This is a genomic window from Stenotrophomonas sp. STEN056 (assembly GCF_056759635.1).
Genome location: NZ_JBRRDL010000012.1, coordinates 57672 through 99710 on the forward strand (window position 1 = coordinate 57672; position 42039 = coordinate 99710).

The 42039-nt window shown below is 64.5% G+C and carries 33 protein-coding genes, 1 pseudogene and 1 riboswitch (1 of these 35 cut by a window edge); of the genes and pseudogenes, 24 read left to right on the plus strand and 10 right to left on the minus strand.

The genetic code is table 11. The features are described from left to right. On the minus strand, positions 1 to 145 hold the 5' portion of the coding sequence (gene ilvC, locus ACVOLO_RS08810; RefSeq protein WP_481569869.1) for a ketol-acid reductoisomerase. Its footprint begins 830 nt before the window's first position; only the first 145 of its 975 coding nucleotides appear in the window; its start codon is at positions 143 to 145; the stop codon falls past the left edge of the window. A gap of 756 nt (positions 146 to 901) precedes the next feature. On the opposite strand from ilvC, the gene ACVOLO_RS08815 reads away from it, so the two are divergent. Both ACVOLO_RS08815 and ggt read left to right on the plus strand, forming a co-directional pair. Then, positions 902 to 1600: an AfsR/SARP family transcriptional regulator gene (locus tag ACVOLO_RS08815; protein WP_481569870.1), complete on the plus strand. Its 699-nt coding sequence runs from the start codon at positions 902 to 904 to the stop codon at positions 1598 to 1600. A 111-nt stretch (positions 1601 to 1711) separates the two neighbouring features. Next, entirely contained in the window at positions 1712 to 3421 is a 1710-nt protein-coding gene (ggt, locus tag ACVOLO_RS08820) for a gamma-glutamyltransferase (RefSeq protein ID WP_481569871.1), read from the plus strand. A 285-nt stretch (positions 3422 to 3706) separates the two neighbouring features. On the opposite strand, the gene ACVOLO_RS08825 is transcribed toward ggt, so the two are convergent. Then, a complete protein-coding gene (locus ACVOLO_RS08825) occupies positions 3707 to 5287 on the minus strand; it encodes a BCCT family transporter (RefSeq protein WP_481569872.1) in 1581 nt (526 codons plus the stop codon). 259 nt (positions 5288 to 5546) lie between these two features. After that, positions 5547 to 5648: riboswitch (TPP riboswitch) on the plus strand. Between the two features lie 110 nt (positions 5649 to 5758). Here ACVOLO_RS08825 and thiC point away from each other — a divergent pair. The 6 genes from thiC (at position 5759) to ACVOLO_RS08855 (ending at position 15627) form a co-directional block, all read left to right on the plus strand. Then, complete coding sequence (gene thiC / locus ACVOLO_RS08830) at positions 5759 to 7633, plus strand: phosphomethylpyrimidine synthase ThiC (RefSeq protein WP_481569873.1); 1875 nt, start codon at positions 5759 to 5761, stop codon at positions 7631 to 7633. Positions 7634 to 7839: 206 nt separating this feature from the next. After that, complete coding sequence (locus ACVOLO_RS08835; protein WP_481569874.1) at positions 7840 to 8421, plus strand: DUF4136 domain-containing protein; 582 nt, start codon at positions 7840 to 7842, stop codon at positions 8419 to 8421. Positions 8422 to 8481: 60 nt separating this feature from the next. Then, positions 8482 to 9153, plus strand: coding sequence for an ion channel (locus ACVOLO_RS08840; RefSeq protein ID WP_481569875.1), 672 nt, complete (start codon positions 8482 to 8484; stop codon positions 9151 to 9153). Between the two features lie 248 nt (positions 9154 to 9401). Continuing rightward, positions 9402 to 11696, plus strand: coding sequence for a winged helix-turn-helix domain-containing protein (locus ACVOLO_RS08845; protein WP_481569876.1), 2295 nt, complete (start codon positions 9402 to 9404; stop codon positions 11694 to 11696). A 115-nt stretch (positions 11697 to 11811) separates the two neighbouring features. Next, the gene (locus tag ACVOLO_RS08850; RefSeq protein WP_481569877.1) at positions 11812 to 12705 is read left to right on the plus strand and encodes a helix-turn-helix domain-containing protein; all 894 of its coding nucleotides are present in this window, start codon (positions 11812 to 11814) and stop codon (positions 12703 to 12705) included. A 51-nt stretch (positions 12706 to 12756) separates the two neighbouring features. Next, positions 12757 to 15627: a TonB-dependent receptor domain-containing protein gene (locus ACVOLO_RS08855; protein WP_481569878.1), complete on the plus strand. Its 2871-nt coding sequence runs from the start codon at positions 12757 to 12759 to the stop codon at positions 15625 to 15627. Between the two features lie 271 nt (positions 15628 to 15898). Here the strand turns inward: ACVOLO_RS08855 and ACVOLO_RS08860 are convergent, their stop codons facing one another. Together ACVOLO_RS08860 and ppa are read right to left on the minus strand one after the other, a co-directional pair. Next, entirely contained in the window at positions 15899 to 17014 is a 1116-nt protein-coding gene (locus ACVOLO_RS08860) for an HDOD domain-containing protein (protein WP_481569879.1), read from the minus strand. Positions 17015 to 17175: 161 nt separating this feature from the next. After that, the gene (gene ppa / locus ACVOLO_RS08865) at positions 17176 to 17718 is read right to left on the minus strand and encodes an inorganic diphosphatase (protein WP_481569880.1); all 543 of its coding nucleotides are present in this window, start codon (positions 17716 to 17718) and stop codon (positions 17176 to 17178) included. Between the two features lie 349 nt (positions 17719 to 18067). On the opposite strand from ppa, the gene ACVOLO_RS08870 reads away from it, so the two are divergent. Beyond that, positions 18068 to 19288 carry a helix-turn-helix domain-containing protein gene (locus tag ACVOLO_RS08870; protein ID WP_481569881.1) on the plus strand — a complete coding sequence of 407 codons (1221 nt, stop codon included), beginning with the start codon at positions 18068 to 18070 and terminating at the stop codon, positions 19286 to 19288. A gap of 45 nt (positions 19289 to 19333) precedes the next feature. Further along, on the plus strand, positions 19334 to 20008 hold the full coding sequence (locus ACVOLO_RS08875; protein ID WP_481569882.1) for a glutaminyl-peptide cyclotransferase: 675 nt from the start codon (positions 19334 to 19336) through the stop codon (positions 20006 to 20008). Positions 20009 to 20268: 260 nt separating this feature from the next. On the opposite strand, the gene ACVOLO_RS08880 is transcribed toward ACVOLO_RS08875, so the two are convergent. Continuing rightward, positions 20269 to 22296, minus strand: coding sequence for a sodium-translocating pyrophosphatase (locus tag ACVOLO_RS08880; protein ID WP_481569883.1), 2028 nt, complete (start codon positions 22294 to 22296; stop codon positions 20269 to 20271). A gap of 241 nt (positions 22297 to 22537) precedes the next feature. Here ACVOLO_RS08880 and ACVOLO_RS08885 point away from each other — a divergent pair, with 241 nt between their 5' ends. Both ACVOLO_RS08885 and ACVOLO_RS08890 read left to right on the plus strand, forming a co-directional pair. After that, positions 22538 to 23050, plus strand: a complete 513-nt coding sequence (locus ACVOLO_RS08885) for a hypothetical protein (protein ID WP_481569884.1) — start codon at positions 22538 to 22540, stop codon at positions 23048 to 23050. Between the two features lie 79 nt (positions 23051 to 23129). Then, entirely contained in the window at positions 23130 to 24335 is a 1206-nt protein-coding gene (locus ACVOLO_RS08890; RefSeq protein WP_481569885.1) for a lactate oxidase, read from the plus strand. Between the two features lie 52 nt (positions 24336 to 24387). Here ACVOLO_RS08890 and ACVOLO_RS08895 read toward each other — a convergent pair whose 3' ends face one another. Next, positions 24388 to 25644, minus strand: coding sequence for a 6-phosphofructokinase (locus tag ACVOLO_RS08895; RefSeq protein ID WP_481569886.1), 1257 nt, complete (start codon positions 25642 to 25644; stop codon positions 24388 to 24390). Positions 25645 to 25786: 142 nt separating this feature from the next. Between ACVOLO_RS08895 and ACVOLO_RS08900 the strand changes: the two genes are divergently transcribed. After that, positions 25787 to 26350, plus strand: coding sequence for an adenylate kinase (locus ACVOLO_RS08900; RefSeq protein ID WP_481569887.1), 564 nt, complete (start codon positions 25787 to 25789; stop codon positions 26348 to 26350). 310 nt (positions 26351 to 26660) lie between these two features. Beyond that, complete coding sequence (mpl, locus tag ACVOLO_RS08905; protein ID WP_481569888.1) at positions 26661 to 28067, plus strand: UDP-N-acetylmuramate:L-alanyl-gamma-D-glutamyl-meso-diaminopimelate ligase; 1407 nt, start codon at positions 26661 to 26663, stop codon at positions 28065 to 28067. A gap of 138 nt (positions 28068 to 28205) precedes the next feature. Here the strand turns inward: mpl and ACVOLO_RS08910 are convergent, their stop codons facing one another. Continuing rightward, entirely contained in the window at positions 28206 to 29051 is an 846-nt protein-coding gene (locus tag ACVOLO_RS08910; protein ID WP_481569889.1) for an IclR family transcriptional regulator, read from the minus strand. Between the two features lie 61 nt (positions 29052 to 29112). Further along, entirely contained in the window at positions 29113 to 29808 is a 696-nt protein-coding gene (locus ACVOLO_RS08915; RefSeq protein ID WP_481569890.1) for a hypothetical protein, read from the minus strand. Between the two features lie 122 nt (positions 29809 to 29930). Between ACVOLO_RS08915 and ACVOLO_RS08920 the strand changes: the two genes are divergently transcribed. The 8 genes and pseudogenes from ACVOLO_RS08920 to ACVOLO_RS08955 all read left to right on the plus strand — a co-directional run bounded on the left by ACVOLO_RS08920 (position 29931) and on the right by ACVOLO_RS08955 (position 37288). Continuing rightward, positions 29931 to 31193 carry an MFS transporter gene (locus ACVOLO_RS08920; RefSeq protein WP_481569891.1) on the plus strand — a complete coding sequence of 421 codons (1263 nt, stop codon included), beginning with the start codon at positions 29931 to 29933 and terminating at the stop codon, positions 31191 to 31193. A 19-nt stretch (positions 31194 to 31212) separates the two neighbouring features. After that, positions 31213 to 31416, plus strand: a pseudogene (locus ACVOLO_RS08925) (tautomerase family protein); the annotation flags it as partial. Next, on the plus strand, positions 31413 to 32210 hold the full coding sequence (locus tag ACVOLO_RS08930; RefSeq protein ID WP_481569892.1) for a fumarylacetoacetate hydrolase family protein: 798 nt from the start codon (positions 31413 to 31415) through the stop codon (positions 32208 to 32210). The pseudogene ACVOLO_RS08925 and the gene ACVOLO_RS08930, both read left to right, overlap by 4 nt. Before the next feature lie 39 nt (positions 32211 to 32249). Then, on the plus strand, positions 32250 to 33188 hold the full coding sequence (locus ACVOLO_RS08935) for an acetaldehyde dehydrogenase (acetylating) (RefSeq protein WP_481569893.1): 939 nt from the start codon (positions 32250 to 32252) through the stop codon (positions 33186 to 33188). A gap of 10 nt (positions 33189 to 33198) precedes the next feature. Next, complete coding sequence (gene dmpG, locus ACVOLO_RS08940) at positions 33199 to 34239, plus strand: 4-hydroxy-2-oxovalerate aldolase (RefSeq protein ID WP_481569894.1); 1041 nt, start codon at positions 33199 to 33201, stop codon at positions 34237 to 34239. Then, positions 34236 to 35024: a 2-oxo-3-hexenedioate decarboxylase gene (gene dmpH, locus ACVOLO_RS08945; protein ID WP_481569895.1), complete on the plus strand. Its 789-nt coding sequence runs from the start codon at positions 34236 to 34238 to the stop codon at positions 35022 to 35024. The genes dmpG and dmpH overlap by 4 nt, the downstream gene beginning before the upstream one ends. Before the next feature lie 191 nt (positions 35025 to 35215). Continuing rightward, on the plus strand, positions 35216 to 36589 hold the full coding sequence (locus ACVOLO_RS08950; protein WP_481569896.1) for a DcaP family trimeric outer membrane transporter: 1374 nt from the start codon (positions 35216 to 35218) through the stop codon (positions 36587 to 36589). A 90-nt stretch (positions 36590 to 36679) separates the two neighbouring features. Further along, the gene (locus ACVOLO_RS08955) at positions 36680 to 37288 is read left to right on the plus strand and encodes an LON peptidase substrate-binding domain-containing protein (RefSeq protein ID WP_481569897.1); all 609 of its coding nucleotides are present in this window, start codon (positions 36680 to 36682) and stop codon (positions 37286 to 37288) included. 101 nt (positions 37289 to 37389) lie between these two features. Here ACVOLO_RS08955 and ACVOLO_RS08960 read toward each other — a convergent pair whose 3' ends face one another. Continuing rightward, on the minus strand, positions 37390 to 39396 hold the full coding sequence (locus tag ACVOLO_RS08960) for a bifunctional DedA family/phosphatase PAP2 family protein (RefSeq protein WP_481569898.1): 2007 nt from the start codon (positions 39394 to 39396) through the stop codon (positions 37390 to 37392). A gap of 135 nt (positions 39397 to 39531) precedes the next feature. Between ACVOLO_RS08960 and ACVOLO_RS08965 the strand changes: the two genes are divergently transcribed. Further along, positions 39532 to 40197 carry a serine/threonine-protein kinase gene (locus ACVOLO_RS08965; protein WP_481569899.1) on the plus strand — a complete coding sequence of 222 codons (666 nt, stop codon included), beginning with the start codon at positions 39532 to 39534 and terminating at the stop codon, positions 40195 to 40197. 57 nt (positions 40198 to 40254) lie between these two features. On the opposite strand, the gene ACVOLO_RS08970 is transcribed toward ACVOLO_RS08965, so the two are convergent. Further along, positions 40255 to 40932, minus strand: a complete 678-nt coding sequence (locus tag ACVOLO_RS08970; RefSeq protein WP_481569900.1) for a hypothetical protein — start codon at positions 40930 to 40932, stop codon at positions 40255 to 40257. Positions 40933 to 41074: 142 nt separating this feature from the next. On the opposite strand from ACVOLO_RS08970, the gene ACVOLO_RS08975 reads away from it, so the two are divergent. Next, complete coding sequence (locus ACVOLO_RS08975; protein ID WP_481569901.1) at positions 41075 to 41890, plus strand: SDR family oxidoreductase; 816 nt, start codon at positions 41075 to 41077, stop codon at positions 41888 to 41890. Positions 41891 to 42039 lie beyond the last annotated feature (149 nt).

Here is a 42039-nt window from a genome sequence, read left to right on the forward strand (position 1 = left end):
GCGCCTTGACTTCGGTGGGGCCGCCAGCGCGCAGGCCGACGACCACGTCGAAGCCGGATTCACGCAGGTTCATGGCATGGGCGCGGCCCTGGCTGCCGTAACCGACAACGGCGACTTTGATCTGGGGCAGTTCGTTGGTGCTCATGGTGCTTGGGTTCCTTGCGATGAAGAGAGTCGTGCAGTGATGAAAAAAAGGCCGTTGCGTCAGGACGCAGCGGCCGGATGGGACTGACGCAAAGCCATGCACGCCGGGGCGGTGCGCTTGGCGGCGCTTGCGGTGTGCTCGGGTTTTGCGTGATTGGTCGAGAACATGGTTTCAAGTGAAATAGAGGCTGGAAACGAAAAACCCCGCACCGGGGTCGGCGCGGGGTCTTTTATCGAATCTGGCTTTTTTCTGTTACGCGCCAGTTCGCCCCGCACCTGTTGGCTCGGTAATAAGTACGAGTACGAGCAGCGACGCCGCGGCGGAGGCCGGGGTCGAAGTCAGGCGGGCGGTGGTGTTGTGGCGTTGCAACATGAGGCCGAGATAACCATCTGCGCGATGCACCTGTCAACGCTTGCAGGTGTGATTGTCAGGAAAACCCTCGAAAGTCGCATCACAGCGGCTTGGTTGCGGTTGAAACTTGCACGGCCGCTTGTGCGCGGATTGCCAGAGTGCGCGGAAAACACGCCGTTGATGCCCGTTTGCAGAAAGCTTGCTGGCCGATGATCGGGTCTGGCTGCTTTTTCCGGTTAATCAGATAGGGGGCTGCGTGGGCGGGCCTTGAAACGGGGGTTTTAGATGACGCACATGGCGGAATTGGTGGGAGCAGGGGGGGGAATCCCCGATTGCGGGTTGGCAGGGGATGCAGGCCGTGAGCGGATACGGCTGTTGGGCCCGTGCCACGGATTGCCGGCACCCTTGATCTATCGCAAGGCGTGGGCATTGCTGGGCTTTCTGGCCGTGGAGACGAACCGGCGGCATTCGCGCAGCGCCCTTGCCCGGTTGTTGTGGCCCGGGTTTGCGGAGACCAGTGCCCTGACCAATCTGCGGCAGGTACTGAGCAACCTCAACCGTTACTGCGTGCAGGTTCTGGGCCCGGGTGTGCTGCAGATCGAACGCGCAACGGTGGGCCTGATGCGTGGTGAACAGCCGGTGTTCGATATCGACCTGTTGCGGCAGGCGCCGTACGAGCCAATGGAGCTGCTGGTCGGGCAATGCAGCTTTCTCGATGGCATGGAGGACCTGGGCGGGCCGGATTTCCACAGCTGGCTGGAAACCACCCGGCGCAAACTGGATATGCAGTTGGTCGATGCGGCAAAGCAATGCTGTGATGCCTTGCTGGAGGCTCAGCGGTGGGAACCGGCAGTGGAAGTGGCGCGTGCGCTGACCCTGCGCGATCCCTGGAACGAGGCGCACACACGGCGGATGATGCGTGCCCATGCCGGTAGTGGCAGGCGTACGGCTGCGCTCGACGTCTACCGGACCTTCGAGACAATGCTGCGGGTGGAGCTGGGGTTGAACCCCGGTCAGGAAACCCTGCAGTTGCTGGCGCAGATCAGTGATGGGGCATTGCCTTGCGCAAAACCTCGGGAACCTCTGGCCGCTGCCGTGGCTTGAACGTCGAAGCGCCAGCGGACAGGTGCCGTGTGACGGGAGGGTGCCTGCATCGGCAGAAATGAAGTCCGGGCATCGGCTATCGTTCCCGGCAGTTCCCATCGGGTGCCGCCCATGCTCCGTTCCGCTACCTTCCTGCTCACACTTGCGGGCGCCTGCCTGCTCCCGGCTCATGCTGCCGATCGCGTCACCGGCCATGAATTCGCAACGCGCTCGGAGGTCATCGCGCCGCATGCCATGGCCGCCACCTCACAGCCGCTGGCCACGCAGATCGCGCTGGACGTAATGAAAGCCGGTGGTTCGGCGGTGGATGCGGCCATCGCGGCCAATGCCGCGCTGGGGTTGATGGAGCCCACGGGCAATGGCATTGGTGGCGACCTGTTCGCCATCGTCTGGGACCCGAAGACGCAGAAGCTGCACGGCTACAACGGCTCGGGCCGCTCGCCGCAGTCGCTGACGCTGGCCGAACTGCAGCGGCGCGGACTGAAGGAAATCCCCGCTACCGGGCCGCTGCCGGTGTCGGTGCCCGGTGCGGTGGACGGCTGGTTCGCGTTGCACGAACGCTTCGGCCGCAAGCCGATGGCCGACAACCTTGCGCCGGCCATTGCCTATGCGCGGCAAGGGCACCCGGTTGCCGAGGTGATTGCCTACTACTGGGATCGCTCGGTGCCGCGGTTGTCGCCACAGCCGGGTTTCAAGGAGCAGTTCACCATTGACGGCCGCGCGCCGCGAAAGGGCGAGATGTGGCGCAACCCGAATCTGGCCGACACCCTGCAGAAGATTGCCGACGGCGGGCGTGATGCGTTCTACAAGGGTGACATCGCCCGCACCATTGGTGATTTCTTCAAGGCCAATGGTGGCTACCTGAGTTACCAGGACATGGCCGCGCACCAGGGCGAATGGGTGGAGCCGGTGAGCAGCAACTACCGTGGCTACGATGTCTGGGAGCTGCCGCCCAACAGCCAGGGCATCGCCGCGCTGCAGATCCTCAACATTCTTGAAGGCTACGATTTCTCGAAGATCCCCTTCGGTTCCCCCGAGCACATCCACCTGTTCGTCGAGGCCAAGAAGCTGGCCTTTGCCGACCGCGCCCGCTTCTACGCTGACCCGGCATTTTCGCCGGCGCCGGTGCAGCGTTTGATCTCAAAGGATTACGCGGCAGAGCGTCGCGCGCTGATTTCCATGGACAAGGCCTTGAAGGAAGCCCAGCCCGGCACGCCGAAGCAACTGGAGCAGGGCGACACCATCTACATGACCGTGGCCGATGCCGACGGCATGATGGTGTCCTTGATCCAGTCCAACTACCGCGGCATGGGCAGTGGCATGGCGCCGCCGGGGCTGGGCTTCATCCTGCAGGACCGCGGTGAGATGTTCGTGCTGCAGAAAGATCACCCCAATGGTTATGCGCCGGGCAAGCGCCCCTTCCAGACCATCATTCCGGCCTTCATCACCAGGGATGGCAAGCCGTTCGCCAGCTTCGGTGTAATGGGCGGGGCGATGCAGCCGCAGGGTCATGCGCAGATCGTGATGAACCTGGTGGACTTCGGCATGAACCTGCAGGAAGCCGGCGACGCACCGCGCATCCAGCATGAGGGCTCAACCGAACCCACCGGGCCGGCGACGGCGATGCGCGATGGCGGCGAGGTCAACCTGGAGACCGGCTTTTCCTGGGAGGCCGTGCGCAGCTTGATGCGCAAGGGGCATCGGGTGACGTTTGCCGATGGCCCGTATGGCGGCTACCAGGCGATCATGCGCGACCCGCAGAGCGGCGTGTATTACGGCGCCTCGGAAAGCCGCAAGGATGGGCAGGCGGCGGGGTACTAAGTGGTAGCTGCGTAGGCTGGGATCAAATCCCAACAGCCTGACGGGATTACGAGAGCAAAAGCATCCCTCCCCAAATCTCCCCTGCGCGTTGCGCAAGGGAGGGGCAGAAGCAGACGTGCACGGAGACGGCGCAGTAACCGGCGCGCGCAAGTGAAGCAGCTGAAGCAACAGATGCAGCAGATGCAGCAGATGCACGATTTTCCCCCTCCCTTTGCCGCAGGCAAGGGGAGGGCCGGGGAGGGGTAGCCCTTACTTCTCCCGGTTTAAATCCCAACAGCGCCTACGCTACTGATCAACGCGACCCACCCGCTCAGCTTCCAGCCGCGCTTCCTCCTGCGCGGCCTGCTCGCGTTCGATCCATGCCTCGATGATGTGGCGCGTGCGCTGCGCAAGGCGGCGCTGGCGGTTGTATTCCGCATCCAGCACCCGGTACAGCGACACCATCACCAGCAGCATCAACAGGGCGAAGGGCAATGCCGCGATGGTGATCATGCCCTGCAGCGCCTCCAGCCCGCCGGCCAACAGCAGCACCGCGGCGATGAGCGCCACGGCCACGCCCCATACCAGCTTGCGTGACAGCGGCGGATCGCCGGCTTCATCGGTGGACATGCTGGCGAGCACCAGCACCGCGGAGTCGGCCGAGGTCACGAAGAAAATGGCCAGCAGCACCAGCGCCAGGATCGACAGCAACAAGGGTGCCGGCAGGCTGTCGAACATGGTGAACAACACCGTCTCGTAGCCGTTGCCCAGGGCCTGCACCAGATCGACATGGCCGAACAGCTGCGACCACAGCGCGGTGCCGCCGAATACCGAGAACCACAGGAAGCCGAGCAGGGTGGGCGCCAGCACCACGCCCACCACGAACTCACGCACGCTGCGGCCGCGTGATACCCGGGCAATGAAAGAGCCCACGAACGGCGCCCAGGCAATCCACCACGCCCAGTAGAAAATGGTCCAGTCCGCGACCCAGGTGCTGCCGCTGAACGGCGACATGCGCAGGCTCATCGTCACCAGCTGGTTGAGGTAGGAACCCAGCGTGGTGGTGAAGGTGTCAAAGATGAAGCCGGTTGGCCCCAGCACCAGGATTGCCGCCAGCAGCAATGCCGCCAGTGCAAGGTTGAAGTTGGACAGCCACTTGATGCCGCGCTCCACGCCGCTGCTGGTGGAGATCATGTAGAGCACGAACGCCACCGCGATGACGGTCATCTGCAGCGGCACGCCGGCGGTGATGCCGAACACGCGCTGCAGGCCGGCCGCGATCTGGATGGTGCCAAAGCCCAGCGTCGTTGCAACGCCGATGGCCGTGGCAACGACTGCGGCGATGTTCACCACCTTGCCGAACGCACCGCGATGATGGTGGCCGATGACCGGCTGCAGCATGTCACTGATCAAGCCGCGGCCATTGCGGTTGTACTGGAACCAGGCCATTGCCAGACCAATCAGCGCATAGATCGCCCACGGGTGCAGGCCCCAATGGAAGAACGCATAGCGCATGGATGCACGCGCGGCGTCCATGCTCTGCGGCTGCAGGCCTTCCGGCGGGGTGACCAGGTGCGATATCGGCTCGGCCGCGCCCCAGAACACCAGGCCGATGCCCATGCCGGCGGCAAACAGCATCGACAGCCAGCTGGCGCGGGAGAAATCCGGCTCGGCATCTTCACCGCCGATACGCAGGTTGCCAAAGCGGCCGAACGCCAGATACAGCAGGAAGGTCAAGGTCAGGAACACGATCAGCAGATACAGCCAACCGGCGCCGCGCACCACCTCGGCCAGCGCGGTCTGCACCACATCGTTGAAGGGACCAGGCGCGATGCCGGCAATCAATACCAGCAGTGCGACCAGCGCAATGGAAACACGAAACACCATGGAGGAGCTTCTCCGGTCAAAAGGTTGAATGAAGGGAGCGAGCCTGGAAGCGCAGAACCGCAATCTACAGAGGACGGGTTGCAGGACGGCCGGCGTGCATGTGGCCGGGCAGGAAAGGGACGGGACGCGCGCTGTTGGCTGGTCAACCCCCGTACCAGCACCACGCTGGGCAGGGATATTACTGAACGGAATGTCACGGTTCCGTTAGCAAGGCCGACGCACGGCGCCATGCCGCTGTCGTCGCTTTGTGGTTTAATGCCGCCCGAAGCGGGGGTACCGCGGCTTGAGGGCCGTGGTTGAGACATACCCTTAGAACCTGATCCGGCTCATACCGGCGTAGGGAAGCTTTGTGTGCTGCCAGTAGTGCCCATACCGGGCCAACGCTGCGCAGCGTGCGCCTTCGCTTCGTTCCGCCATGCCGCTACGCGCATGGCCCTTGCACCCCGTGTGGATTGACCAGGACGAATGCCGATGAACGCACAGCCCAGCCTGCAGCAGCAGGCCCAGCAACTATCCGAATCCGTGACGCGGCCGATTCCCGGCTCGCACAAGATTTTCGTAACGGGTTCGCGCGAGGACCTGCAGGTGCCGATGCGCGAGATCGTGCAGACGCGCACGCCCACCCTGTTTGGTGGCGAAGAAAATCCGCCGATCACCGTATACGACACCTCCGGCCCGTACACCGACCCGAACGCCAGCATCGACCTGGCCGCCGGCCTGGCACCGTTGCGCGCGCGCTGGATTGAAGAACGTGGCGACACTGAGCAACTGACGGGCTTGAGTTCGGCGTTTGGCCGCTCGCGTGAGGACAATGCCCGGCTTGATGCGGTGCGCTTCCCGGGGCGGATGCTGCCGCGGCGGGCCATTGGCGGCGCCAATGTCACGCAGATGCATTACGCGCGGCGCGGCATCGTCACTCCGGAAATGGAGTTTGTCGCCATCCGCGAGAACCAGCGCCTCGAAGCGGTGCGCGATGCCGGCCTGCTGGCGCAGCATCCGGGGCAGAGCTTCGGCGCCAACATCCAGAAGATCATCACGCCGGAATTCGTGCGCGATGAAATCGCACGCGGCCGCGCGGTGCTGCCCAACAATATCAACCACCCGGAAAGCGAGCCGATGATCATCGGCCGCAACTTCCTGACCAAGATCAACGCCAACATCGGCAACAGCGCGGTGTCCTCGGGCATTGCCGAGGAAGTGGAGAAGCTGGTGTGGTCGATCCGCTGGGGCGGTGACACGGTGATGGACCTGTCCACCGGCAAGCACATCCATGAAACCCGCGAGTGGATCATCCGCAACTCGCCGGTGCCGATTGGCACGGTGCCGATCTACCAGGCACTGGAAAAGGTGGATGGCCGCGCCGAGGAACTGACCTGGGAGATATTCCGCGACACGCTGATTGAGCAGGCCGAGCAGGGCGTGGACTACTTCACCATCCACGCCGGCGTGTTGCTGCGGCACGTGCCGCTCACCGCCAAGCGCGTGACCGGCATTGTCTCGCGTGGTGGTTCGATCATGGCCAAGTGGTGCCTGGCGCACCACAAGGAGAACTTCCTCTACACACACTTTGAAGACATCTGCGACATCATGAAGGCCTACGACGTGTCCTTCAGTCTCGGCGATGGTCTGCGTCCGGGGTGCATTGCCGATGCCAATGACGCGGCGCAGTTCGGCGAACTGGAAGCACTGGGTGAGCTGACCAAGGTCGCGTGGAAGCATGATGTGCAGACCATCATTGAAGGGCCCGGCCATGTGCCGATGCACCTGATCAAGCAGAACATGGAAAAGCAGCTGGAAGAATGCGGCGAAGCCCCGTTCTACACGCTGGGGCCGCTGACCACCGACATCGCACCGGGCTACGACCACATTACCAGCGCCATCGGCGCGGCGATGATCGGCTGGTACGGCACGGCGATGCTCTGTTACGTGACGCCAAAGGAACACCTGGGCCTGCCCAACCGCCAGGATGTGCGCGACGGCATCATGGCCTACAAGATCGCCGCGCATGCGGCGGACCTGGCCAAGGGCCACCCCGGCGCGCAGGTGCGTGACAACGCCTTGAGCAAGGCACGCTTCGAGTTCCGCTGGGAAGACCAGTTTCATCTCGGGCTGGATCCGGAGAAAGCCAAGGAATTCCACGACGAAACCCTGCCCAAGGACGCGCACAAGCTGGCGCACTTCTGTTCGATGTGCGGGCCGCACTTCTGCTCGATGAAGATCACCCAGGACGTGCGTGACTACGCAGCGGAGCAGGGCGTGGATGAAGCCGGCGCACTGGCCGCAGGCATGGCGGAGAAGTCAGCCCAGTTCCGGGAGCAGGGCGCGGAGGTCTACCGGGCCGGGTAAGGCCCGGGCATCCCGTGGGGCTGCCCTGCGCGCTTCCGCAGGAGCAGCCTGCGCAACGGGAAGCACATTACGGCCGCTGGCCGATGCCTGATTCCGGCGGCCTGCGGCTTCCCTGGCGCGGGCCGCTCACATAACCGCGGGCCTATACACGCCGGTCCCTGCACCGGCGTGGTAGCGTTTTGCCAGTCCAGACCGGGGGTATTGCCATGAAGCTTCATACCATGTTCCGTCTTGTGATCCTGGGTGCATTGCTGCTGCTGGGCGCCTGTGCCAGTACGCCGCGGGTGAGCAGCCAGGTTGATCCCAATGGTGAGTTTTCGCGTTATCGCAGTTTTGCGTTCTACACGCCGCTGGCGCTGGAGCAGAGCGGCTATACCACCATCACCAGCAATCGCATCCGCGATGCGGTGCGCACGCAGATGCTGGCGCGTGGTTATGTCCATGACGAGGCCAATCCCGACCTGTGGATCAACCTCAACGCCTACCTGCAGGACAAGACGCGCGTCACCACGATGCCGGAAGTGGACTACGACTATTACTACAGCTACCGCGCGCGCAGTTATATGGCCGTGCCGTATTGGCGTGATCGTACCGATGTGCATCAGTACACCGAAGGCACGCTCAACGTCGATGTGGTGGATGTGCGACAGAAGCGCCTGGTGTGGGAAGGCGTGGCAGTAGGGACGGTGGGTCGTGCCACGCAGGAAAAGCGCAATGCGCAGATCGATGCGGCGGTGGCGGCGATATTTGATCAATACCCGTACCGTGCGGCGGGTTCGCCGCGCTAAGCAGCGGCAGCGCATTCTGCCAATTCCGTACGCACCGCAGGGGCACGAGGAAACATCGGCATGGCATCACGCTTGAGGTGGATCGCGCAGGCGCGACGGCACCCTTCGGCCTGGTTGTTGGCGGTGCAATTGCTGGGCGTGTTGTTGTACCCGGCCATGGAACACATGCCGGCCGGGCGCGCGCTGTTTGGCGCGTTCGGCATGGCCGTGCTGGGCTTGGCGGTGTGGGTGGTGCGGCGCAGCCCGCTGACGATCTGGCTCGCACTGCTGCTGGCGGTGCCTGCGGTGATCTTCTCCGTTGCCGGTGCATTGTTCGACAAGCCGTCATTGACAACGGCTGCGCAGATATTCGAGTGCCTGCTGTATTTCTATACAGCCTGCAGTCTGATTGCCTACATGCTGCAGGATCACAAGGTCACGCGTGACGAACTGTTTGCAGCGGGCGCGTCCTTTACCTTGTTGGCATGGGCCTTTGCGTTTGCATATTCAGTTTGCCAGCAGTGGTATCCCGGCAGCTTCGTGGCAACCAGCGAAGGCGATTTCAGAAGCTGGATGGAGTTGCTTTATCTGAGCTTCAGTTTGCTCTCGGGCGTCGGTCTCAGTGACGTCGTGCCAGTGCACCCACAAGCACGCGCATTGGTCATGCTGGAGCAGTTTTCAGGGGTTATGTACGTGGCGCTGGTGGTGTCGCGACTGGTGGGTTTGACCATCCACAAAGCGTCGAAAAACTGAACGCCAGATAAAAAAATCGCGCCCGAAGGCGCGAATCATGTATCGATTATGTGTATTCCGTCGGCGAGAGAGAGCCTGATGTCTTCCGGTGTAAGCACACCGGCAACTCTCATAGAGTAATATCCGTTCCAGATGGAATATTTGCTCTTTGCGCCGATGGATTTTGCTGATTCTGGCGACTGGGCGCTTTGTCTTTTGGCATGCATGACACCGGAGTTGTGTCCTGCCTGCATTCTTTTTAGATCGTAATGCAGACAGTCGACAATCCGAAGCCGGACGCTGACCGGCTTACCATCGGCGCATGTGCGGTACTGCTTTCCTCGCGTGAGGTGCACGGTCCTGGCACGCGCAACGTGCAGCGGCTTACCCCGAAAAGTGTGGGCGTGCTGGTGGCGCTGGCGCGTCGTGCGGGCCAGGTGGTGACGCGCGATGAACTGTTTGCGGATGTGTGGCCGGACACCATGCCGACCAACGATGTACTGACCCAGGCCATTACCCAGCTGCGCAAGGCGTTTGCTGCTGCCGATGGCAGCGACAACGGCACTGCCTACATCGAGACCATTGCCCGGACAGGCTATCGATTGCTGGCGCCGGTGGCCTGGGACGATGCCGACTCGGCGAGCGCTGCTGCCGAAGCACCTGGGGCTGATGCCGCATCAGCGCCAGAGAATACGGCGGCATCGGCCGATCCGGCGCGCGCGACCCGCGCGGCACAGCGCAAGTTGCGCCGTCATGTGCTGCTGGCTGTGGGCCTGCTGTTGCTGGCGAGCACGGTGGTGATGGCATGGCTGCTATGGGAGCGCGCACCGGCCGATGCGGCGGAGACCAGCGGCACCCGCGTGGTCGGCAGCCCCGAGCGTCCCTACCGATTGATCACGTCCAGCGCGTCGTTCGAGACCAACCCCGCGCTGTCACCCGACGGTGCGCTGGTGGTATTTGCCAGGGAAGCGGAGGGGCGCTCGACCCTGTGGGTGCAGAGCACCGGCAGCACGCCGCCGGTGGCACTGGTCGTTCCCCCGGCTGATGCCTCCGATCGTTTCCCGGTCTGGTCACCGGATGGGCGCCAGATTGCGTTTGCCCGCTTCGGTCCGCACGCGGCCTGCGAAGTGTTGCTGGTGTCCGCGACCGGCGGCGATGCACGTCGCGCCACCCGTTGTGATGGCACCGACATGCTCAGTTTCAGCTGGGCACCCGATGGTCGCAGCCTGCTGTTCGGTTCGATGACGGGCGCCTATGCCAGCCGCGGTATCCGCACGCTTGAACTGGCGTCGGGGCGTTGGTCATCTCTGTCCTATGAAATGGGCAGCGATGATTTCGACTACGCGCCACAGTACTCGCCGGATGGCAGCAGGATTGGCTTCGTGCGCAACCCGCAGGTGGGCGACCTGTGGGTGATGAATGCCGACGGTGGCAACGCCGAGCGCCTGACCAACGATGCAGCCGAGATCCGCGGTTGGAGTTGGCTGCACACCGATGAAATCGTGTTCGGCCGGCGTGTGGACAGTGAGTCGCGCCTGTATCGGCTGGATGTAGCCACGCGAACGCTGCGTGACATGGGCATTGATGATGCCGGCAACCCGGCGGTGTCCCGTCGTGGCGGCAATCTGGCCTTCATGCGCGACCGGCCGCTGTACGGGCTGTTTCGCCTTCCCCTGACCGAGCAGGGCGGTGCACGCATGCGCTTGTTCGCGTCCTCCGGGCGGGATTCGCAGCCGATGGTGTCGCCGGACGGGACACAGCTTGTCTTTACCTCGGACCGCTCGGGCACCTTTGCGCTGTGGTGGGGCCGCTTGGCCGAGCCGGATTCATTGCGGGTGATGGATGGGTTGCGTCCGGAGGCCCGGCAGCCGATGGATTGGGCGCAGGACGGGCGCAGCGTGCTGGTGAGCGGGCGGGATGCTGACGGTTTGCCCGGCATCTATGAAGTGGTGCCGGAAGACGGGCGCTGGAAGCGGCTGGAGGTGCCGGTGCGCGAACCCTTGCAGGCGATCTACGGCGACAGGCCGGGCACCTTGCTGGTGGTGGAGCACGGCGAAGATGAGCGGATGACGTTGACCCTGTTCGACCGCGCGCAGACACCCTGGAAGCGCTTGGCATCGCTGGAAGGTGTGTCGCAGGCGCGTCTGGACCGTGCCGGCAACCGTGTCCTGTTCACCCGGCTGGCCAGCGGCGGGCTTTGGCAGATCCAGCCGGACCTGGCGGCCGACAGCGTGCAGTCACTGAATACCGAAGTACCGACACGCTGGCGCTATCGCACCTGGGCGGTGGACGGCACCGGCACGGTGGGTTACCTGAACATCGGCAGCGGCTGTGCCACGCAGTTCAGCGTCATCGCCGGCCAGGGCCGCAGCCAATGTCTGGACGACAATCAGTTCAGTTCCGGCAATGGCATGAGCCTGTCACCTGACGGCAGCGCCGCATTCGTTGCGCTGACGATCGCCGACGGTGCCGATATCGGGCTGATGCGGGTGCCCAAGCGTGCGCCCCGCAGAGTGTTCGGCGTCGCCAAGTGGTTGCCCTGGCTGGAAAAACCGCTTTCGTAGTTCTTTCGTAAATGCTCTCCGGAATCTTTCGGAGCAATCTCGCAGGATCGTCCTGACGCTGCCGGCCAGACTTGGCAAAACCATCGCCCATTGAAGGCAAAGAGATGGTGTAGTCATGCGTCAGGTTTCCTGGGTCGATCGGGGGCAGTCGGTTTCGTTCGAGAAGGCCGAAGACGGCCCGCGTCCCAACTGCGTGGGCGTTGCACGGCTGGGCAGCCTGCAGACCTCGGGCACGGTGTTCACGGTGTGGCTGCAGCTGCGCGGTACGGCTTGGGTCGAATCGAAGGAAGGCAAGTTCCGCCTGCGTCAGCGTGAGTGGATTGCCTTTGAGAAGGAGTCGCGCCCGCTGATCCAGGCCGGCCGCGATGGCATCTGCATCGGCGTCAGCCTGGATGCCGATGCGCTGCGCATGCTGGGCACTGTGGCGGACTGCAGCGTCTACACCGGCCGTGGCCGCATGAGCCTGGCCGAGGCGCGCATGGCGCTGCGCCTGTGGCGCGAAGCGCAGGGCCCGGGCAGCAGCATCCATCAGCTGCGCCCGCTGTTGCTGCATCTGGCATCGCTGCAGCGGGAATTGTCCGGCACCGTGCAGCGTTGCCCGGGCCGCTCGCGCATGCGCAAGCGCCAGGTATTCGGCCGCATGCAACGTGCGCGCATGTACCTGGAAGGCAACAGCCATCGCGTGGTGCGCATTGGTGAGTTGGCGGAGTTGACCAACTTCTCCAGCTGGTACCTGTCCAAGACCTTCCAGAGCCTGTATGAAGAAAGCCCGCAGTCATTGTCGGCACGCCTGCGCCTGGAGCGTGCGGCGATGCTGTTGCGCGATACCGACATGATGATCGGCGAAGTTGCCTCGGCCAGTGGCTTCGACAATTGCTGCAGTTTTGCCCGTGCATTCCGTGCCCGCTTTGGAACTTCGGCAACGCGTTACCGCGACATGCCGGAAACGCTGAAGCCAGATTCGGCAAAGTTTAAGAGCGGTTCGGGCAAAACAATCGGCGCTGCGTGAACGTAACGTTCAGGGGTGTTTAACGCACCACTAACGTAATCGGAGAGATTGATGAATTTTCGTACTCCCGCTGTGCGGCTGGGCCTGCTCCCGGCTGGCATCGCACTGGCACTGACGCCGGCCTTTGCTTCGGCGCAGGACGCCGCTGCCGGCGCCACCACTCTTGATCGCCTGGAAGTCACCGGCTCGCGCATTCGTGGCGCGAACATGGAAACCCAGCAGCCGATCCTGACCTTGAGCCGCGAAGCGCTGGAAAAGCAGGGCTTCACCTCGGTCGCCGACGTGCTGCAGAACCTGACTTCGGCTGGTTCGCCGGCCATCTCGCGTTCGCAGTCGCTGTCCTCGGGCGAGAACGTGGGTGGTTACTACGTCGACATCCGCAACCTGGGCGCACAGCGCACCCTGGTGCTGATGAACGGCAAGCGTCTGGGTGCCACCACCGCGGGCCTGCAGGATCTGAGCCAGATCCCGATGGGCGCAGTTGAGCGCATCGAAATCCTGAAGGATGGCGCTTCGGCCATCTACGGTTCGGACGCGATTGCTGCCGTGGTCAACGTGATCACCCGTAAGCGTTTCGACGGTGCTGAAGTCAGCGCCTATGTCGGCCAGTACGGCGAAGGCGACGGCGAGACCACCCAGTACTCCCTGACCCTGGGTGCGGAAGGCGAGCGCGGTGGCATCACCATGTCGGCCGAGTACTACCAGGCCAAGCCGGTCTGGGCAAAGGACCGCAGCTTCAGCGCCCATGGCAATTCCGGCCCGAACTACCCGGGTGCCGGCGCCAGCGCCATCAACGAAAAGGGCTCGTTCTGTGACCCGTGCGCAACCCCGGGCATCAAGAAGGGCGAGCCGGGCTACGTCTCCAATGACGACGTGCTGTGGTACACCCTGAAGGAAGGCGGCGACCCGACCAAGCGTAGCGACTACCGCCTGCAGACCGATGCTGACTCGGTCAATGCCAACCAGCAGATGGGCGTGCAGACCGGCATCGAGCGCAAGTCGCTGTATGTCAACGGCAACTACGATGTGACCGATTCGATCACCTTCAATGCCGACGTCATCTACAACGAGCGCACCACGGACCAGCAGATCGCTGGCTACCCGTACCAGGCCACCGCGATGGGCACCCCGCTGTCGGCTGACAGCATGTTCAACCCGAACGCAGGTGACACGACCTTCCGTCGCCGCCTGTGGGAAGTGCCGCGTACCACCGAAAGCAAGCTGAAGACCCTGCGCTTTGCGCCGAGCCTGGAAGGCTACTTCGAGTTTGCCGGTCGTACCTTTGATTGGGACGTTGGTGCCCTGTGGAACCGCAACGAAGTCACCAAGACCGGCCACGGCGACATGAGCCTGATCGCTTCCGAGCAGGCCCTGGGTGCATCGTTCCTCAACAAGGACGGTGTTGCTCAGTGCGGTACCGTTGCCAACCCGATCGCACTGTCTGATTGCCGTCCCTGGAATCCGCTGCTGCCGTACGGTGTTGCAGGCCATGGCTCGCTGGCCGATCCGGCCACGCAGGCCTTCCTGTTCCCGCAGTTCACCGACACTGGCGTCACCAAGACCACCAGTTTCACCGCCAACCTGGCAGGTTCGATCGTGACCCTGCCGGCCGGTGACCTGGGCTTCGCCATGGGCGTGGAACACCGCGAAGAAGAAGGCCGTTTCGTGCCGGACGCATTCGCACAGTCGGGCCAGAGCACGGGCCTGGGTTCCACCACCACCTCGGGCAAGTACGACCTGGACGAGGTGTACCTGGAGCTGAACATCCCGGTGCTGGCTGACATGCCGTTCGCCAAGGAACTGAGCTTCAACGTTGCCAGCCGTTACTCGGACTACAGCAACTTCGGTGACACCCTCAATTCGAAGTTCGGTATGGTCTGGCGTCCGATGGACGAGCTGCTGGTCCGCGGCACCTATGCCGAGGGCTTCCGCGCTCCGACGATCGACAACCTGTACGGCGGCATCAACAGCAGCTTCGAGACGTACACCGATCCGTGCGGCATCGGCGCAACCAACAGCGTCAACGGCAATGCGGCCTGTAACGCAGCGGGTGTACCGCTGGGCTACGCTCAGCTCGACCAGAGCATGAAGCCGTGTACTTCGTACCCGTGCGCCACCCCGGACCAGTTCATCTCCGGTGCCAACGCCAACCTGAGCCCGGAAACCTCCACCAGCAAGACCGTTGGTCTGGTGTGGAGCCCGCGCTGGGTGCAGGGTCTGGACATCTCGCTGGATTGGTACCGCTACGAGATCAAGGACATGATCATCGAAGACAGCGTCGACCGTATCTTGCGTGACTGCTATGTGCTGGGTAATGCCGCACGTTGCGCCGGCGTCACCCGTGCGTCCGACGGCCACATCAGTGCCATGACCTACGGTCTGGCCAACCTCGGCCAGATGGAAACCGAAGGTTATGACCTGGGCGTCAAGTACCGCCTGCCGGAGCTGGCCATCGGTCAGTTCAACATCGATTGGCAGACCAGCTACCTGTCCAAGTACGACGAGCAGGGTCAGAACAGCGCCGGTGACAACATCACCATCGGTCGTGTCGGCGAAGCCGGCCTGTTCCGCGTGCGTTCCAACGTGGGCATCAACTGGGCGTACGGCGATTTCGGTGTGAACTACACCGCGCGTTACTACTCGGGCATGAAGGAAAGCTGCGTCACCAACCGTCCTTGCACTGAGCCGGATCACATGGCCAACGGCGAGCGCGATGCAATCCGCAAGACTGGTTCCAACACCTTCCACGACATGCAGGTCAGCTGGAAGGCACCGTGGGACGCAACCGTGGCCGTGGGTGCGAACAACCTGTTCAACCACCAGGGTCCGATCATGTTCTCGGCACCGAACTCGAGCTTCCCGTACTACGGCGGCTTCGACATCGGTCGCTTCATCTACATGAAGTACACCCAGCGCTTCTGATCCATCGAAGTTCTGTGCAACACGACAAAGGGTGGGCCTTCGGGCCCACCCTTTTTCTTTGGCGGGATGTTTTGAAGTGCGTCGCCGCGTGATCGAGCGATCAAGCTGTAGTGCCGAGCCATGCTCGGCAGCTGTATTCCTGGAAGAAGTCTCCGGGCAGCATGGCTGCGCTACATATTCGTTGTATGGCGTGCCGCCACCAGCCTGCGTTCGCGCAAAAAAAAACGGCCGCACAAGGCGACCGTCTTATTTGTATCGATGTCATTGCAACTCAGGCGTCGACGCTGATGCCCATCATGTCCTCGGCCATTTCGCGCCATTGCGCCAGCTTGGGCAGCACGCCCACCCGCGCCAGATAGTCCTCGTTGACCTCATGGCCGGAGGCCAGTGCGCAGGCAACGTGTACGGCACCGGCTACCCAGAAGCTGCGCACGTTGGAACGCTGCGGCTGCAGGTGGAAGGCCACCGCCTCGATGATTGGCATCGGCAGGCCCCACAGGCCCAGCAGATAGGCGCCGGCTTCGGCGTGGCCGGGACGCTCGTCGCCGGCTTCCAGTGGCAGGCGCTCGTCGCGCACGCCTGCCAGCAGCAGGCCGATGTCGGCCAGCAGTGCCGCGGTCGCGCCCAGCTCCGCACTGGAGGCCGGCAGCATTTTGGCCGCCAGGCGCGAGGCCATCAGTGCCCGCGACTGCAGCGCGCTGCGCTCGCTGCCGGACATGTTGGGCAGGGCGAACACTTCGCTGGCCAGCACGAGGTCGCGCAGCGTGGACAGCCCCAGTCGCGTCACCGCACCACGCAGGTCGGAGATCGCGCGGCCACTGTTGAAAAAGGCCGAATTGGACAGCTGCAGCACCTTGGCGGCGATGGCTGGGTCGGTGGAGACCAGCTTGGCGATGTCGGCGGCGTTGCTGTCCTCATCGGCCTCCAGCGCGTGCATCAGGCTCAGGTACAGATGCGGCGGCGAGGGCAGTTTTTCGATGCGGCCGATGGCCGTGCGCAGGCGCGGCCCGTCCAGCAGCTCGCGCAGTTCTTCCAGGCTGGTGAGCGCCTCCAGCAGTACTTCCGGTGCCAGCGGCAGCGGCAGGAAGCGGTGGGCCACGCCGATGATGCGTGCCGACGGCACGCGCTGGCTGCTGTCGGCATCAATCAATGCAATGCGGATGGTTTCCGGACGCAGGGTACGGATCTGGCCAAGCAGCGTGACAGGCGAGAGGTCAGGCAGGGCGGGGGCGGTAATGACCGCATCAATCGTGGCCGAGGCCACCGCCACGATGGCGGCGCTGCCGTCAGGTACCGATTGCACTTCCCATTCGTCACCGAGGTCGTCGATGTAATGGAGAAGCTCGACGGGCAGGCAGGTTTCGCCGCCGACTAACAGGATTCGCAAGATACTTTCCCCTTGGAAAAACACACGCCCACATACATTTACAGGCCGGATAACCGACCTGTAAATGTAGCTAATCGCTGGCAACGGGTCATGTTCCGGGCAGGCGAAACGTGATCGCTGTCGCTGCGGGCGGCCGGCTTGCGGCGCCCCGCAGCGGGGAATCAGCCTTCCTGCTGCGTGGCAAGGAACGTCTGGTGGGCTTCGACCAGGATCTTCTTGGCTTCGGCAGCATCACCCCAGCCTTCGATCTTGACCCACTTGCCCTTTTCCAGGTCCTTGTAGTGCTCGAAGAAGTGGCCAATGCGCTCCAGCCAGTGGCTGGACACCTGGTTGATGTCTTCCACATGGGCATAGCCGCTGAAGATCTTGGCCACCGGAACGGCGAGGATCTTCTCGTCGCTGCCGGCTTCGTCACTCATCTTCAGCACGCCGACCGGACGGCAACGCACCACCGAGCCCGGTACCAGCGGCAGCGGCAGCACCACCAGCACGTCGGCCGGGTCGCCATCGCCGCACAGGGTCTGCGGCACGAAGCCGTAGTTGCAGGGGTAGCGCATCGGCGTGGAGAGGATACGGTCGACGAAGATCGCGCCGCTGTCCTTGTCCATTTCGTACTTCACCGGCTCCGAATCCTTCGGGATCTCGACGATGACGTTGATTTCTTCCGGCGGGTTCTTGCCCGGCGAGACAAGCTTCAGGCTCATTGCGCTGACTCCGAGTCGTGATATGTAGGGAAACCGCGCATTCTACGCCCCACCTTATTGCGCTGCATCAAGCCACTGCTCAGATAGTGGAGGACATCCGTTTGCGATGCATGTTTTTGCTTTTAAAAACAATGGGTTGATGGGTGGCTTGGTTGGGGTTCACGGTTTGGCGCCGGCTCCGCAGGCGGTGGGGGCGCTTCATGCATTCCGGTTTCTATTGCAGCAGCGGTCCGCGGCAAAGCCTGAAAACGGCATATGCCCGCCGGAGCTGTGCGGCCAAGCTGCACGGCCATGCTTCGGTTGCTTACAACGCGCCGCCAACATGAGCACAGACAGGTAGCCTGTCGCCATGGACTCCCTGATCACAGCGTCCGCGCGTGCCCTTGCCGCAGGCGATGTCCTGGCCGCGCTCAAGCACATTGCACTGCGTGACGATCCCTCTGCGCTGGCCCTGCGCGGTATCGCCATGGCCCAGCTGGGCGAACTATCGCGTGCGCGGGAGTTGTTGCGGCGTGCCCGGCGCGGGTTTGGCGCGCATGAAGTGCTGGCGCGTGCGCGTTGTGCGGTGGCCGAAGCCGAGGTGTCGCTGGCGATGCGTGAACTTGGCGGCTCGTCACGTCCCTTGTTGGATGTCGCAACGGTTCTGGAAGCGCGCGGCGATCATGCCAACGCGCTGCAGGCCTGGTTGGTCTTGGCGCGCCGGTCATTGCTGCTGGGCAAATTGCAGGAAGCCGCTGCCGCTCTGGCCAAACTCGATGGACAGCGGTTGCCGCCCGCGTTGGGAGCGATGGCCGGACTGACGTCGGCGGCACTGGCGTTGCGCTCGCTGCAGATCGCCGCCGCGCGTGCTGCACTTGATCGCGCACGCGAGGCCGCAAGCAAAGCAGGTATCCCGGCATTGCAGGCCGAGGTCGATGCCGCTTGCACGCGGCTGGATCAACCGGCGGCACGTCGTATCGGTGCCGGCAGCGAGCAGCCGCTGCGCATTGAGCAGGCACAGGAATTGTTGAACTCCGGCGCGTTGATCGTGGATGCCTGCCGTCGCGGCATACGCGTGGGCGAGAGCTGGCAATCACTGGCGCGGCGGCCGGTGCTGTTCGCACTGGTGCGTGCGCTGGCCGAAGCCTGGCCGGCGGCAGTCGAACGCGATGCGTTGATCATGCGCGCGTTCGGTCTGCGTCATTACGACGAAACGCTGCGCGCACGGCTGCGGGTGGAGATCGGCCGCCTGCGGACACTCATCGCCGCGCAGGCCCACATCGAAGCGACTGCGGAAGGCTTCCGTCTGATAGCGAATGCCGCAAGCCAGGTATGGGTGCTGGCACCACCGATCGAAGGGGAGCAAGCGGCCGTGATCGCGTTGCTGTCCGACGATGCAGCCTGGTCCAGCTCGGCGCTGGCTCTGGCACTGGGCACCAGCCAGCGCAGCGTGCAGCGGGCGTTGGTCGAGCTGGAGGACGCCGGGCGGGTGCGTTCGAGCGGCCGTGGTCGCACGCAGCGTTGGCGGTCGGTGCCGCTGAGTGGATTCACGACGATCTTGTTACTCCCTGCCGCGCTGCCGATTGACTAGGGTCGTCGGCAGGCACCCAACCCTACGTGCCAGGAGATTGCAGCGATGAACACTCAAACCCTCACCCCCGCAAAGGCCACAGCCAGCGTGCGCCCGGCCGAAGTGGTGCGCGATTACGGCCCGTTCGCGGACTCACACTGCATCAACGGCGTCAGCTTCGACGGCAAGAACGTATGGGCCGCCACCGGCGCCGCGCTGGTGGCGTTCAATCCACAAAGCGGTGAGCCTGTGCATTCGCTGGCATTGCCGTGCGATGCCGGAACCGCCTTCGATGGCACGCATATTTATCAGATCGCCGAAGCGCGCATCGACAAGATCGACCCACGCAGTGGGCAGGTGGTGTCGTCGATTCCCGCGCCTGGCGGCGGCACCGATTCAGGCATGGCCTGGGCCGAAGGCAGCCTGTGGGTAGGGCAGTACCGGCAGCGCAAGATCCATCAGATTGATCCATCCAACGGCACCATCCTGCGCACGATCGAATCGGACCGCTTCGTCACCGGCGTGACCTGGGTGGACGGCGATCTCTGGCATGCCACCGGCGAAGGCGAGCAGAGCGACATCCGCCGCATCCACCCGGAAACCGGCGATGTGCTGGAGCGGCTGCAGATGCCGGACGGCATCAGCGTCAGTGGCCTCGAAGCGGATGGCGGTGAACTGTTTTATTGCGGCGGCGGTCTGGATGGCAAGGTGCACGCCGTGAAGCGGCCACGTTCGCGCTGAGCGGTGCATCCGGCAAGTGCTGGCTCGCAATGGTTGGCTCTCGCGAAGTAGTGATGTGAGCCAATCACCGAGAAGACGCTGCAGGTCAGGGCAATCCACTCAACTGCAACAACCCAAAAGCCCCTCTCCCCTTGCGGGGCGACGGAGAGCAGCTTGCGAATCATTGATTCGCGGCTCTCCTAGCGCCTTCGCGTCTAGCGAAGGCCGGGGCGCGGAGCGGGGGTTGGGGTGAGGGGCGCTCTCCCCGTATTCAATGCGGCTTACAACAACGGCACCAACAGCAGCGCGACAATATTGATGATTTTGATCAATGGATTGATCGCCGGCCCGGCCGTGTCCTTGTACGGATCGCCAACGGTATCGCCCGTGACTGCGGCCTTGTGCGCTTCACTGCCCTTGCCGCCGAAGTGACCGTCCTCGATGTACTTCTTGGCGTTGTCCCAGGCGCCGCCGCCGGTAGTCATCGAGATCGCCACGAACAGGCCGGTGACGATGGTGCCGATCAACAAACCACCCAGCGCCTTGGGCCCGAGCAGCAGGCCAACCACCACCGGCACGGCGACCGGCAACAATGACGGCACGATCATTTCCTTGATCGCCGAACGCGTCAGCATGTCCACCGCCTTGTGGTACTGCGGCTTGGCCGTGCCCTGCATGATGCCGGGGATCTCGCGGAACTGGCGGCGCACTTCTTCCACCACCGCACCGGCCGCGCGGCCCACCGCTTCCATCGCCATCGCACCGAACAGATAGGGAATCAAACCGCCGATCAGCAGGCCGATGATCACCGTGTGGTCGGACAGGTCGAACGCGAAGACTTCGCCCGGATGCGCCACCTGCAGGTTGTGGGTGTAGTCGGCAAACAGCACCAGCGCGGCCAATGCCGCCGAGCCGATCGCATAACCCTTGGTCACCGCCTTGGTGGTGTTGCCCACCGCATCCAGCGGGTCGGTAATGTCGCGGATGTCCGATGGCAGCTCGGCCATCTCGGCGATGCCACCGGCGTTGTCGGTGATCGGGCCGTAAGCGTCCAGTGCGACGATCATGCCGGCCATCGACAGCATCGCCGTTGCAGCGATGGCGATGCCGTACAGACCGCCGAAATGGAATGCCGCCCAGATCGCCACGCACACCGCGATCACCGGCAGTGCGGTGGACTTCATCGACACGCCGAGGCCGGCGATGATGTTGGTGCCGTGGCCGGTGGTTGAAGCCTGCGCCACATGCTGCACCGGCTTGTACTGGGTGCCGGTGTAGTACTCGGTGATCCACACGATCAGCCCGGTCAGCACCAGGCCGATCAAGGCGCAGATGTACAGGTTGGTGGCGCCATGGCTGGAATCGGCCATCAGCTGCGTGGTCACCGGCCAGAAGGCGATGGCGGCCAGCACGCCGGAGACAATCACGCCCTTGTACAGCGCGCCCATGATCGAGCCGCCGGCTTTCACCTTGACGAAGAACGCACCGATGATCGAAGCGATGATCGACACGCCGCCCAGCACCAGCGGGTACAGCACCGCGTTGCGGCCGACTTCGGCCATCATCATGCCGCCCAGCAGCATGGTGGCGATCACCGTCACCGCATAGGTCTCGAACAGATCCGCTGCCATGCCGGCGCAGTCGCCAACGTTGTCACCGACGTTGTCGGCAATCACCGCCGGGTTGCGCGGGTCATCCTCGGGAATGCCGGCTTCGACCTTGCCGACCAGGTCCGCGCCCACGTCCGCACCCTTGGTGAAGATGCCGCCGCCCAGGCGCGCGAAGATCGAAATCAACGAGCTGCCGAATGCCAGGCCCACCAGCGCATGCAGGTTGTCGGCCTGGCTCAGGCCCATGCGCTGCAACAGCAGGTAGTAACCGGCCACGCCGAGCAGGCCCAGGCCCACCACCAGCATGCCGGTGATGGCGCCACCACGGAACGCGACATCCATCGCCGCGCTCATGCCATTGCGTGCGGCCTCGGCAGTGCGCACGTTGGCGCGTACCGAGACGTTCATTCCGATGTAACCGGCCGCGCCGGACAGCACCGCGCCGATTGCAAAACCAATCGCGGTGTACCAGCTGAGGAAGAAACCGACCAGTACAAACAACACCACGCCGACCAGGGCGATGGTCAGGTATTGGCGGTTGAGGTAGGCCCGCGCGCCTTCCTGGATGGCGGAGGCGATTTCCTGCATGCGGGCATTGCCGGCAGGTTGGCGCAGGACCCATTGGGCCGAGATGATGCCGTAGACGATGGCGACAGCGGCACAGACAAGCGAAAGCACAAGACCGTACTGTTCGAGCATGACCCCTCCAGCGTTGGTGGATGCCATCCAGCTGTGGATGAAGCGGGGACACGCCGGGTAGATCGAAGCACTGGAACAGACCCGGGCCGCGTGCGGCTGTGGTACGTGTCGCTGTGTTCAAACACTCTGAGGCGCGTCGAGTATGACCGGCAGCTGTCTCGGCCGCCAGCGGCCGCCGGCCTTGCCCGAGGGTTCAGCGGCAGGCTGGCAACGTCAGCAACCTGTTGCTACGGAACCGCCGATGATGAAAGCCGCCTTTGCCCTGACCCTGCTGGCCGCGCTGCCGTTGCCACTGCTGGCTGCCAGTACCAAGCCGGAAATCGAACGCCCCGCCGCCAGCGCACAGGCCGATGCGGCCGTGCACACGGTGCGGCAGATTCCCGAAGCCTGTACCCGTATCGAAGGCCGTTTCACCGGCGATGCCGCCGCGCCGTATGACATGCAGCTGGTGCGCACCAGCGAACACTGCCAACCGCGCGCGGTGTTCCTGGATTTTGCCAAGGTCAACCCGAGTGAGGCCAATGGCTGGAAGCTCAACGAGGCCGTGCGCATCCCCTCGGCTGCGTGCAGCACGCAGCAGGCGCTGGTGGAGGTCTGGCGCAAGCCGGCCGGGCAGCAGGTGGCGCTGGATGGGCAGGGCCAGAACCGCGTCTATCTGGAAGACGCCAAGGCACAGGCGGCGGCCGGGCGCCTGGCTGCGCTGCCGGCATATTCGGCGCGTTTGACCGTGGAAGGCAGGGCCTGCCGGCCGTAACCGGCAAGCCGGGTTTCTTCACGTTGTCATGGGCCGGTGGGTCGTAGCGTTTGACGCCCGGCCCATACAGGAAGGTGTCATGACAACCCGTAGAGAGGTTCTTGTCGGAAGTATCGGCGCAGCATCGGCGGCCAGCCTGCTCGGTGCCTTGCCTGCCTTTGCACAGTCCAGTGCAGCCCCTGCGGCGGCTTCCGGTGGCACGTATCGCGCCGGCAGTGCCGAACGCAAGCTGGACATCATCAACCTCTACGACCTGGAGGAAGAGGCCCGCAAGCTGATTCCCAAGCCGCAGTTCGGCTACATCAGCAGCGGTTCCGGTGACGAATGGACGCTGCGCGAGAATGTGCGCGCCTTCGATGACGTGCAGATACTTCCGCGTTATCTGGCCGGCGTGGACCAGCCGGATACATCCACCACGCTGCTGGGCTCCAGGGTGGATATCCCGATTTTCGTGCCGCCGATGGCTGCCCACGGGCTGGCCCACGTCAATGCCGAGCGCGATACCGCCAAGGGTGCGGCTGATGCCGGCGCGCTGTTCACCGCGCAGACGCTGGCCAACGTGCCGCTTGAGGACATCGGCCGCGTCAGCAAGGGGCCCAAGTGGTTCCAGCTGTACTACACCAAGGACCAGGGCGTGAACCGTGAGCTGATCCGCCGCGCCAAGGAAATGGGGGCGACGGCGATCGTCTTCACCGTGGACCTGGAATGGGCGGGGAACCGCGAGGCGGACAAGCGCAACGGCTTCGTGTTTCCAGCGGACCTGGCCTTCCCCAACGTGCCCAATGCGCCCAAGGGCGCGACGTTGGCGCAGCTGTTCACGGTGTTCAAGCGCAACCTGGATTTCACCGACCTGGACTTCATTGCCAAGGAGTCCGGTCTGCCGGTGGTGGTGAAGGGCATTCAATCGGCCGAGAACGCCAGGGAAGCGGTGGCGCGTGGCGCAGCGGCGATCCAGGTGTCCAACCACGGCGGGCGCCAGCTCGACACCGTTCCCGGCGCCATCACCTCATTGCCCTATGTCGCCGAAGCCGTAGGCGGGCAGGTGCCGGTCTATCTGGACGGCGGTGTGCGGCGCGGTGTGCATGTGTTCAAGGCACTGGCGCTGGGGGCCGATGCGGTGGCGGTGGGGCGGCCGGTGCTCTATGGCCTGGCGCTGGGCGGTGCGGCCGGCGTCACCTCGGTGCTGGACGCGCTCAAGACCGAGTTGAAGCTGGCGATGAAGCTGGCAGGCACCGCCACCATTGCCGACATCAACGGCAAGTTCATTACCCGCCTGAGGGCGTGAGCAGGGCAGCGGAACGGACGCATGCCGCGCCCGTTCCGCGCTTGCATGGTTGTCAGCCTTCCCAGCCCGGCAGCTTCTTGGCAACGGCCACGTTCTTCAGCGTCACGTACTTGGGCAGGCCATCGCGGCCATACGGCAGCGGCGCTTCACCGCGGATCAGCGGCTGCAGATAGCGGCGGGCCTTTTCGGTGATGCCAAAGCCATCCTTGCGGATGAAGCCGGCCGGCATCTTCTTTTCGTGATTGGCGACCTTGGACAGCGGCGCGGCTTCGATCTTCCAGCGGTACGGCACATCGGCGCTGCGCACGATCACCGGCATCACCGAGTTCTGCCCCTTCAACGCAAACTGCACCGCCGCCTTGCCCACGGCCTGCGCCTGTTCCCAGTCGGTCTTGGAAGCAATGTGGCGGGCCGAACGCTGCAGATAGTCGGGTAGGGTCCAGTGCACCTTGAAGCCCAGCTCGGCCTTGACCCGGCCAGCCAGGTACGAGGCGACGCCGCCAAGCTGGGTGTGACCGAACGAATCCTTGCCACCGCCGGCATCGGCGACGAACTTGCCATCGGCGGTATGGATGCCTTCACTGGCCACCACCACGCAGAAGCCGACCTTGGCCACCACCTGCTTCACCTTGGCCAGGAAGGCAGCCTCGTCGTAGGCACGTTCGGGCAGCAGGATGATCTGCGGTGCGTCGTCAGGGTTCTCGCCGGCCAGGCCGGCGGCGGCGGCCAGCCAGCCCGCGTGGCGGCCCATTGCCTCGTAGATGAAGACGCGGGTGGAGGTCTCGGCCATCGCCGCGACATCCAATGCAGCTTCGCGCACCGACACGGCGGTGTACTTGGCCGCCGAGCCGAAGCCCGGGCAGGTGTCGGTAACCGCCAGGTCGTTGTCGATGGTCTTGGGCACGCCGACACAGGTCAGCGGGTAGCCGTATTCCTTGGCCAGCTGCGAGACTTTCAGCGCGGTGTCGGCCGAATCATTGCCGCCGTTGTAGAGGAACCAGCGCACGTCGTGGGCCTTGAACACCTCCAGCAGGCGCTCGTACTTGGCCCGGTCCGCGTCCAGCGACTTGAGCTTGTAGCGACATGAACCGAAGGCGCCGCCAGGGGTATGGGCCAGTGCGGCGATGTTGGCGGCGGACTCTTTGGAGGTGTCGATCAGCTCCTCGCGCAATGCGCCAAGGATGCCGTTGCGTGCAGCCAACACCTTGATTTTCTTCGACCTTGCCTCGGCAATGACGGCCGAAGCGGTGGCGTTGATGACGGCGGTGACGCCGCCGGACTGGGCGTAAAGCAAGGTGCCTTTGGACATGAGGGATACTCTCCGGGCGGGGGGCATTTCCGGGACATTGGCCGGATGCGGTAAGCTGCGCATATTGCGGTGCAGCGTGAATCGGCCCATGAGTCTAACGCCGCTGTCCGTCCCGTTTACTCAAAACATATGGGAGTCAGGAATGCGATTGGTTCTGTTGGGACCGCCCGGTTCGGGCAAGGGCACGCAGGCAAGCCGCCTGAAGGAAGAACTGAATATTCCGCACATCTCCACCGGCGACCTGCTGCGCGCCGAAGTGGCCGCCGGCACCGAGCTGGGCAAGCAGGCCAAGGCGGTGATGGATTCGGGCAACCTGGTTTCCGATGACATCCTGCTGGGCATGCTGGAATCGCGCCTGTCCCAGGCCGATGTCGCCACCGGCTTCATCCTTGATGGTTACCCGCGCAACGTGGCCCAGGCCAATGCGCTGGGCGAGCTGCTGGCCAAGCTCAAGCAGCCGCTGGACGCCATCGTGCAGCTGGACGTGCCGACCGAACTGCTGGTCGAGCGCATTGCTGGCCGCGCCCAGGAACAGGGCCGTGCCGACGACAACCCCGAATCGGTGCGCCAGCGCCTGCAGGTCTACAACGATTCCACCGCGCCGGTCATCGACTTCTACGCGGCCAAGGGCACCCTGGCGCGCGTGGATGGCGTCGGCGAGCTGGATGACGTGCTGGCCCGCATCCTGGCGGCGATCAAGCGCTGATGGAACACGGCTGCGGCGGGTAACTGCCGCGGCCCGCGTCTTGCGCTGATGCCGCAAACGCAAACGCCCGGCTTCAGTACCGAAGCCGGGCGTTTGCGTTTGTAGAGGCCAGCAAATGGGCTTGCTCAGAGCCCCGCAACATGAGCTCCCTGGGGATGGCCTCTTGGGGAGTAGGACCTGAGGGTGCTGCGGCTGGCAAGCGGCATTCTGGGCGCGAAGTCATTCAAGGGCTATCGGGGATAACCCTACATACGGATGGGTATCTCTTACGCAGATACCCGAGAGTGTTTGCATCAGCGACAATCAGCCAATGAGCAAGATCCATATTCTCGGCATTGCCGGTACTTTCATGGGCGGTGTCGCCGCCTTGGCCCGCGAACTCGGTCACCAGGTCGAAGGCAGTGATCAGGCGGTGTACCCGCCGATGTCCACACAGTTGGAAACGCTGGGCATCACCCTGTCGCAGGGCTATCTGCCCGGAAACATCGCTGACGACTGTGATGAGATCGTGGTTGGCAACGCGCTTTCGCGGGGCAATCCGGCGGTGGAAGCGGTGCTGGATGCGGGCCGGCGCTACACCTCCGGTGCGCAGTGGTTGTCCGAGCGGGTGTTGCCCGGCCGCGACACGCTGGCGGTGGCCGGCACGCACGGCAAGACCACGACGACGACGATTCTGGCGTTCCTGCTGCAGGCAGCCGGGCGCGAGCCGGGTTTCCTGATCGGTGGTGTTGCCGAGGATTTCGGCGTGTCGGCGCGCTTGGGCGGCCAGCCTCTCCGGGAGGGGGACAGCGCGTCCGCGCAGGCGGATCGACCGCTGTTTGTGGTGGAAGCCGACGAGTACGACACCGCGTTCTTCGACAAGCGCAGCAAGTTCGTCCACTACCGGCCGCGGGTGGCGATCCTCAACAATCTTGAGTTCGACCACGCCGATATCTTCCCGGACGTGGCCGCCATCCAGCGCCAGTTCCACCATCTGGTGCGCACCGTGCCGGGGCGCGGTCGTCTGATCGTCAATGGCGAGGACAAGCACCTGGCTGAAGTGCTGGCGATGGGCTGCTGGACGCCGGTGGAACGCTTTGGTTTTGATCCGTCGCTGGAATGGAGCGCGCGGCTGATCAACCAGGAAGGCAGTGCGTTTGCAGTGCTGCATCGTGGCGTGGAAGTGGCGACCGTGGTGTGGTCGCTGCTGGGCCGGCACAACGTGCTCAATGGGTTGGCGGCACTGGCTGCGGCCCATGCGGTGGGCGTGGAGGTGGCGAGCGTGGCGCCGGCCTTGGCCCGTTTCCAGAGCGTCAAACGCCGGATGGAAGTAATTGGCCTGGCGCAGGGCGTGACCATCTACGACGACTTCGCCCATCACCCGACCGCCATCCATACAACGCTGGAAGGCCTGCGCGCGAAGGTGGGTGACGCACGCATCGTGGTGGCGATGGAGCCGCGCAGCAATTCGATGCGTCTGGGTGCGCATTCCGATGCACTGGCGCCGTCGCTGGATATCGCCGATGCGGTGGTGTTCCTGGCGCGTCCGGAGTTGCCGTGGGATGCGGTCAGGGTAATTGCCGCCGTGCGCGGTGAGGCGCAGGCAGTGGCCGATACCGATGCATTGCTGGCGCGGCTGGGCGGCGTGGTGCGCGAGGGCGACCACGTGGTGTTCATGTCCAACGGCGGTTTCGACGGCGCGCCGCGCCGGTTCCTGGCGCAGTTGCAGAACAGCTGATACCGCGGAGCTTTCCCGTAGGGGAGGCTTCCGCCGCGACGCTTGAGTCGGTGGGCTGGCAATACCGGAATTGCAGTTGGTGCCGTTGTCTGGGGGTTGCCGGCTTCGCGGCCAAGGCCGCGCCTGCGGGGAGCGGCTTCAGCGCGAAGTCTTGCCGGTGTATCCCATCGCTGCCGAAATCTGCGCGGCGGCTTCCAGTAAGGCCTGCACATGTGCCGGGTCCGGCGTGCTGGGCAGGTAGTGGATGGAGCCGACGATGGCCAGCGTGCCGAACAGCTCGCCGTTGGCCTGCAGCAGCGGAGCCGCCAGTGCGTTGATGCCGATGTACAGCTCTTCCGGTGCATCGGCCCAGCCACGCTTGCGCACCAGTTCGATTTCCGCCGCCAGGCGATCCGGGTCAACGATGGTGCGTGGCGTGCTCGCGGGGAGCGGTTGGGTGAGATAGGCACGGCGCAGTTTCTCCGCACCGAAGGCCAGCGCGATCTTGCCCTGGGCCACGCTGTTGTGATGGAAGCGGGTGCCGGGGCGCAGGCTGATTTCCACCGGCGCGGTGCCGCGCAGCAGGTCGATCACCACCACTTCGTTGTCCGAGAAGGTGGAGATCACGATGGTCTGGCCAACCTGGTCGCGCAGTTGCTCCAGGATCGGTTTGGCCAGGCTCATCACGTCGAAGCGGCTGGTGCAGGCACGGCCGAGCAGGAACATCTGCCAGCCCACGCGGTACTGGTTGTTGTCCGGATCCTGGTCGACATAGCCATGCTCGCGCAGCACGCTCAGGTGCCGGTGCACGCGCGCCTTGGGCATGCCCAGCAACTGGGCCAGGCGGGTGACGCCCAGGCCGCCGGGTGCCGAGGCCAGCGCCTCGATCACTTTCAGCGAGACGATGGCGGTGGGCAGGCCGTGATCGGCGGTGTCGTCCTGGGCATCCCTGCCGGCGGCGGCATTGGGCAAATCCTTTTTATCGATCACAACTTGACGGGACATCGGCTACCTGTAGGTGTTTGCAGGGTCGAGCGCCGCCTGCCTGGCAGCGCACATGTGCCGATTATGGCAGGTCGATGTATCGCTCTGCGAAAACCTTGTACCGCTGGGTCTTCTGCGCGGCGGCGTCCTCCGGGCGCACGTAACGGATCGAGCTGCGCCCCTTGAGCTGGCGCGGCAGCAGGAAACAGCGGATGAAACGTGTCTCCTCGTCCTCGGTGGTTGGTGCCAGCACCGGCGCGTGGCCGAGCTCGAACCAGGCATGGCCGGGCGGGTGGTCCTGGCGCTGGCCCAGGGTCTCGATGCTGATCCGGCCGTAGTCGCAGATACGGATGCCCGGGCCCTGGTGGACATGGGTGAGGGCGACGCCCCCCTTCGGGAAATCCACCCGGTCACAGCGCATCAGCCATTCAAAGCGCCTGTCCAGGGTGATCGGCGCTTCCAGCTTGAGTTCACTGCGGGTTGCCGGTGCCGACGGCAGGACACCGGCGGGCTGCTTGGCGTCGGTCAGGTCCCAGCGCCACAGCACCGTGTCCTGCCCGCCGTTGAGCAGGGTGAGCGGGCTTTGGCTGACGCGCGCCTGGGCCGGGTCAAGGGACTGCGCGTCCTGTGGGGATTCCACCATCAGCCCCCCCTGGCGCACATACAGGGCCCTTGGGCCGGATGGCAGATAGACCGGCGGGCAATCGGCGGGCAGGTGGTCTTCATGGAGGCGGAGGATCAACTCGGACATCGGAATCTCGCGATTGTTACGACGCATGTATCGTATATCGATACGAAAACATTTGTAATGTTCCATTTTTGCGAAAAGTCGGATATTTTGTGTTCGCAGTATCGTTCACCGATACTTTCGTATCAGCCAAGATTCCGGAGGGGAAGCCAATGGCGCAGCGTGGTTCGACAATCCAAGCGGTAACGGCCGGCAACGGCCGCTGGTGGCAGGGCGCCAGCAAACAGCAGTGGGGAACATTCCGTTCGGCCTACCTGGGCTGGATGCTGGATGTCATGGATCTGATGCTGTTCGCGATGGTGCTCAAGCACGTCAGCGCGGACCTGGGCTTCGACAAGTCGCAGGCGGGCATGGTGATGTCGGCCACGCTGCTGGCCACCGCATTCGGCGGGCTGCTGTTTGGTTACCTGGCCGACCGCATGGGCCGCGCCAAGTCGATGATGCTCAGCATCATCTGCTATTCGATTGGCACGGCCTTGTGCGGTTTGTCGGACACGCTCGGCCAGCTGATGTTGTTCCGGGTCATCGTGGGCCTGGGCGTGGGCGGTGAGTGGTCCGCCGGCTCGGCGCTGGTGAGCGAAAGCTGGCCGGCACAGCACCGCGGCAAGATCCTGGCGTGGATCCAGAGTGCGTTTGCCTCGGGCTACGCCGCTGCGGCCATCATTGCCGCGCTGGTGGTGCCGACCCTGGGGTGGCGCTGGGTGTTTGCGGTGGGCCTGTTGCCGGCACTGCTGGCGTTCTATGTGCGCCGCCACGTCAAGGAGCCGGAGATCTGGGTCAACCAGAAGGAACGGCTGAGTTTTGGCCAGACCATGGGCCAGTTGTTTGGTGCGCATGCACGCAGCACCGTGGTCGGGCTGGCATTTGTCACCGCGGCCATGTGCGGTTACTGGGGCTTGTTCACCTGGATCCCGACCTACCTGGCCACGCCGGTTGCCGACGGCGGCCCGGGCCTGGACATGGTCAAGTCCACGATCTGGATCGTGGTCATGCAGATCGGTGCTGCGCTGGGCTTTGTCACCTTTGGTTATATCGCCGACTGGGTGGGGCGCAAGAAGGCCTTCATGATCTTCTTCGTGTGCTCGGCCTTGACCGTGCCGCTGTTCGTGATGATCAAGTCGCCGATGCTGCTGATGGGCTTTGGCATTGTCGTGGCGTATTTCGGCACGGGCTTCTACAGCGGTTTCGCACCGACCTTTGCCGAAATGTTCCCAACCACGGTGCGCGCCACCGCGCAGGGTTTCGTCTACAACGGCGGCCGCGCCATCGCCGCCATCGCGCCGGCGCTGATCGGCTTCCTGGCCAACAGCTACGGCGTGGCCAGCGGGTTGATGGCCACTGCCGGTTTCTTCGGGCTGGCTGCATTGATCGTGCTGCTGTTCCTGCCCGAGACCAAGGGCGTCGAGCTGACCTGATTGCAACCGCAGGAGTAAACCCATGCCAATCATCCAGGTGACCCTGGTGCAGGGCCGTGACGAAGAGAAAGTGCAGCGTTTCATCCGCGAAGTAGCGCGGGTGGCACATGCCGAGCTGGATGCGCCGATGAGCGCAATCCGGGTGATGGTCAACGAAGTACCACCGCAGCGTTTTGCGGTGGGTGATGTGCTCAAGAGTGATGCGAAGGAAGTGAAGGCATGAGTGCTGTTTCCCTGGGGGCCGAGGCCATTGCGCGACACGGTGCCGAACTGCATGCGGCATTGCGCAGTGGTGCAGCCATCGAGCCGCTGAGCGAGCGCATCCCCGGCCTGGCGCTGGCCGATGCGTATGCGATTTCCAACGACCTGCTGGCGCGTCGCCTGGCCGAGGGCGAGCGCGTGGTTGGCAAGAAGATTGGCGCCACCTCGGTGGCGGTGCAGCGCATGCTGAAGGTGGACCAGCCGGACTTTGGTTTCCTCACCGATCGCATGCAGGTGGCCAATGGCGGCGAGCTGTCGACCACCGGCATGATCGCGCCGCGTGCGGAAGGTGAAATCGCCTTCCATCTCAAGCGTGACCTGGTGGGCCCGGGCATTACCCATCACGACGTACTTGCCGCCACCGAGGCGCTATCGGTGTGCTTTGAGATTGTCGATTCGCGTATCCGCGACTGGCGCATCGGCATTACCGACACCGTTGCCGACAACGCCTCCGCGGCGGCCTATGTGCTTGGTGAACTGCGCGTGCCACCGAAGAACCTGGACCTGGGCACGCTGGGCATGGTGGTGGAGAAGAACGGCGAGCTGGTGGCCACCGGCGCCGGTGCCGCCGCGCTGGGCTCGCCGGTCAACTGCGTGGCATGGCTGGCCAATACGCTCGGCCGCCTCGGTACACCGCTCAAGGCCGGTGAAGTGATCCTCTCCGGTGCGCTGGTGCCGCTGATCCCGGTTGTGGCCGGCGACCACATGCGCGTGCGTGTCGGCGCACTGGGCAGTGCCGATATCCGTTTTGCATGACGCCTGCTTCCTCCCCCCATTGAACGACAGGAGTTCTACATGACCCTGAAAGCAGCCATCGTCGGTCCCGGCAACATCGGCACCGATCTGATGATCAAGATCCTGCGCCATGGCAAGCAATTGCAGATGGCGGCCCTGGTCGGCATCGACCCGGCATCCGATGGCCTGGCGCGCGCTGCACGCATGGGTGTGGCAACCATCTCCAGCGGCGTGGCCGGTTTGATCGAATCCGAACTGTTTGCCGACATCGACATCGTGTTCGATGCCACCTCGGCGTCGGCGCATGTCGCCAACGACGCGCTGCTGCGTGCCGCCAAGCCGGGTATCCGCGTGGTTGACCTGACCCCGGCCGCCATCGGCCCGTATTGCGTGCCGACGGTGAACCTGGAAGACAACATCGAGGCGGCCAACGTCAACATGGTCACCTGTGGCGGCCAGGCCACCATTCCGATGGTGGCGGCGGTGGCTTCGGTGGCCAGGGTCAAATATGCGGAGATCGTGGCCAGCATCTCCAGCAAGAGTGCCGGCCCCGGCACCCGGGCCAATATCGATGAGTTCACCGAAACCACTTCGCGCGCGATTGAAAGCGTGGGCGGTGCGCAGGTTGGCAAGGCGATCATTGTGCTCAACCCGGCCGAACCGCCGTTGCTGATGCGCGATACCGTCTACGTGCTCAGCGAGGTGGCCGACACCGCTGCCATCGAGGCCGCTGTGACCGACATGGCCGCACGTGTGGCCGCCTATGTGCCGGGCTACCGGCTCAAGCAGCAGGTGCAGTTCGAGCAGCTTGACGAGCCGGTCAATGTGCCGGGCGTGGGCATGACCACCGGCTTGAAGACCTCGATCTTCCTGGAAGTGGAAGGCGCCGCGCACTACCTGCCCGCTTACGCCGGCAACCTGGACATCATGACGTCGGCCGCGCTGGCTACCGGGGAGCGCATGGCCGCCTCGGTGCTGGCCGCGCGTGCCGCAGCGTGAGGACAACAACATGACTGCCAACAAGCTCTATATCTCCGACGTCACCTTGCGCGATGGTTCGCACGCGGTGCGTCACCGCTACAGCATCGACCAGGTGCGCAGCATCGCCGCCGCGCTGGACAAGGCCCGCGTCGATTCCATCGAGGTCGCCCATGGCGACGGCCTGCAGGGTTCTTCGTTCAACTATGGCTTCGGCGCACACAGTGACGTGGAATGGATCGAGGCGGCCGCCAGCGTGGTGTCGCATGCCCGGATCGCCACGCTGCTGCTGCCGGGCATCGGCACCGTGCACGACCTGAAGAACGCGCATGCCGCTGGTGCGCGCATCGTGCGTGTGGCCACGCATTGCACCGAGGCCGATATCTCGCGCCAGCACATCGAGGCAGCCAATACGCTGGGCATGGATGCGGTCGGCTTCCTGATGATGAGCCACATGACCACGCCACAGGCGCTGGCCGTGGAGGCGAAGAAGATGGAAAGCTACGGCGCGTCCTGCGTGTACGTGGTCGATTCCGGCGGCGCATTGAACATGAATGATGTGCGTGACCGGGTCAGTGCATTGCGCGATGCCTTGAAACCGGGCACACAGATCGGCATCCACGCCCATCACAACCTTTCACTGGGCGTGGCCAACTCCATCGCTGCGGTTGAAGCCGGTGCGTATCGCATTGATGCCAGCCTGGCCGGCATGGGCGCCGGTGCCGGCAATGCGCCGCTGGAGGTGTTCATTGCCGCTGCCGAGCGCATGGGCTGGAACCATGGTTGCGAGCTGTACACCCTGATGGATGCAGCTGACGACATCGTGCGCCCGCTGCAGGATCGCCCGGTGCGGGTGGATCGCGAAACCCTGGCCCTGGGCTATGCCGGGGTCTATTCCAGCTTTCTGCGGCACGCCGAGATCGCATCGTCGCGTTTCGGCCTGAAGACCGCCGACATTCTGGTCGAGCTGGGCAAGCGCCGCATGGTCGGCGGGCAGGAAGACATGATCGTTGACGTCGCACTGGACATGCTGCGTGCGCGTGGCGAACAACCGCAGGAGAAGCAGGCATGACGCTGGACCGTTCCATCATCGAGAACTGCGCGCTGCAGTTGCTGGCCGCAGAGCAGGAAAGGCGCGAAGTGACCAAGATCACCGATGCGCACCCACAGATCGATGTCAGCGCCGCCTACGACATCCAGGAATGCCTGCGCAGCATGAAACAGGCTGCGGGCGTACGCATCGTGGGCATGAAGATGGGCCTGACCTCAAGGCCGAAGATGCAGCAGATGGGCGTGGATACGCCGATCTATGGCTTCCTCGGTGATGACAATGCGGTGGATGACGGTGCGGTTGTCGATACCGCTCGCCTGATCCATCCCAAGGTGGAAGCCGAGATCGCTTTCGTCATGCGCGAGGAACTGGCCGGCCCGGGCTGCGACGTGGCCCGGGTGCTGGCCGCGACCGACTATGTGGTGCCGGCCATCGAGCTGATCGACTCGCGCTATGAAAACTTCCGCTTCGACCTGCCCAGCGTGATTGCAGACAACACTTCGGCATCACGTTATGTCCTGGGGTCGCGGCCGACGGCGGTAGAGGGTTTGGACCTTGAGACGCTTGGCGTGGTGATGGAGAAGAACGGCCAGGTGGTCGAAGTGGGGGCCGGTGCCGCGGTGCTGGGCAATCCCGCCGATGCGGTGGCAATGCTGGTGAACATGCTCGCCGAGCGCGGCCAGGTGCTGCCGGCCGGCAGCGTGGTGCTGTCCGGTGCCATCACCGCCGCCGTTGCGGTTGCCGCAGGTGACAACGTACTGGTGCGCGCTGATGGCATCGGCACCACATCGATGCGCTTTGTGTGAGGTGTCGATGGCGCGGGCGTCGCGCGCTGGATCCACGCGACGCCAGCTCCATGCCACCCGCTGCACGGCACTGATGGCTGCCCGGTAGTTCCCGGCTCACGCCGGCGCAGGGCAGGAAAAACGTTCGACAAGCACCGGCGCTCCCGGCGAGCGCCGGAACGGTGTTCTGTTGCCCTGGGAGGGGAAAAACAATGATCGGTAACAAGAAACTGGCCGTACTGGCCGCCACCGCGGCCTTGGCTGCAATGCCACTGAGTGCGCTGGCCCAGGCCATGGATGCAGCGGCCATGGAAACGCGCATGGCACAGCTGGAGCAGGAGGTGCAGCAGATGCGCGACATGCTGCAGGCTTACCAGCAGCGTGACGCAGCCAATGCCAATGCGACTACGGATGCTGCGCCGTCAGCGGCGGCGCTGGATGCCAGCCGTGTGGCTGCAGCGCCCGCGGCCCCGGCTGCGGTTATGCCCAACGCCATGCCGGGCACGAAGTTCTCCTTCGGTGGCTTCATCAAGCTGGATTCGATGTATACCCGTACCAGCGACGGCGAGATTGCCGATGGCTCGGCCGGCCGCCTGTTCTACTTCCCGGGCGCAACGCCGGTGGCGGCCGATGGCAATGGCCGCAGCGCCAGTTACACCGACGTACATGCACAGTTCTCGCGGTTCTGGTTCGGTGCCGATACCACCACCGACAACGGTGACAAGCTCAAGGCCTACATCGAGGCTGACATGTACGGCGGTGGCAGCAATGCCTTTGCCGGCAACGAGGTCATCACCAACACCTATGCCGTCACCTTGCGGCAGGCCTATGTGAGCTGGAACAACTGGCTGGCCGGCCAGACCTGGTCAAACTTCCAGGATGTGGCCGCATTGCCGGATACGGTGGATTTCACCGGCCCTTCGGAAGGCACCATTTTCTCGCGCCAGGCGCAGTTGCGTTACAGCAAGGGCGCCTGGTCGTTCTCGGCCGAGAACCCGCAGACAACCATCACCCCCTTCGCTGGCCGTGGCGCACGGATCAACAGTGGTGACGATGTCATGCCCGACCTCACCGCACGCTGGCTCAAGCGCGGTGATTGGGGCCACTTCACCGTCGCCGCGTTGCTGCGCAACTTCCGCTATGACGGCCACAACGATACCGGCGGTGCATTGAGCGTCTCGGGCAAGTTCAACCTCGGCGCGAACGATGATCTGCGTTACATGGTCAGTGGCGGCGCGGGTGTGGGCCGTTACCTCGGCTTTGCGCTGGGCAGCGACACGGTACTGGATGCCGAAGGCCGCCTGCATGCGATGAATGGCTACGGCGGTTTCGCTGCGTGGCGCCATGCATTCTCGCCGAAGCTGCGTGGCAACCTGGTGTACTCGGTGGCGGTGCTGGACAACGATGCCGCGCTCACGGGTTATGAAGTCACTGAAAAGGCGCAGTCGGTACGCGCCAACCTGATCTATTCGCCATTCCCCAAGCTGGACGTGGGCATGGAGTTGAGTCATGCGCTTCGCCGTCTTGAGAACGGGCAGGAGGGCGACATGAATCGCGTCCACACGCATGTGAAGTACAACTTCTGACGTAAGTGCCACGCATCGTTCGATGCATGCGGGATGCACCGTGGTGGGCCGGGAGGTAACATCGATCCCGGTCCACCGTTCGTGCTGCTGATGAATTCACCGCAAAGCCTGTCCTTGTTTCCCCTGCATTCGGTGTTGTTGCCGGGTGCGGTTCTGGGTCTTCGGGTGTTCGAGCCACGTTATCTGGACCTGGTGCGCGAGTGCGGGCGCAATGGCAGCACCTTTGGTGTGTGCCTGATCCAGGAAGGCGAAGAGACCGGCGCGCCGGCAATACCCGCAGATTGGGGGGTCGAGGCCGTGGTCGAGGATTTTGATGTCGGTGCCGATGGCGTGCTGGTGCTGCGGCTGCGTGGCGCACGGCGCTTTCGCGTGGATGACACCCATGTGCGCGACAACGGCCTGGTCGTCGGCGAAGTGGAATGGTGCGAGCGCGACACCGATGATGAACTGCAGCCGGAACACGCGCTGCTGGGCACGTTGCTGGAACGCATTCTGGAACAGTTGGGCGGCGAGTACGCGTCTGCAGGGCCGGCCCAGTTGGACCAGGCCGCGTGGGTTGGCTGGCGGCTGGGGGAACTATTGCCCCTGCACGCCCAACAGCGCTTGATGCTGCTGCAGCAGGACGATCCGCATCGTCGGCTGGATCTGCTGCTGGAGTGGATACCCGAATTCGACGTGCCGCAGGAAGAAGACCTCTGAAGACGGCTGCTGCCTGAGCCGGCGGCGCTTCACCCGGCCCGGCTGCGCTGCGCATGCCGGGGCCATCGAATATTCCGTTGTGTTGGGTTTCCTGGCAGCGGTCAGTTTGCCGGTGATTGCCCGCTGCGGATCATCAGCAGTGGCAAGCCGGTTTCCGGCTGCGTGTGTTGCTGGCTCTGCATGCCGTCCACCGATTGCTTGACCGCATCCAGCGCCGGATCAACGCCACGCAATGGCCGCCACATGCCAAACAGCTTGAGGTGGCGCTGATAGCGCAGGGTCTGCGCGCTGCCCAGCCACACCGGCTCCTGGCCCGGCTGCAGGCGCACCGCCGATGGCCACAGCCGCAGTGCATACATTTCATCCGGGCGCGTGCCCGGGCGCAGCATCAGCAGTGCTTCGACATTGGTGTCCAGCGTGGCCGGCAACACCGGCACTTCGTGCGGCCCGGCCTTCTGGTCCAGCATCACCAGTGCCTGCTGCCAGCCAGCCTGCGGCTGCATAGTCCAGCCGTTGCGCTCCAGTTGCTGCTGCAGCGGCGCCAGCGGGCCGGCCACCTGCACGTCCAGCGGCCAGCGCTGGTCGTCATCGAACTCATTGCGACGCGCCGGCAGCTCGCTCCAGCCGTGCTGCCACCACTGGTCGGTATTCATCAGCCGGGTTGCCTGGGCCACCGGCTCGAACTTGGCCAGCTTGGCCGGTACATTGCGCGGCGCGTACCAGAAGGCCGCCAGCGCGAACACGCCATAGAACAGCCACGCCACCGGCTTGACCCAGAACGAGCGGTTGAAGCGGCGGCGGTAGGCCACGCCCAGCAGCAACAGCCAGAAGATGCCGAACAACATGCCGCCGATGACATCGCTGAGCCAGTGTGCGCCCAGGTAGATGCGGGCAAAGCCAATGACCGTGACCACCACGCCGGACAGCAGGTACGGCCAGACGCGGGTGCGGCCGGGCAGTTCGCGGCCGATCAGCACGGCAAAGAAGCCAAAGGTGATGGTGGCCATGGTCACCGCCACCGACGGGAAGCCGAAGCCGCTGCTGGCCGATGGCGGGCGTACCACGTCCACGGTGGTGCCCAGCAGTTTGGTCAGGGCCAGGCCAAAGGCCAGTGCCGCCAGCCAGTGCAGCACCGCCATCCAGCGCCGCCGCCAGGCCAGATAGCCCATGCCGGCAGCGATGGCCGGCAGCAGCACCTGCCAGTCGCCCAGCGAGGCCAGCGCCGCCATCGGGTAGTCGGCCAGCGGATTGCGCAGGGCCAGCATCAACTCGTGTACGGCCAGGTCCAGTGCCAGGGGCTCACCGTGGCCGACCACCACCATCAGCAGCACGAACCAACCCCAGCCCAGCAGCAACAGCATCAGCGCCAGCATCGCCAGCGGCACCGATTCGCGCCGCTTGGGGTCAAACAGGTCGCTCAGGGCGCGCCCCAGCGGCCGGGGGTGGCGCTGCGACCAGTGCAGCAGGCGGGCCAGCCAGCCGTCCATGCGTGCGGCCGACCAGCGGTAGCTGTACAGCACGATGGCCCAGACCAGGCCCAGGATGGCGCCGAGCAGGGCAATCACCAGGAACAGGTGGCCGACCACCGCGGCCACTGCGTCATAGGCCTGGCCCAGTGCCCAGCCCGGCAGCAGGAACAGCACCGCCCACGACAGGCAGGCGATGCCGCTGGCCTTGAGGTATTTGATGAAGGGCATGTTCGCCATGCCGGCGATGGCCGGCACGAACGGCCGGATCGCACCGACGTAGCGGGCCACCAGGATGCTCTTGAAGGCATTGCGCCGGAACAGCAGTTCGCCACGGTCCAGCAGCTGCGGGTAGCGGCTGAACGGCCACACGCCGCGCAGGCGGTCGCCCCAGCGCCGGCCCACCCAGTAGCTCAGGCCATCGCCGGCAAAGGCACCGACCGTGGCACACGCCACCGCGTAGGGGCCGGACAATTCGCCCATGCCGATCAGCACCCCCACCGCGATCATCAACGGCAGCGCGGGCACGATGGCGCCCAGGATGATGACGGCGTCGCAGAAGGCGATGGCGAAGATCGCAGCACCGGCGAGTACGGGATGAGCAGCAATCCACGCCAGCGTGGTGTCGATCCAGGAATTCATCGGCCGATTATAGGGGCAGGGTTCTGTCAGACCGGCAGATGCGCTGCAGGTTCCTTGCGGTTGCCCAGCCGGGCATTCACCTGGCGGGCGTTGGCTGAACGCCGTGAAATCCGCCTCACCGCCTAGAATGGCGCGATGGCAGAACCTACCCCCGAGACAACTTTCACCGCGCTGAAGGCGGACAGCTTCGGCCGCATCCTGCTGGTTGATGGCGCGCAGGGCCGCTTCGTGCGCCGGGACTTGGGCGCGACGCCGCTGTGGCTGCGCCTGCCGGCGTGGTGGCTGGCCCGGCGCGAGGCCCGGGCGCTGGCACAGCTCGACGGCATGGAAGCCACGCCCCGGCTGCTGGGCTGGGATGGCCGCTGGCTGGACCGCAGCTACATGGAAGGGGCGGCCATGTACCAGCGGCCACCGCATGGCGACCTGGCCTATTTCCGGGCCGCGCGGCGGCTGCTGCAACGTGTGCACCGCCATGGCATTGCCCACAACGACCTGGCCAAGGAGGCCAACTGGCTGGTGCGCGAGGATGGCTCCCCGGCCCTGATCGACTTCCAGCTGGCGGTCTGCGGCAACCCCCGCTCGCGCTGGATGCGGCTATTGGCGCGCGAAGACCTGCGCCACCTGCTCAAGCACAAGCGCATGTATTGCCGGCAGTCACTGACCCCGGTGGAGCTGCGCGTGCTCAAGCGGCACTCGTGGGTCCGCGAGCTGTGGTTCGCCACCGGCAAGCCGGTCTACCGTTTTGTCACCCGGCGCATCCTGCATTGGGAAGACAACGAAGGTCAGGGCCCCAAGCCCTGAGCGGCTGCAGGTACTGCGCCATGCCCGTGGTCGAGCATGGCGCGCCTTGCCGCTGGGTCAGCGCAGTTCCACCAGTTGCCGGCCCTTGAAATTGCGCTTGGCATCGAAGTCGTAGCCAAGCGTGACCTGGCCTTCGTCGGCGCAGGCATGGCAGCTGCGCAGCGGCGTGGTGTAGCGCAGGCGTACGCCCCCATCGGGCAGGGCATCGCTGCCACTGGCCTGTGCCGGGGCGAACGGGCTGGCCTCGGGGTGTTTGTCGTTGAAGGCCTTGTATTCGGGCAGGCCGCGCACGTCTTCACCCAGTACCTGCTCATCCACGTCCACGGTTTTGCCGGCCGCATCCACCAGCCAGGTGCCCTGGTTGGTATTGGCCCGGAACGGGAACTCCAGCGTCGCCACGCCGACGCCCTCAACCGATTGCCAGGCGCTGACATAGCCCGGCTTGCCCTGTGCCGACAGGGTGCGTGCGGCGTTCAATGCGGACGGTGAAGCCCCGCCGGCGCGCAATGTGCTGACCAGGCAGGCATCGGCGGCCGTGGTGGCATCGCGGCAGGCATCCAGTGAGCCATTCCATACGGCGCGGGCGTCGATCTTTGTTGCGGTTTCGCCCAGGCCGGTGGTCTGTGCGGCCACATCCTTGGTGATGGGAGGGGATTCCGCCGCGGTGTGGGGCTTCTGGCACGCAGCAAGTGAAAGGGCCAGAAACAGCGGGGCGGTGTAAAGCAGGGGTTTCATTGCCGGATCCTGATGAAGAGCGGCATCAGTATCGGCGCGGCGCATGAACAGGAAATGTCGCAGCGGTCGGCAATGCGAACAGCCACTCAAACGTGCCGGCATCGGCATAATGCGGGCTGATATCCATGTGGTCGGAGTAGGCATGAGCAGCTTGCAGGGCAAGACCCTTTTCATCACTGGTGCCTCGCGTGGCATTGGCCTGGCCATCGCCCTGCGCGCCGCGCGCGATGGTGCCAACGTGGCCATTGCCGCCAAATCATCGGTGCCCAATCCCAAGTTGCCGGGCACCATCCACAGTGCCGCCGAGGCGGTGAATGCAGCCGGTGGCCAGGGTTTGGCACTGAAATGCGACATCCGCGAGGAAGACCAGGTCAATGCGGCGGTGGCGGCAACCGTGGATGCCTTCGGCGGCATCGACATCCTGGTCAACAATGCCTCGGCCATCTGGCTGCGCGGTGCGCTGGACACGCCGATGAAGCGTTTTGACCTGATGCAGCAGGTCAACGCGCGCGGCAGCTTCCTGTGCGCGCAGGCCTGCCTGCCGCATCTGCTGCAGGCCCCCAATCCGCACATCCTGACGCTGGCGCCACCGCCGAGCCTGGACCCCAGGTGGTGGGCACCACATACCGGCTACACGCTGGCCAAGATGGGCATGAGCTTTGTCACCCTGGGCCTGGCCGGTGAATTCGGCCCGCAGGGCGTGGCGGTAAATGCGCTGTGGCCGCGCACGGTGATCGCCACCGACGCCATCAACATGATCCCGGGCGTGGATGTGGCCGGTTGCCGCAAGCCGGAGATCATGGCCGATGCTGCGCACGCCGTGCTGACGCGCCCGGCGGCAGGTTTCAGTGGCCAGTTCCTGATCGATGACGAAGTGCTGGCCGAAGCCGGCATCACCGATTTGTCAGGCTATGCAATGGATCCGTCGCGGCCGTTGATGCCGGATCTGTTTCTCTGATCGCCTTCCCTCCCTTGTGTGGGAGGCACGAGGGTCGCCCTGTAGTGGGGCGGCCGGCGCGGGACCGCCGGGGACGCGGGCAGCCCCCGCCGCCCCAGGGGCGGCCCCAACGCCCCCCCCCCCACCCCCCCCCAACCAGCCAGATGTGG

What these genes read in the sequence shown, in the direction of transcription:
- ggt (WP_481569871.1), top strand. Translation starts at nt 1,712, where the DNA reads ATGCTCCGTTCCGCTACCTTCCTGCTCACACTTGCGGGCGCCTGCCTG.
- ACVOLO_RS08825 (WP_481569872.1), bottom strand. Translation starts at nt 5,287, where the DNA reads ATGGTGTTTCGTGTTTCCATTGCGCTGGTCGCACTGCTGGTATTGATT.
- thiC (WP_481569873.1), top strand. Translation starts at nt 5,759, where the DNA reads ATGAACGCACAGCCCAGCCTGCAGCAGCAGGCCCAGCAACTATCCGAA.
- ACVOLO_RS08835 (WP_481569874.1), top strand. Translation starts at nt 7,840, where the DNA reads ATGAAGCTTCATACCATGTTCCGTCTTGTGATCCTGGGTGCATTGCTG.
- ACVOLO_RS08840 (WP_481569875.1), top strand. Translation starts at nt 8,482, where the DNA reads ATGGCATCACGCTTGAGGTGGATCGCGCAGGCGCGACGGCACCCTTCG.
- ACVOLO_RS08845 (WP_481569876.1), top strand. Translation starts at nt 9,402, where the DNA reads ATGCAGACAGTCGACAATCCGAAGCCGGACGCTGACCGGCTTACCATC.
- ACVOLO_RS08850 (WP_481569877.1), top strand. Translation starts at nt 11,812, where the DNA reads ATGCGTCAGGTTTCCTGGGTCGATCGGGGGCAGTCGGTTTCGTTCGAG.
- ACVOLO_RS08855 (WP_481569878.1), top strand. Translation starts at nt 12,757, where the DNA reads ATGAATTTTCGTACTCCCGCTGTGCGGCTGGGCCTGCTCCCGGCTGGC.
- ppa (WP_481569880.1), bottom strand. Translation starts at nt 17,718, where the DNA reads ATGAGCCTGAAGCTTGTCTCGCCGGGCAAGAACCCGCCGGAAGAAATC.
- ACVOLO_RS08870 (WP_481569881.1), top strand. Translation starts at nt 18,068, where the DNA reads ATGGACTCCCTGATCACAGCGTCCGCGCGTGCCCTTGCCGCAGGCGAT.
- ACVOLO_RS08875 (WP_481569882.1), top strand. Translation starts at nt 19,334, where the DNA reads ATGAACACTCAAACCCTCACCCCCGCAAAGGCCACAGCCAGCGTGCGC.
- ACVOLO_RS08880 (WP_481569883.1), bottom strand. Translation starts at nt 22,296, where the DNA reads ATGCTCGAACAGTACGGTCTTGTGCTTTCGCTTGTCTGTGCCGCTGTC.
- ACVOLO_RS08885 (WP_481569884.1), top strand. Translation starts at nt 22,538, where the DNA reads ATGATGAAAGCCGCCTTTGCCCTGACCCTGCTGGCCGCGCTGCCGTTG.
- ACVOLO_RS08890 (WP_481569885.1), top strand. Translation starts at nt 23,130, where the DNA reads ATGACAACCCGTAGAGAGGTTCTTGTCGGAAGTATCGGCGCAGCATCG.
- ACVOLO_RS08895 (WP_481569886.1), bottom strand. Translation starts at nt 25,644, where the DNA reads ATGTCCAAAGGCACCTTGCTTTACGCCCAGTCCGGCGGCGTCACCGCC.
- ACVOLO_RS08900 (WP_481569887.1), top strand. Translation starts at nt 25,787, where the DNA reads ATGCGATTGGTTCTGTTGGGACCGCCCGGTTCGGGCAAGGGCACGCAG.
- mpl (WP_481569888.1), top strand. Translation starts at nt 26,661, where the DNA reads ATGAGCAAGATCCATATTCTCGGCATTGCCGGTACTTTCATGGGCGGT.
- ACVOLO_RS08910 (WP_481569889.1), bottom strand. Translation starts at nt 29,051, where the DNA reads ATGTCCCGTCAAGTTGTGATCGATAAAAAGGATTTGCCCAATGCCGCC.
- ACVOLO_RS08915 (WP_481569890.1), bottom strand. Translation starts at nt 29,808, where the DNA reads ATGCGTCGTAACAATCGCGAGATTCCGATGTCCGAGTTGATCCTCCGC.
- ACVOLO_RS08920 (WP_481569891.1), top strand. Translation starts at nt 29,931, where the DNA reads ATGGCGCAGCGTGGTTCGACAATCCAAGCGGTAACGGCCGGCAACGGC.
- ACVOLO_RS08930 (WP_481569892.1), top strand. Translation starts at nt 31,413, where the DNA reads ATGAGTGCTGTTTCCCTGGGGGCCGAGGCCATTGCGCGACACGGTGCC.
- ACVOLO_RS08935 (WP_481569893.1), top strand. Translation starts at nt 32,250, where the DNA reads ATGACCCTGAAAGCAGCCATCGTCGGTCCCGGCAACATCGGCACCGAT.
- dmpG (WP_481569894.1), top strand. Translation starts at nt 33,199, where the DNA reads ATGACTGCCAACAAGCTCTATATCTCCGACGTCACCTTGCGCGATGGT.
- dmpH (WP_481569895.1), top strand. Translation starts at nt 34,236, where the DNA reads ATGACGCTGGACCGTTCCATCATCGAGAACTGCGCGCTGCAGTTGCTG.
- ACVOLO_RS08950 (WP_481569896.1), top strand. Translation starts at nt 35,216, where the DNA reads ATGATCGGTAACAAGAAACTGGCCGTACTGGCCGCCACCGCGGCCTTG.
- ACVOLO_RS08955 (WP_481569897.1), top strand. Translation starts at nt 36,680, where the DNA reads ATGAATTCACCGCAAAGCCTGTCCTTGTTTCCCCTGCATTCGGTGTTG.
- ACVOLO_RS08960 (WP_481569898.1), bottom strand. Translation starts at nt 39,396, where the DNA reads ATGAATTCCTGGATCGACACCACGCTGGCGTGGATTGCTGCTCATCCC.
- ACVOLO_RS08965 (WP_481569899.1), top strand. Translation starts at nt 39,532, where the DNA reads ATGGCAGAACCTACCCCCGAGACAACTTTCACCGCGCTGAAGGCGGAC.
- ACVOLO_RS08970 (WP_481569900.1), bottom strand. Translation starts at nt 40,932, where the DNA reads ATGAAACCCCTGCTTTACACCGCCCCGCTGTTTCTGGCCCTTTCACTT.
- ACVOLO_RS08975 (WP_481569901.1), top strand. Translation starts at nt 41,075, where the DNA reads ATGAGCAGCTTGCAGGGCAAGACCCTTTTCATCACTGGTGCCTCGCGT.